At 47.2% G+C, this 52,524-nt stretch carries 49 protein-coding genes, 1 pseudogene and 1 riboswitch (1 of these 51 running past the window's edge); of the genes and pseudogenes, 14 read left to right on the top strand and 36 right to left on the bottom strand.

The window, feature by feature from the left end; all coding sequences use genetic code 11:
• Positions 1 to 409: 409 nt before the first annotated feature.
• From AC5ELV_RS21280 to AC5ELV_RS21260, 5 genes are all read right to left on the bottom strand, one after another.
• On the bottom strand, positions 410 to 1,780 hold the full coding sequence (locus AC5ELV_RS21280) for an NCS2 family permease (protein ID WP_023987039.1): 1,371 nt from the start codon (positions 1,778 to 1,780) through the stop codon (positions 410 to 412).
• A gap of 223 nt (positions 1,781 to 2,003) precedes the next feature.
• The gene (locus AC5ELV_RS21275; protein WP_493431756.1) at positions 2,004 to 2,393 is read right to left on the bottom strand and encodes a nuclear transport factor 2 family protein; all 390 of its coding nucleotides are present in this window, start codon (positions 2,391 to 2,393) and stop codon (positions 2,004 to 2,006) included.
• A gap of 40 nt (positions 2,394 to 2,433) precedes the next feature.
• A complete protein-coding gene (locus AC5ELV_RS21270; protein ID WP_493431755.1) occupies positions 2,434 to 3,372 on the bottom strand; it encodes an NADP-dependent oxidoreductase in 939 nt (312 codons plus the stop codon).
• 22 nt (positions 3,373 to 3,394) lie between these two features.
• A complete protein-coding gene (locus AC5ELV_RS21265) occupies positions 3,395 to 3,868 on the bottom strand; it encodes a MarR family winged helix-turn-helix transcriptional regulator (protein WP_493431754.1) in 474 nt (157 codons plus the stop codon).
• A 286-nt stretch (positions 3,869 to 4,154) separates the two neighbouring features.
• Complete coding sequence (locus AC5ELV_RS21260) at positions 4,155 to 5,000, bottom strand: LysR family transcriptional regulator (RefSeq protein ID WP_493431753.1); 846 nt, start codon at positions 4,998 to 5,000, stop codon at positions 4,155 to 4,157.
• Positions 5,001 to 5,131: 131 nt separating this feature from the next.
• Here AC5ELV_RS21260 and AC5ELV_RS21255 point away from each other — a divergent pair, with 131 nt between their 5' ends.
• Positions 5,132 to 6,262, top strand: a complete 1,131-nt coding sequence (locus AC5ELV_RS21255; protein ID WP_493431752.1) for a Gfo/Idh/MocA family protein — start codon at positions 5,132 to 5,134, stop codon at positions 6,260 to 6,262.
• 70 nt (positions 6,263 to 6,332) lie between these two features.
• Here AC5ELV_RS21255 and AC5ELV_RS21250 read toward each other — a convergent pair whose 3' ends face one another.
• Both AC5ELV_RS21250 and guaA read right to left on the bottom strand, forming a co-directional pair.
• Complete coding sequence (locus AC5ELV_RS21250) at positions 6,333 to 6,743, bottom strand: Type 1 glutamine amidotransferase-like domain-containing protein (protein WP_493431751.1); 411 nt, start codon at positions 6,741 to 6,743, stop codon at positions 6,333 to 6,335.
• Between the two features lie 107 nt (positions 6,744 to 6,850).
• Positions 6,851 to 8,389, bottom strand: coding sequence for a glutamine-hydrolyzing GMP synthase (gene guaA, locus AC5ELV_RS21245; protein ID WP_013308777.1), 1,539 nt, complete (start codon positions 8,387 to 8,389; stop codon positions 6,851 to 6,853).
• 145 nt (positions 8,390 to 8,534) lie between these two features.
• On the opposite strand from guaA, the gene AC5ELV_RS21240 reads away from it, so the two are divergent.
• Positions 8,535 to 9,191: a DedA family protein gene (locus AC5ELV_RS21240; RefSeq protein ID WP_493431750.1), complete on the top strand. Its 657-nt coding sequence runs from the start codon at positions 8,535 to 8,537 to the stop codon at positions 9,189 to 9,191.
• On the opposite strand, the gene AC5ELV_RS21235 is transcribed toward AC5ELV_RS21240, so the two are convergent.
• Positions 9,192 to 9,413: a hypothetical protein gene (locus tag AC5ELV_RS21235; RefSeq protein ID WP_493431749.1), complete on the bottom strand. Its 222-nt coding sequence runs from the start codon at positions 9,411 to 9,413 to the stop codon at positions 9,192 to 9,194.
• Between the two features lie 330 nt (positions 9,414 to 9,743).
• Between AC5ELV_RS21235 and AC5ELV_RS21230 the strand changes: the two genes are divergently transcribed.
• From AC5ELV_RS21230 to AC5ELV_RS21210, 5 genes are read left to right on the top strand one after another with little or no spacing between them, the layout of a single operon-like run.
• Positions 9,744 to 11,285 (top strand): spore germination protein, encoded by a 1,542-nt coding sequence (locus tag AC5ELV_RS21230; RefSeq protein WP_493431748.1) that lies wholly within the window; start codon positions 9,744 to 9,746, stop codon positions 11,283 to 11,285.
• Positions 11,282 to 12,490, top strand: a complete 1,209-nt coding sequence (locus tag AC5ELV_RS21225) for a Ger(x)C family spore germination protein (protein ID WP_493431747.1) — start codon at positions 11,282 to 11,284, stop codon at positions 12,488 to 12,490. The genes AC5ELV_RS21230 and AC5ELV_RS21225 overlap by 4 nt, the downstream gene beginning before the upstream one ends.
• Before the next feature lie 5 nt (positions 12,491 to 12,495).
• Positions 12,496 to 13,605 (top strand): GerAB/ArcD/ProY family transporter, encoded by a 1,110-nt coding sequence (locus AC5ELV_RS21220; RefSeq protein ID WP_493431746.1) that lies wholly within the window; start codon positions 12,496 to 12,498, stop codon positions 13,603 to 13,605.
• Positions 13,606 to 13,634: 29 nt separating this feature from the next.
• Positions 13,635 to 13,871, top strand: coding sequence for a hypothetical protein (locus tag AC5ELV_RS21215; protein WP_493431745.1), 237 nt, complete (start codon positions 13,635 to 13,637; stop codon positions 13,869 to 13,871).
• 15 nt (positions 13,872 to 13,886) lie between these two features.
• Positions 13,887 to 15,002, top strand: a complete 1,116-nt coding sequence (locus AC5ELV_RS21210; protein ID WP_493431744.1) for a GerAB/ArcD/ProY family transporter — start codon at positions 13,887 to 13,889, stop codon at positions 15,000 to 15,002.
• A 70-nt stretch (positions 15,003 to 15,072) separates the two neighbouring features.
• Here the strand turns inward: AC5ELV_RS21210 and bcp are convergent, their stop codons facing one another.
• From bcp to AC5ELV_RS21190, 4 genes are read right to left on the bottom strand one after another with little or no spacing between them, the layout of a single operon-like run.
• Positions 15,073 to 15,549: a thioredoxin-dependent thiol peroxidase gene (gene bcp, locus AC5ELV_RS21205; RefSeq protein WP_493431743.1), complete on the bottom strand. Its 477-nt coding sequence runs from the start codon at positions 15,547 to 15,549 to the stop codon at positions 15,073 to 15,075.
• A 42-nt stretch (positions 15,550 to 15,591) separates the two neighbouring features.
• Complete coding sequence (locus AC5ELV_RS21200) at positions 15,592 to 16,380, bottom strand: ABC transporter permease (RefSeq protein WP_493431742.1); 789 nt, start codon at positions 16,378 to 16,380, stop codon at positions 15,592 to 15,594.
• Positions 16,381 to 16,384: 4 nt separating this feature from the next.
• Complete coding sequence (locus AC5ELV_RS21195) at positions 16,385 to 17,179, bottom strand: ABC transporter permease (protein ID WP_023987024.1); 795 nt, start codon at positions 17,177 to 17,179, stop codon at positions 16,385 to 16,387.
• Positions 17,172 to 18,212, bottom strand: a complete 1,041-nt coding sequence (locus AC5ELV_RS21190) for an ABC transporter ATP-binding protein (protein ID WP_493431741.1) — start codon at positions 18,210 to 18,212, stop codon at positions 17,172 to 17,174. Before AC5ELV_RS21190 ends, AC5ELV_RS21195 begins: the two co-directional genes overlap by 8 nt.
• A 104-nt stretch (positions 18,213 to 18,316) precedes the next feature.
• On the opposite strand from AC5ELV_RS21190, the gene AC5ELV_RS21185 reads away from it, so the two are divergent.
• The 3 genes from AC5ELV_RS21185 (at position 18,317) to AC5ELV_RS21175 (ending at position 22,004) form a co-directional block, all read left to right on the top strand.
• Positions 18,317 to 19,438: an LCP family protein gene (locus AC5ELV_RS21185; protein WP_493431740.1), complete on the top strand. Its 1,122-nt coding sequence runs from the start codon at positions 18,317 to 18,319 to the stop codon at positions 19,436 to 19,438.
• 82 nt (positions 19,439 to 19,520) lie between these two features.
• Positions 19,521 to 20,849 carry a glutamate-1-semialdehyde 2,1-aminomutase gene (locus AC5ELV_RS21180; protein ID WP_493431762.1) on the top strand — a complete coding sequence of 443 codons (1,329 nt, stop codon included), beginning with the start codon at positions 19,521 to 19,523 and terminating at the stop codon, positions 20,847 to 20,849.
• Positions 20,850 to 21,044: 195 nt separating this feature from the next.
• Positions 21,045 to 22,004: a DMT family transporter gene (locus AC5ELV_RS21175; protein WP_493431739.1), complete on the top strand. Its 960-nt coding sequence runs from the start codon at positions 21,045 to 21,047 to the stop codon at positions 22,002 to 22,004.
• 93 nt (positions 22,005 to 22,097) lie between these two features.
• On the opposite strand, the gene AC5ELV_RS21170 is transcribed toward AC5ELV_RS21175, so the two are convergent.
• The 14 genes from AC5ELV_RS21170 to AC5ELV_RS21105 form a co-directional block, all read right to left on the bottom strand.
• A complete protein-coding gene (locus AC5ELV_RS21170) occupies positions 22,098 to 22,511 on the bottom strand; it encodes a sensory rhodopsin transducer (protein WP_493431738.1) in 414 nt (137 codons plus the stop codon).
• A gap of 53 nt (positions 22,512 to 22,564) precedes the next feature.
• Positions 22,565 to 23,599: a glycoside hydrolase family 88/105 protein gene (locus tag AC5ELV_RS21165; RefSeq protein ID WP_493431761.1), complete on the bottom strand. Its 1,035-nt coding sequence runs from the start codon at positions 23,597 to 23,599 to the stop codon at positions 22,565 to 22,567.
• A gap of 72 nt (positions 23,600 to 23,671) precedes the next feature.
• On the bottom strand, positions 23,672 to 24,784 hold the full coding sequence (locus AC5ELV_RS21160; protein ID WP_493431760.1) for a rhamnogalacturonan acetylesterase: 1,113 nt from the start codon (positions 24,782 to 24,784) through the stop codon (positions 23,672 to 23,674).
• Between the two features lie 113 nt (positions 24,785 to 24,897).
• Positions 24,898 to 25,737: a carbohydrate ABC transporter permease gene (locus tag AC5ELV_RS21155; RefSeq protein ID WP_493431737.1), complete on the bottom strand. Its 840-nt coding sequence runs from the start codon at positions 25,735 to 25,737 to the stop codon at positions 24,898 to 24,900.
• Positions 25,738 to 25,742: 5 nt separating this feature from the next.
• Positions 25,743 to 26,651 (bottom strand): carbohydrate ABC transporter permease, encoded by a 909-nt coding sequence (locus tag AC5ELV_RS21150; RefSeq protein ID WP_023987015.1) that lies wholly within the window; start codon positions 26,649 to 26,651, stop codon positions 25,743 to 25,745.
• Between the two features lie 238 nt (positions 26,652 to 26,889).
• Positions 26,890 to 28,182 carry an ABC transporter substrate-binding protein gene (locus AC5ELV_RS21145; protein WP_493431736.1) on the bottom strand — a complete coding sequence of 431 codons (1,293 nt, stop codon included), beginning with the start codon at positions 28,180 to 28,182 and terminating at the stop codon, positions 26,890 to 26,892.
• A 175-nt stretch (positions 28,183 to 28,357) separates the two neighbouring features.
• A complete protein-coding gene (locus AC5ELV_RS21140) occupies positions 28,358 to 29,917 on the bottom strand; it encodes a response regulator transcription factor (RefSeq protein ID WP_493431735.1) in 1,560 nt (519 codons plus the stop codon).
• Positions 29,895 to 31,625, bottom strand: coding sequence for a sensor histidine kinase (locus tag AC5ELV_RS21135; protein ID WP_493431734.1), 1,731 nt, complete (start codon positions 31,623 to 31,625; stop codon positions 29,895 to 29,897). Before AC5ELV_RS21135 ends, AC5ELV_RS21140 begins: the two co-directional genes overlap by 23 nt.
• 124 nt (positions 31,626 to 31,749) lie before the next feature.
• Complete coding sequence (locus AC5ELV_RS21130) at positions 31,750 to 31,992, bottom strand: hypothetical protein (RefSeq protein ID WP_029515768.1); 243 nt, start codon at positions 31,990 to 31,992, stop codon at positions 31,750 to 31,752.
• A 36-nt stretch (positions 31,993 to 32,028) separates the two neighbouring features.
• Entirely contained in the window at positions 32,029 to 32,895 is an 867-nt protein-coding gene (locus AC5ELV_RS21125) for an inositol monophosphatase family protein (RefSeq protein ID WP_493431733.1), read from the bottom strand.
• Between the two features lie 170 nt (positions 32,896 to 33,065).
• Complete coding sequence (gene uvsE / locus AC5ELV_RS21120) at positions 33,066 to 34,067, bottom strand: UV DNA damage repair endonuclease UvsE (protein ID WP_493431732.1); 1,002 nt, start codon at positions 34,065 to 34,067, stop codon at positions 33,066 to 33,068.
• A gap of 139 nt (positions 34,068 to 34,206) precedes the next feature.
• On the bottom strand, positions 34,207 to 34,530 hold the full coding sequence (locus AC5ELV_RS21115; protein WP_023987008.1) for a hypothetical protein: 324 nt from the start codon (positions 34,528 to 34,530) through the stop codon (positions 34,207 to 34,209).
• A gap of 101 nt (positions 34,531 to 34,631) precedes the next feature.
• Positions 34,632 to 35,720: a D-alanine--D-alanine ligase gene (locus AC5ELV_RS21110; RefSeq protein WP_039270664.1), complete on the bottom strand. Its 1,089-nt coding sequence runs from the start codon at positions 35,718 to 35,720 to the stop codon at positions 34,632 to 34,634.
• A gap of 73 nt (positions 35,721 to 35,793) precedes the next feature.
• Entirely contained in the window at positions 35,794 to 36,789 is a 996-nt protein-coding gene (locus AC5ELV_RS21105) for an amidase domain-containing protein (protein WP_029515772.1), read from the bottom strand.
• Between the two features lie 418 nt (positions 36,790 to 37,207).
• On the opposite strand from AC5ELV_RS21105, the gene acnA reads away from it, so the two are divergent.
• Positions 37,208 to 39,919, top strand: coding sequence for an aconitate hydratase AcnA (gene acnA / locus AC5ELV_RS21100; RefSeq protein ID WP_493431731.1), 2,712 nt, complete (start codon positions 37,208 to 37,210; stop codon positions 39,917 to 39,919).
• A gap of 72 nt (positions 39,920 to 39,991) precedes the next feature.
• Here acnA and AC5ELV_RS21095 read toward each other — a convergent pair whose 3' ends face one another.
• The 3 genes and pseudogenes from AC5ELV_RS21095 to AC5ELV_RS21085 form a co-directional block, all read right to left on the bottom strand.
• On the bottom strand, positions 39,992 to 40,339 hold the full coding sequence (locus tag AC5ELV_RS21095) for a DUF1648 domain-containing protein (RefSeq protein WP_493431730.1): 348 nt from the start codon (positions 40,337 to 40,339) through the stop codon (positions 39,992 to 39,994).
• Between the two features lie 10 nt (positions 40,340 to 40,349).
• A pseudogene (locus AC5ELV_RS21090) lies at positions 40,350 to 40,535 on the bottom strand (SdpI family protein); the annotation flags it as partial.
• A 205-nt stretch (positions 40,536 to 40,740) separates the two neighbouring features.
• On the bottom strand, positions 40,741 to 41,577 hold the full coding sequence (locus AC5ELV_RS21085; protein ID WP_029515776.1) for a YitT family protein: 837 nt from the start codon (positions 41,575 to 41,577) through the stop codon (positions 40,741 to 40,743).
• A gap of 506 nt (positions 41,578 to 42,083) precedes the next feature.
• Between AC5ELV_RS21085 and AC5ELV_RS21080 the strand changes: the two genes are divergently transcribed.
• Positions 42,084 to 42,236: a hypothetical protein gene (locus tag AC5ELV_RS21080; RefSeq protein WP_010348453.1), complete on the top strand. Its 153-nt coding sequence runs from the start codon at positions 42,084 to 42,086 to the stop codon at positions 42,234 to 42,236.
• A gap of 123 nt (positions 42,237 to 42,359) precedes the next feature.
• Here AC5ELV_RS21080 and thiC read toward each other — a convergent pair whose 3' ends face one another.
• Complete coding sequence (gene thiC, locus AC5ELV_RS21075) at positions 42,360 to 44,204, bottom strand: phosphomethylpyrimidine synthase ThiC (protein WP_493431729.1); 1,845 nt, start codon at positions 44,202 to 44,204, stop codon at positions 42,360 to 42,362.
• A 186-nt stretch (positions 44,205 to 44,390) separates the two neighbouring features.
• Positions 44,391 to 44,503, bottom strand: a riboswitch (TPP riboswitch).
• A 155-nt stretch (positions 44,504 to 44,658) separates the two neighbouring features.
• On the bottom strand, positions 44,659 to 45,402 hold the full coding sequence (locus tag AC5ELV_RS21070) for an IclR family transcriptional regulator (RefSeq protein ID WP_493431728.1): 744 nt from the start codon (positions 45,400 to 45,402) through the stop codon (positions 44,659 to 44,661).
• A 298-nt stretch (positions 45,403 to 45,700) separates the two neighbouring features.
• Between AC5ELV_RS21070 and AC5ELV_RS21065 the strand changes: the two genes are divergently transcribed.
• Positions 45,701 to 46,738, top strand: a complete 1,038-nt coding sequence (locus tag AC5ELV_RS21065; protein WP_493431727.1) for an alpha/beta hydrolase — start codon at positions 45,701 to 45,703, stop codon at positions 46,736 to 46,738.
• 259 nt (positions 46,739 to 46,997) lie between these two features.
• Positions 46,998 to 48,377, top strand: a complete 1,380-nt coding sequence (locus tag AC5ELV_RS21060; RefSeq protein WP_493431726.1) for a Fe-Mn family superoxide dismutase — start codon at positions 46,998 to 47,000, stop codon at positions 48,375 to 48,377.
• Between the two features lie 20 nt (positions 48,378 to 48,397).
• Here the strand turns inward: AC5ELV_RS21060 and AC5ELV_RS21055 are convergent, their stop codons facing one another.
• The 5 genes from AC5ELV_RS21055 to rnhA all read right to left on the bottom strand — a co-directional run.
• Entirely contained in the window at positions 48,398 to 49,243 is an 846-nt protein-coding gene (locus tag AC5ELV_RS21055) for a lipoate--protein ligase family protein (protein ID WP_493431725.1), read from the bottom strand.
• A gap of 165 nt (positions 49,244 to 49,408) precedes the next feature.
• Positions 49,409 to 50,002: a GTP cyclohydrolase I FolE gene (folE, locus tag AC5ELV_RS21050; RefSeq protein WP_013308743.1), complete on the bottom strand. Its 594-nt coding sequence runs from the start codon at positions 50,000 to 50,002 to the stop codon at positions 49,409 to 49,411.
• Positions 50,003 to 50,056: 54 nt separating this feature from the next.
• Positions 50,057 to 50,311, bottom strand: a complete 255-nt coding sequence (locus AC5ELV_RS21045) for a YneF family protein (protein ID WP_013308742.1) — start codon at positions 50,309 to 50,311, stop codon at positions 50,057 to 50,059.
• A 105-nt stretch (positions 50,312 to 50,416) separates the two neighbouring features.
• On the bottom strand, positions 50,417 to 52,165 hold the full coding sequence (gene queG / locus AC5ELV_RS21040; RefSeq protein ID WP_493431724.1) for a tRNA epoxyqueuosine(34) reductase QueG: 1,749 nt from the start codon (positions 52,163 to 52,165) through the stop codon (positions 50,417 to 50,419).
• A 96-nt stretch (positions 52,166 to 52,261) separates the two neighbouring features.
• Positions 52,262 to 52,524: the 3' portion of a ribonuclease HI gene (gene rnhA / locus AC5ELV_RS21035; protein WP_023986996.1), read on the bottom strand. The gene runs 175 nt beyond the window's last position; only the last 263 of its 438 coding nucleotides appear in the window; the start codon falls outside the window, past its right edge; it ends in the stop codon at positions 52,262 to 52,264.

The following is a 52,524-nucleotide window of genomic DNA, read 5'->3' as shown; positions in this document are numbered from 1 at the left end:
ATACAGCCTGAGGCATGTACCAAAATTTCAGCGTTGGATTTTGTAAACAAAATCCGTACTCACTCGTTGTTCAGTTTTCAAAGATCAAACATTCGTTTTTCGTTGATTCATTTTTTCACTTCATCAACTCTTATATCATATCATGTCCGAACCAACTTTGCAAGCAATTTTTTGAAATCTTTTTTTGTAACACTCGCTCGCAATATTGTATTTCTTGGCCGGAATTAGAATATACCATATGCATATCCTTTTTGCAAGCATTTATTAGATAAGATTTCACAATGCTATATTTATTATTTGTTTTCCTTCTATATAATAGTCCCTTTGTAACTACCCGCCCTAACTACAAAAAAAGAACCTCCTCCCTTAAGCATTACAGGAAAGAGGTTCTGTATTCTATATCTACTGATTACTCAGAGCCCATAAAGGCAAAGCGGATCACTACAATAATAGCAAGCACCCACATGAGCCAGTGAATTTTAACTTTATTGCTGGTAAACAGATTACTGAACACAGCCAACACAACGTAAGACAGAATACCAGCAGAGATACCATTCGCGATTCCACCTGTAAAAGGCATCAGCACGATGGTCAAAAATGCAGGAAAAGCCAACAGGAAGTTATCCCAGTCGATGTTCCGAACCTGACTCATCATTAGGACCCCAACGATAATCAGAGCTGGAGCAGTAGCAGCAGAAGGCACAACCAGAGCCAACGGTGCAATAAACAGGGCCAACAAGAACAGAACACCTGTCGTTACAGCAGTCAGTCCGGTACGTCCGCCTTCTTCTACCCCTGCGGAGCTTTCTACGAATGCTGTAATCGTACTTGTACCCAATACTGCACCGGTACTTACCCCAACAGCATCCACCAGCATCGCTTTACCGATAATTTTCTCGCCTTTTTTCTTATCCTTCATTATGCCCGCGCGTGTAGCCGTACCTACCAAGGTGCCGAACGTATCAAACAACTCTACAAATGTGAAAATGAAAATGATATCAAACAGACCAATATGCAAAGCTGCTTTCAAGTCTAACTGGCCTACAGCCAAATTACTGAAATCAGGAATCCAGTTGCCTGTTGTCAAGCTACTCAGATTCGTTACTCCCATCGGAATACCAATTAATGTAGTAGCTACGATCCCAATCAGCAATGCACCTTTGACCCGAACGACCATCAGTGCTGCTATAATAAGCAATCCGATTAGGGCCAGCAATGCATCCTTTTGATGTACCAGACTTCCCAAAATCAAATTAAAAGCATGACCCGGAACTGGTTGACCAACATCTGTCCCTGGAACGATACTCACCATAACCAGATTACAAAGCTTGAAGCCGACAATCGTAATAAACAAGCCGATACCCACTGTAATGGCTGTCTTTAAATTTTCCGGAACCGCAACAAGCAGCATCTGTCTTACTCGTGTCACGGTTAAAATCAGAAAGACGATACCGGATATAAATACAGCGCCAAGTGCCGCTTGCCAAGTAATCATGCCATTGGAACTCAGGACTACAGTCATAAAATAAGCATTCAATCCCATACCCGGCGCCATCCCGATCGGCACATTAACGAATAATCCCATTAGTATGGTAACCAAACCTGCACCTACCGCCGTCGCAAAAAAGACAGCTTCACTGGGCATACCTGCTCCAGTCGGACCTAAAAAGGTATTGTTGACCACCAGAATATAAGCCATGGTCATAAAAGTAGTAATCCCCGCAATAATCTCTGTGCGGACGTTCGTGCCATGTTCCTTTAATTTAAAGAAACGCTCCATGAGTCGTAATTCCTCCTACGCAAAGCATACTCGTATTGTTGTCGTTCGTTTGAAGTAATATTCGCATTCATATGCGCTATATTATTACATTCGTTATTTTAGGCTCTCACCTACTGCTTGTCAACAGAAAAAGCGAATGTTACAAATTGAACACATATGTATTGTTCGGAAAACAGAAAACCCGCAAGCTATTATACAGCTGACGGGTTATCATTTAGAGGAATCAGATATTTTTATACTTATCAAAGGCATTTGCTGTGTCAGGTATATTTTCCAGATAAACGATCTTACCTTCCGCATCCAGCCTGGCCTTGTCCACTCCAGTAAGTGTATAAACCTCGCCTGTTGCTTTTTTACCACACACTGCCCACTTGGTTTGATAGGTATCAGGTTCTTTGGGTACGGGTTTCCAACCTTCATACATATGCTTGATTTCGAGCGATCCCTCAAAGAACATATTCAAAAAGCTTTTCCAACTGTTCATACCTTGTTTACGATCACCATTTAATACAAACTCAATCTTCTCAGAAAAAAGGCTAATTAATCGTTCTCTACTCTTCTCGTCATCTTTTGCTAAATCATAGTAGTGAAAATAATCTTCTAAAACCTTCATCGTGTGCAATTCCTTTCATGCTGTATATGTGTATGCGTCCTTATGAGAAGGTTATTGCAATTTTACCGACAGCGTGGTGGGTTTCGCTTAAAGCGTGTGCGTCATATAAACCTTTTTGTGAAAAAGGAAACGTAGCTCCTACTACCGATCTTACTTTCTTTTGCTCTAACAAATCGGCAATTTCCTGTAGTTGCTGTCCGTTGGGCTCCAGCCATATATTTTTGGCCGTTACGTTGTACTCCTTCACCAGCTCTTCGTCAAAATTGCTTACAATGGATAGGATCCGGCCGGTATCTCTTTTCATTACCTTAAAGCTGTTCTTCTGAACATCCCCGCCCATCGTATCGAACACTACGTCCACATCAGATAAAACTTCCTCAAAACGAGTTGTACGATAGTCAATGATTTGGTCGGCTCCCAATGAAGCGAGCAATTCATGATTACGCTCACTGGCTGTAGTAATGACATAGGCTCCGGCTTGTTTGGCAAACTGGATAGCAAACATGCCTACGCCACCTGCACCTGCGTGGATTAATACTTTTTCCCCTTTGGTCAGTTGACCATGTGTAAAGAGCGCCTGCCAAGCAGTCAACCCTGCCAAAGGTACAGATGCAGCTTCCTCCCAAGAAATTGAGGCAGGTTTACGTGCCAACAGGTGGTCATCCACCAAGGTATACTCGGCATAAGTACCGAATCGGGTGGTGTCCGGGCGTGCGAACACTTCATCTCCCACTTTCCAATCGGTGACCTCGCTGCCTATTTCCGAAATAGTGCCGGCTACATCCCAGCCTAAAATAATCGGAAACTCCCAATCCATCATTTGTTTTAAGTAACCTTCACGCAGCTTCCAGTCAATTGGATTGATGGAGGTAGCCGCCACTTTGACTACAACTTGATGAGCCTGTGGTGTAGGAGTAGGTACTTCTCTTTCTCTCAATTCATCCTTGCTTCCATACTGATCTATAACGATGGCTTTCATATTCATTTCCCCCTCGCATATTTTACATATTCTTCACATTGCTAGACATACGTTGTAGCACATCTGTCAAAGCCACAATTTCCTCATCTGTAAACTTACATAAAAGCTTTTCCTGAAAGGCTTGTCTTTGCTCTGACAAAACTTGCAGCTCTTGAACCCCTAATTCGTCGGTCAAACGTATATAGGTCACACGCTTATCCTGCTCTTTTTTACTACGTAAAATCAGACCTTCCTCTTCCAGCCTTCTCAGATGTCGAGTCACTGCTGCACCATCCAGAACGAGCAGATGTTGGAGCTCCAGCTGACTAAGTTCCTGACGATGATCAATGTGATACAAAATTTCGACCTTGGTAAAGCTGGTTTTTAACTGTGCTTCAAAAGCGTTATTCATTTCTTTACACAAAAGATGCATACGATAAAACAACTGGCTTTTTTCAGAGCAATGTTCGATGACAAACCCTCCTCCTAATACTTGACGCATCAATTGATATATCAAGTATTATACACTCCCACTAAAAATAAACAAGTCCTGAGACAAGTCTGTATATACAAATCCTACAATCACAAAAAAATGCTCACGCTAAACGAATAGCCTGAGCATTCTAGAATTTGTAGTTAGCAGGGTCATACGATAAAACGATGAAATGGTCCATACATTACAGTGTATTCATAAATCCGATAATGCGGGCCGCCATCCGCTCGTGGCCTGCCTGATTCGGGCGCAGGCCGTCAGGAACACCATTTTGCCTTGATTGATTGTCATCCAATGTCTCTCCTATCTATTAGATCGTATTGTTGATTTCGATAAATTTATGTTCAATCGCTGTCATTTCGTGATTTGGCCGGGTTATTAAATATGTATCCATGTAACCGAAGGTTGGGGGAGCGGGCAAATAGGATGTTACTTTAAATTGCCGCGCCAGCTTTTTGGACATGAGGGTGATTCCCATTCCCATCAAGGAAAATTGTACCATCGTATCAAACACACCGACCTCCACTACCTCGCCATGGGTCAATTGCATGTCCTGATACATCTTCTCTAAATACGTGAGGTACAGACAGCCATCCGACAATATGATTATAGACGCTCCTTGCAGTACCTGTTTGAGATCCGAGCCTTCATGTATGCCTTTCCCCACCAGCACCAGTTCTTCACGGCATATTTTTTGATAATGAATATACGGGTTGGTGGGATACCCTGTAACAAAAGCAATATCGAGTTCGCCGTCGAGGATCAATCGCTCCATTTCCGTAGTGGTTCCGGTTTTTAATGTAACTGAAGCCTGCGGATACAGCTCATATACCTTCGTGAGTGCCCTCGTTGTTTCGCCGGCCACGATGGACTGCATCGTACCGATGCGCAGCTTTTCCTCCTGCGGTCTCATTTTCATCTCCGTGTCTTGCCATAGCAACAACATTTGCTTGAACTGAGCATACAAGGTTTCTCCAGCGGGTGTGAGTTCCATACCACGGGGCTTTCGATAAAATAACGCTGTGCCGTAATGGGCCTCCAGCTTCTTTATTTTGGCCGTCATATTCGATTGCAGGTGATTCAACTTTTGGGCTGCCTCTGTCAGGCTTCTCAGCTCCGCCACCGAAACAAATGCCTGCATATTTTCAATATCCATCCCTTTACCTCCCATCAAATAAAATGATACCTATATCACAAACAAGCATTATTATTTATGAGTTAAGTGTATTATATTGGCCTTGTACATTATTTTCCACCCTCAATTAAAAAATCAGGAGGTATGGCAACATGGTCAAAAAGAAGATTCGTGCAGGTATCGTAGGAGGTTCAATGAATAATAAATGGGCCAGTCAAACGCATATTCCGGCTTTGCTCAAGCACTCGAACCTGGATATCACTGCCGTCGGTACCTCTCGTATGGAGAGTGCGCGACAAAGCGCAGAAGAAGTAGGCGCGGCACTGGCTTTTGATGATGCCAAAAAACTCGCAGCTTCCGAGGATGTGGACATGGTCGTGGTGAGCATAAAAGTTCCCCATCATTACGAGGCGGTGATGGCGGCAATTCAAGAGAGAAAGCATATTTTTTGTGAATGGCCCTTGGGGGCAAACACTGCGGAAGCTGCTGAAATGGCCAAGGCGGCGGAACTGGCAGGCATTCATCATACCGTCGGCTTGCAGGCACGGCAGGATCTTGAAGTGCAAACGATGAAAAAGCTCGTGGAGGGCGGAGAGATTGGTGAAATTATATCCTGTCATATGCAAGTAGCTACTCCCGGCAAAGGAGGACAAGTCAATCAGGACACTGCTTATTTGTTGAAAAGAGCCAACGGGGCTAATCTGCTCACGATTAATGGCGGGCATTCCCTGGATGCGCTGCAATACATCGTTGGCAAATTCCGCGAGCTATCGGCCATCACATCATCCCGCTATAACGAAGCCATTATTCAGGAAACGGGTGAAATCATTTCCAAGGATACAGCCGATCAGATTCTGATTCACGGACTATTGGAAAAAGGAGCACCGGTATCCGTTCACATTCAAGGTGGAGTGAATCCTAAGTTTGAGATAGAGATTCAGGGGAAAAAGGGCATTTTGCGTTTGACACAGAATCCTTCGCTTGGGCATGTTCAATTTGGGAATCTAACGCTTGAAAAACTTGTGTATGATTCAAGTAGTACGCAGAGTCATGGTCCTAATGGGGCTTTTGAACAAATAAGTATAACTGCTGAGCCTGATAGCGGCCTGGATTTCCCAAAAGAAGGGGTAACCCTGAATGTAGCCAAGGCTCATTATGTTTTTGCCGAGGATATTTTGACGGATACCCGTCTCGCTCCTGATTTCAACCATGCCTTAAAGCTGCATCAGCTACTGGATCGCATTGAGGAATCGGCTGCAACCGGGAAAAAGATTGTATGGTAAGGTAGAATTATATTAAAGAATATTCAATACCACGATAGATGTGGAATTGAATATTCTTGATCTTTTAAAATCACGCGTTCTCAACTTTTATCCTGTCATCTTCAACCAAAATAACTTCCTCGTTACTGATTGGATATAAATTTAATTGGCTGCCATATTCCTCAATAATGTTCTCTACCGCTTTTTTAAACGGGATGTTCGTATGGTGGGGAACAGGATAGAATTCAATTATCCCGAGCGCAGCAAAGGAATCCAAAGCAGGCGCCTCCTGCACATTGTCCATAAGTCGAACATATTCAATATTAGGTGATAAAATCATCGAACCTGCCGATTCGCCTATATACAATTTCCCTGCATTAACTTCTTCAGCAATGATTTTGTCAGCCCCGCTTCTTCTTAACTCTTGAAGTAAATAGAATGTGTTGCCTCCGGTAATATAAATATAGTCATTCCCTCTAATTTTACTCTCTATTTCATCCAAAAAAAAGACTCCAACCGCATAGCGATATTTCGCCGATGCGGAGGAGTCCTGATGTTGTATTGGTAAATCTTAAAGGGTTCGTGGTTACAACGTGGGAGTCCCTACGCTTATTCCCACTCAATCGTTGCTGGTGGTTTGGAAGTGATATCGTACACGATGCGATTCACGTTATCCACTTCGTTTACGATACGTACCGAAATTTTCTCCAGCACATCCCAAGGAATACGCGCCCAGTCAGCAGTCATACCGTCGATGGAGGTTACTGCACGAATACCTACAGTGTAAGAATACGTACGAGCATCGCCCATAACGCCAACACTCTTCATATTCGGCAAAGCAGTGAAGTATTGCCAGATTTCCCGGTCCAGACCGGCTTTAGCAATCTCCTCGCGCAAAATGTAATCCGACTCACGAACAATGGTTAGCTTGTCCTCTGTCACTTCGCCCAGCACACGAATGGCAAGACCCGGACCTGGGAATGGTTGACGCCATACAATCTCAGCTGGCAGTCCACATTCTTCGCCGACTTTACGCACTTCGTCCTTGAACAGGGCATTCAACGGCTCGATCAGCTTGAACTTCATGTTTTCCGGCAAACCACCCACATTATGATGGGATTTAATGGTTTGTGCCGTTGCTGTTCCGCTCTCTACAATATCCGTATACAGCGTACCTTGTGCCAAGAAAGTAAAATCGTCGAATTGAGAAGATTCTTCCTCGAACACATAGATAAACTCGTTACCTATGATTTTACGTTTCTGTTCTGGATCATCGACTCCTGCCAGCTTGGACAAGAAGCGCTCACGTGCGTCAATTTTGACAACTTTCATATCAAATTTACCAACGAACGTCTCCATTACACTTTCGGCTTCACCTTTGCGCAGCAATCCATGGTCAATGAACATACACGTCAGTTGGTCACCGATCGCTTTGTGAATGAGCATCGCTACAACGGAAGAATCCACGCCACCGCTTAAGGCACACAATACTTTCTTGTCGCCTACCTGTTGACGAATCTCGCGAATCTGATCTTCAATGAACGATTCCATGGTCCAGTTGCCTTCACAACCGCACACTTCATAAAGGAAGTTGCTGATCATCTCGTTACCTTGAACGGAATGACGTACCTCTGGATGGAATTGCACCGCATACAGATTACGCTCCAGGTTACTCATCGCAGCAATCGGCGCACTCTCTGTTCCTGCATCCAGTGTAAAGCCGGTTGGCAGATCTGTAACGTGATCCCCATGGCTCATCCATACGGTTTGACGAGAATCCAGTCCTTTAGCCAAGCGGGCATCCTGATTGAATTGCACGTCTGCTTTGCCATACTCACGCTTGCCCGCACGTTCTACCTTACCATCCAGTTGGTGAGCCATCAGCTGCATGCCATAACAAATACCAAAGATAGGGATGCCAAGATCATAAATTGCCCGATCCACCTGAGGAGCATTGTCTGTATACACGCTGGAAGGTCCGCCTGAGAAAACAATCCCTTTTGGCGCCAGCTCTCTCAGCTTCTCCGCAGGCGTATTGTATGGAAGGAGCTCGCTATAAACACCGAGATCCCGAATTCTTCTTGCGATTAACTGGTTGTATTGTCCTCCAAAATCGAGAACTACAACGATTTCATTAGGCTTATTCATTACCGTGCCTCCCTCAATTGTTCGTTTCATTATACGCAACGATAAAACAAGACGTCAAGAAATCAACCGGAGTTGAGTGGGCATGAAAAGATTGTTAAAATGAATTGATTCTAAAATACTCAATCTGTTCGTAGGAGTGTAAACGATGGATGTGCTGAAGTGGATCGCGCAATTGTTCGAAGAATACGGCTACGGCGTCCTTTTTTTCGGCTTGCTGCTTGAGTTTATTGCTTTACCATTTCCCGGGGAAACCACAATGGCTTACGCGGGATATCTCTCCTATGCCGGTACCCTGGATTTCGGTAAACTGGTGTTGCTAGCTTTTTTGGGCACAACCCTCGGTATGACCATTACCTACTTTATCGGAAAGTGGGCTGGACTCCCCTTTATTCAGAAATATGGTAAATGGGTTTTATTATCGCCGGACAAGCTTCAGAAAACACAAAAATGGTTTCAACGATATGGATACTGGCTTATTTTCCTTGGATATTTCATCCCTGGTGTCAGGCATTTTACTGGTTATTTTGCCGGGATTATTGCTCTTTCTTTCCGTAAATTTGTCTTGTATGCTTACAGCGGCGCTTTATTCTGGGTCATCCTCTTTCTAAGCATCGGCAAGCTGTTTGGTCCCCAATGGGATGCCATTTTCCATTTGGTAGAGCTGTATGCACTGCGAATTGCGGGAGTCGTTGGGTTCATAATCCTACTGTGTATTATTTACCGATGGAGAAGCTTCCTGTTTAGCTCGCTACGCAAATCCGAAAAATCGGTGAAAACCAGCAACAAGGATGACACGAAGTAGTCAAACTCCTGCTGCCTTACGGATACGAGTCCTCGCATAATAGATCGAAATCACGATAGGTATCACCACAAACCTCGCGCCTCCAGCCAAACTCAACATACGCGGCTCCATCATTTCAATCGCCACCCTTGCTCCAAACATAGACAGTCCGATGATACCTTGACTCCACGCCGTCAGCATGCCCAACAATAGACCCTGTAAATACAATGGGGTCTCTCGCATTTATTGTATCCAGACAAATGAGCCCTCCCCCCACTAGCCAACGAAATTTAAGAAGTAAATAGTAACCGCTGCCCAGGCGTGATAAATACCGCTTAATCCCATAAGTAAAATCCCCTCCAACAAAAGACATACCAGTCCTCCCTGCTTATTTTCTCCTTCATGACAGGTGGAAATGCAATATTGCGAACGATCAGACCTGCGGTAAAAAAACTTGCTGTATTATTAGGTATTTATCTAATTTATAAAAATCGCTCTATAACCGCCAAGGCATAAATTCATATATTCAGAGCATACTAAGCCAACAAACTCCAATATCGGAGGATTTTACGTATGCCAAATCAGAATAAAAGTTGTCCACTTACTCATGTGTCCTCTAACTTGAAGGATAATGTAAACCATATTGAAAGCGCCTTTGGAAACAGCGGAGATTTAATCATTAAACAGCTATTATGGATGCAAAAATGGCCAGCAGCTTTGTTTTATATCGATGGTCTGGTTAACACTCAATTGCTCCATGATTCCGTTCTGCGTTCATTAATGCGGGTAAACGAACATCATGTACCAGAGGGCGCGGAACCGTTCGACTATTTAAAGGATCAAGTATTGATTGCTGGTAACTCAGGTAGTGTGGACGAAATGGATGCCCTTTTCAACCAGATGCTATCCGGCGGTATTATCATTTTGCTGGACGGATACGCAAAGGGCATATGGATTGATGCGGTCGGTTGGGAGGATCGCAATGTCAGCGAACCCCAATCCCAAAGTGTCGTACGGGGTCCAATGGAGGCTTTTACCGAAAATTTACGTACCAATACCGCTCTAATCCGTAGGCGAATCCGCGATCCGCGCCTGTGGATGGAAACAAGACAGATCGGTCAAGTCACTCATACCAATGTGTCCGTAATGTATATCAAAGGAATTGCTGACGAAGGGGTAATTCAGGAACTGAGAGAACGTCTAGACCGAATTGATATTGACGGAATTTTGGAAGGGGGTTACATCGAGGAGGAAATTCAGGATGAAACCTTCACCCCGTTTCCCACCATATATAACAGTGAGCGCCCGGATTCGGTCGCTGCCAGCCTGTTGGAAGGGCGAATCGCTATCTTGGTGGACGGTACACCTTTTGTACTGTTGATACCTGCATTGTTCGTTCAATTTTTCCAGTCGGCGGAGGATTATTACCAACGTGCCGATATCAGCACTTTGCTGCGTTTGCTGCGTTTCTTTTCCTTTTTTATCGCTATGCTTGCGCCGGCAGTTTATATTGCGGTAACTACCTTTCATCAAGAGATGATTCCCACAAACTTATTGGTCAGTCTCGCCGCACAAAGGGAAGGCGTACCGTTTCCTGCTTTTGTCGAGGCGATGCTTATGGAGATCACCTATGAAATTTTGCGGGAAGCCGGGGTTCGTATTCCCAAGACAGTCGGACAAGCCGTATCCATTGTAGGCACACTGGTCATTGGACAAGCAGCCGTGGATGCAGGAGTGGTCTCGGCGGCTATGGTCATTATCGTGTCTATTACAGCCATCTCCAGCTATGTTATCCCGGAAAATGGTCTTTCCATTGCGGTTCGTATTATTCGATTCGCCTTAATGATGCTAGCCGCAGCCTTCGGACTTCTGGGAATATTGATGGGATTAATCGTACTTTTGCTGCACTTGACCAGTTTGCGGTCCTTTGGAGTATCTTACATGAGTCCGTTTGGCCCCTATGTGGAAAGCGATTTGAAAGATACGCTGTTTCGCTTACCCTGGCCTCATATGACGACACGGCCTCAATCCAACTCTATCCAAAATACAATTCGCCAAAAAACGAAAAAAAGACGGATCGGCAATAAATCAAAAACCAGAAGGGATCAACCATGAAGCAGACTATACATTTGTTCTTCGTCTGGGGACTGATTGCATTACTATTGGGTGGTTGCTGGGATCGCAAAGAACTAAACGAGCTGGGCATCGCTATTGGGATCGGAGTGGATATGAAAGGAGAACAGTATGAGGTGACTGCTCAGGTGGTCATTCCTTCTGCAGTAGCCTCCAAATCTTCACCTAGTTCAGGCTCTCCGGTTGTTACTTATCAGGCCACAGCGCCTACAATTCAAGAGGCGATTCAAAAAATGACGGATACAAGTCCGCGCTCCATCTATTTATCTCATATTCGTATGCTGATTTTAGGTGAGGAGTATGCGAGAAGAGGAATTTCTGATGTGATTGAAGCCTTGATGCGAGAGCCTTTTACCAGAAGTGACTTTTATATTGCGATAGCCAAAAATAACAAGGCTTCTACGATTTTAAAAATACCGACATCTTTGGAAAAGTTGCCGGCTAACAAAATGTTCGCTTCGTTGGATACCTTAACCAAGACATGGGCACCCGCGACCAAAGTAACCATGGATCAATTACTTAGCGATCTGAATAATCCCGACATCCAATCTACTTTGCCGGCTTTGGAGGCTGTAGGAGATACTGAGGCGTCCATTGAAAAAGGTGAAGATGACACCAAAAGCATATCGCCTGGAACCATATTAAGGTTTTCCGGTATTGGTGTATTCCAAAAAGACCGATTGTTGGGATGGATCAATGAACGAGACAGCAAAGGCTTCAATTACATCCGGGATGAAGTGGATTCTACTACGGGACACGCCGACTGTCAGGGAGGTGGCAATATTGCCTTATTAACTTTGAGCAGCGAAACCAAAAAAAAAGTGATAATTCGCGATGGAGAGCCTGTTATTTTGATATCAGTTACCAACAACAGTACAGTACGAGAAGTCAACTGTCAGCATATGAAGTTAAGCAGTATGGCCGATATTAAAGAAATTGAAGCCGCAAGCAATGAAAAAATTGTTGAAATTTTAAAGCATTCCGTAGAAACCGTACGACGTAAGTTTAAGTCAGACATTTTCGGCTTTGGTCAGCTAGTGCATCAGTCCAAACCTAAACTTTGGAAAAAATTAAAAGAAGAAAAAGAAAATCCATTTATGGATTTACAGATTGAATACAAGGCAGAGACGAAAATCAAAAAAATTGGTTCCTTGTTTGAATCATTCCAAAAACAAATGAAGGAGTGAGCCTGGTGGAGGAGAAAGGGCGTATAAGCATCAGAAATATAGCCGTACTCGTATTTTTGAGTATTATCGGAGACTGCGTATTGGTGTACCCCTCCCTCATTACTAACATATCCATGCAGGATGCCTGGATTAGCTCATTCCTAAGTATCCCTCCAGGATTGGCTGTACTACTGCTACTCCTGCGGGTACATCAGCTATTTCCTGATCTCACCTTTATTCAACTCTGCCAGCGAATTTTGGGACCATGGCTAGGCTCCCTCATCTCGATATGGTATTTGTTCCATTTATTGATGAATTCAGCGATTTATTTAAGAGAAGTCGGAGATTTTATGAACAGCCAAACCTATGTGATGACACCTCTTCCCGTTATCAATTTACTCTTAATCCTTGTGCTTATGTGGGGGATGTATATGGGATTGGAGCCTATTGCGCGTACGGCTCAAATCTTATTTCCATTATGCTTGGCTTTCACTTTGTTTTTAATCCTGTGCTTGCTTCCCCAATGTGAAAGTCAGCAGCTTAAGCCTATTATGGAGCAAGGTATTCCTAAAATTATGGAAGGCAGCCTATTTGCGCTCTCCTACCCATTCGGAGAATTAGCTTTTTTACTCATGATTTTTCCCTATGTGAGTAAAAAACCAGGTCTAAAAAAATCGATTTTACTATCCGGACTTGCTGCCAGCGTTCTGTTAAGCGTACTACTGCTGGTTTCTCTCATGGTTCTGGGTCCTTTTGTAACCGAACATAGTGTGTATACCTCTTATACACTATCTAAAAAAATCAACATAGGTAATTTCTTACAGAGGGTTGAATCCATGATGAGTACCGCCTGGATTATCACTACCTTTGTTAAAACCATTTTACACTTCTATGCCTTTACCTTAGGAATGACTCAGCTACTGCGATTAGACAATGTACGGACCTTTCTTGGCCCTAGCTTCATGATCCTATTTGGTCTGATTATCGTTTCGGCACCCAACATTACTTATTATCTGGACACGATCATCCACGCCTGGATTTATTGGGATTTGACGGATTCCGTTATCCTTCCTTTGCTGCTGCTTATCGTATACAAGTTTAGATCGAAAGGCCGTCCCAACCTGGGAACTGGGTGACCCTCACCCTTAACGGAAGGAGCCATAACATGCTAATTACCACTGTCATTATCTGTATCGCTTTAGCCATTGCTGCCAAAGATTTGCCAGGCTTGTACCGAAAGCACCGCTTTAAGGATATATTCGTGTACATCATCATGCTCGGATTAGGCACATGGCTTAGTATTCTTGCTGCCAAATTAGAGGTTACACCAAGCCCGCTGGTTCTGATTGAAATCATCTATAACCCTGTTAACGCTTTTGTGTCACATGTATTGGGTTTTTAGAAAGGAGGCAGCCACATGTTAAAAAAAGCACGTATTAGCGTTCGGCAAGTGACTGTCCTGATGTTCCTGAGTTTAATCGGGGATATGCTCTTAATCTATCCGACTATTATTACGCATATTGCCCACCAGGATGCCTGGATTAGCTCTATACTGTCCATCCCGCTGGGCTTAATTATTATTTACGTGCTCCTTCGCGTTCATGAGCTCTACCCGAGCCTTACACTTATAGAAGCCATCAACAAAATTTTAGGACCTGTATTCGGATCTATCGTTTCTTGCTGGTATTTGTTTTATTTTTTCATGGGTACCGCCCTTAATGCGAGAGAGGTAGGAGATTATCTGACTACACAGATATTTGCGGATACCCCTTTGCGCGTTCTACTGGCGATGGAAGTTTCATTATTGGTGCTTGCTGCGTTAGTGGGAATTGAAGCCTTTAGTCGGGTTAGTGAGATTTTGCTACCTGTATATGTATTCATATTTTGTGGTCTGATCCTAGCACTGTTACCACAAATTCAGCTTTCTAATGTACGTCCTGTTTTGGAAAACGGGCTGGCTCCTGTTGCTAAAGGGATGGTGCCAGGCGCGGGAATGCCTTTTGCCGGAATGTCTATCATGCTCATGGTATTTCCTTTTGTCAACAAAAAAGCCCATTTTAAAAAGGACATCCTGCTCGCATCGCTTATAGGCGGAGTGCTGATTAGCCTCTTTCTGTTGCTCTCCCTCCTTGTCATTGGACCCTTCGTGACCAATTACAGTCCATACATTTCTTCTGGACTTACAACAAAAATTAATGAGCTGAATTATATTACACGCGTTGAATCGCTGGTCTCTTTAATCTGGGCATTAGCCGCTTATTTCAAGGGAGTCGTTTTCTTTTATGCTTTTACTTTCGGAATAACCCAGCTATTTCGAATTTCTAATGTTCGTCCTTTCGTCATACCCGCAGGGGCGCTTGTGTTTGGAATGACCATTTTGATAACCCCAAATGTGTTTTATTATATAAGAACTCTTGTTTACCCCATGGCAGCCTGGAATTATACGAACGGCTTGATCATTCCGCTTATTTTGTGGGTTGTTTACCTCTGCAAGCAAAAGTGGAAGCATCTGCAAAACATATCTAAAAATTAAAAAAATCCTTTTGAAACCGATACGCCTGAAAGCACGATCCAGTTTCAAAAGGTTTTCTTTTGTTCTTCACTTACCCCATATCCTGAATGTATGCCAGCGCAGCATCAATATGCCCTTTCACTCTTAAACCACGCCATTCATGAACTAAAATGCCATTCTCATCAATAAGGAAAGTAGACCGAACAATGCCCATGTACTGCTTGCCATACATCTGTTTTTGCTGCCATACACCATACGTCTCAGCGACCTGATGCTCTTCATCAGATAACAACTGAAAAGGGAGTCCGTACTTTGTAATGAACTTGTCATGCTGCTTAAGTGGATCTGGGCTTATCCCCAGAATCACCGTGTTCAAACCTTCAAACTCCGTATGTTTATCCCGAAAATCACAAGCCTGGGTTGAGCAGCTAGAGGTCAAATCCTTGGGATAGAAATACAACAATACCCTACTGTCTCGATAATCAGACAGCTTAACATGCTTTCCCTCACTGCCAGGCAATTCAAAATCCGGTGCCTCTTGTCCAATAACGGTAAATGCCGCGGACATTTCATCATCTCCTATCTTGTGGGGATTCTTATGTGATCCGCCCTATGAGCCTGCCCCTCTGTAGCGGCGGATTCCCCAGTTCCACGCCAGTAAGCCCAAGGTCAGAAAGACAATCCCCATCACAGGAGTTAAGAGCGCCATATGGCGCATATCCTCTCGGTGAAGGAACAGGGAGGCTGGATATACGCCAACAAAAGCAAACGGTAGTATCCAAGTCAGCACAACCTGAATGGCTCGGTTATAGATGGTCACCGGATAACGTCCGTAGCCCTGAATATTGTACATGAGCGGAATAATTCCTGTCGGCGCATCCGAAAAGAATGAAAGAGAAGTCAATATGGTGTAAATGCCCGTATAGATTGCCACGGCACTTAGGCTCAAAACGATCAGCGCTGGTACGAACCACCACTCCATAGCCAAGTCCATCTGTGCCCCGCTGATCCCCATAATAATCAGACCGATCACTGAGCCCACCAGCGCGGGCGGGTCCACATTTTCAAGGAAAATCTGGAACAGATTATATGCAGGACGAGTCATTACCCGGTCGAGTTCCCCTTTGACAATATAGCGCTCGCTAAAGTTCCAAAGGTTGACAAAACAGGTGAATAGTCCGTAAGGAACCATGAAAAATCCATAAACGAACACGACTTCATTTTCACTCCAACCGCCCAAACTGTCTGTATGCATAAAAATAACCAGGATAAAAATAAGATTCGTGGCCTGAAACAACAGGTCTGAAATCACTTCCACCCAAAAGTCAGCCCGATAGGTGAGTCGTGACTTCATGTAATTTTTTAAATATTCGCTAATGAGACCCAAATAGTACATCATCGGCTTACCCTCCCTGCACGAACAGACGTCTGCGCGCCAGTCGCCAAATGATGATCATCGGCACGAGCAGAACGACCAGCCAAATGATTTGGATACCCAGTACATTCCAGATGCCAACGCCTTTTACACGCCCCGTAAATACAGAGCCTGGCAAATAGGTAATCGCCTGAAACGGCATCCATTGGGCGATCGTCGCCAGCCAGCCTGGAAACAAACTGATTGGCAAAATCAACCCGGAAAACAGATCTACCACTACACGCTTCATACGCATCATGCCCTCATTATTTTCGATAAAAAAGGCCGTTAACCCCGTAATAATATTGATCTGGGTGTTGATCAGAAAGCTGAAAAACAGCATGACCAGAAAACCAACCCAGGCTACCGGGTCACTGGGAAGTGTCACCGGAAACAGCAGCATCGCAATCGCCATGCCCGGAATCATAAACAACAGAAAACGGAACATCCCCTCGCCGAGTCCCTGCATAAATTTAACAAGTACATAGTTATAAGGTCGGATCATCTGAATTGCGATGCTTCCATCACGAATATCCGTCGAGATTTCACGATCCAGATTGTTAAAATAAAAAGCCCTCGCCATCCACGATACTGCTACATACGTCGTCATCTGAGCAGCAGTAAAACCTCCAATGCTACCCGCATCGCCATATATCGCTTTGTAGGTGAAATAATACACGCCAATATTCATGCAATAAATAAGAATTCCTGAATAATAGTTCACACGATACGCAAGCATCGTGAGAAATCGGATGCGAATAAAATCGGTGTATACGCTAAGCATGAACTTTGGCCTCCACCATCGGATTGCCCTGGCGTTCAGCCGAGCCAGACTGATAGATACTGCGGACGATATCATCCGTGTTGGTTTCAATGATTTTAATATCCGTAATGTCCGTGCGACCGACTACGCAAGCGAGCACATCGGATACATTAATATGAAGAGGAATCCATACCTTGGCAGCCAAATCGTTATCCACCGTCCAAGCCAGTGGCATATCAGCAGTCCATGTCTGTAATTGCTCCAATTGGGTCGATGTGCCGAACTGGAACCGTACTTCTCGACCTGTACCCCAACGCGCCTTCAGATCCTCCAGACCACCATCATAAATGATATTCCCATCATCCAGCATAATGACGCGCGAGCACAGCGCTTCAATATCCTGCAAATCATGGGTTGTCAGTAAAATAGTCGTACCGTAATCCCGGTTCATGTCCTTTAGAAACTCGCGGATTTCGGACTTTACCATAATATCGAGCCCGATGGTCGGCTCGTCCAGAAAAACAATGGATGGATTGTGCAACAAGGCAGCTACCAGCTCACAGCGCATCCGTTGCCCGAGACTAAGCTTGCGTACCGGGCGGCTTAGCAGATCCTGCAATTGCAGTCTCTCTACCAGCTCATCCAGCCTGCGTTTGAAGTCCGTAGCCGGAACCTGATATACTTTGCGCAGCAGTTGAAAAGACTCGATCACACCGATGTCCCACCAAAGCTGGCTGCGCTGACCGAAAACAACGCCAATGTTGCCTACAAATTTCTCGCGTTCCTCATAGGGGACATAACCGCCCACTTTGAGATGTCCCGATGTCGGCACGAGAATGCCTGTCAGCATCTTAATCGTGGTGGACTTTCCGGCGCCGTTCTCACCGATATAACCGCATATTTCTCCTTGCGGAATACGGAAGGATATGTCTTTGACCGCGGCCACCTCGTTGTATTCTCGGGCGAATAAATCAAGGAAGGCACCTTTTAGGCCCTCGCGATTTTTTTGAACCTTAAATGTTTTGCGCAGATCCTGCACATCAATTGCCAGCATGTTATACCTCTCAATCAGGATTTTGTAAAATCCATAGTTAAATTGATTGTGCTCCAAAAAGAAATTATAATGTAATGAACTGAAAAGCGAAAGGGAGAGCATCCATGACAAGCAGAACCAAAAGGACGATATGGTCGGTTCTGGCCGTGGTTATCGTCGCGATTGTCGGCTTTGCCGTGTACTATTTTACATCTATTTATAATCAGCTGGATAATCTGCATAAAGAGGGTGCTAACTCCCCCTTCAAAAATGTAAAGCAGGTCGATCAGGTTCGTACGCCAGACCCACCCAAGTGGGAAGGTACCGATATGGTCAACATTTTGCTGATGGGTGTCGATGGGCGCGGTATCCAGAAAGGGGAAGTTCCCCGATCAGACAGCATGATGGTTGTATCACTGGACCCCGTTAAGAAAAAAATCCACCTGTTCTCTATTTTGCGTGATACGTACGTGGATATTCCCGGCTACGGAAAAAATCGAATTAACACTGCCATTACTCACGGACCCAACACGGCCATGAAGACGGCTGGCGATCTGTTAGGCATCCCGGTGCAATATTATGTGTACACGGATTTCCAGGGCTTTATCAAACTGGTGGATGCCGTAGGCGGGATTGATTTTGAAGTGGAAAAGGATATGCATTATACAAGTAATGCGGATAAACATCAATACGATATTGATTTGAAAAAAGGCATGCAGCATCTAGATGGCAACACGGCGCTTCAATATGTGCGGTTCCGCCACGATGCAATGTCCGACTTCTCCCGATCAGGACGGCAACGCGCATTTTTGGAGGCAATAGCCCAGAAAATGCAGACCACGACTTCCATCGCCAACCTGCCGAATATTTTAGAGCAGGTTAACCCGTTCATTGACACGAATCTCAGTGTTAACGATATGTGGAAGCTGGGAAATGTGGGGTACCAAAGCAACTTTGCAGGCAGCGAGCAGGTTCCACCGATGAAGATGCTCGGAGAAGAGAATGTGGGCGGCGCAGCAGTTCTTACTGTCCGCGATCCGGAAGAACTGAAAACGTATGTGCAGGATATATTTAATAATCCACCCGCACAAACACAGGAACAAAATAAGGATCAGAACGAAACGAAACAGCCAGACAGTGCATCGTCTACCAAGAAGGATAAAGCTTCTTTTACGGGGGGCAGTAAAACCAGTAATGAGGATGCTTCCACACAATCAACAACAAAGACAGGTCAAAAAGAGCTATAATGATGTATGCAGGGGCAGCCGTGAACGCTGCCCTTTGGCGTGTGTATACCCTATTTAAATGAACGGAAAGGAAGTTTTGATGATGAAACGGGAAAACTCCGAAGCACTATATAAAGAAGCCCTGGAGCATATTGTTGGGGGCGTTAACAGCCCTTCACGTTCCTTTAAAGCTGTGGGCGGCGGTGCTCCAGTATTCATGAAACGCGCTAAAGGTGCTCATTTCTGGGACGAGGATGATAATCGGTATATCGATTATTTGGCGGCCTACGGCCCTATTATTACCGGACATGCTCACCCCCATATTACCAAGGCGATCAGCGAAGCGGCCGCGAACGGCGTATTATACGGAACCTCAACGGTATTGGAAATCAAACTGGCCAAGATGCTGAAGGAAGCAATTCCTTCTATGGACAAGGTCCGGTTTGTGAATTCCGGCACAGAAGCAGTCATGACGACGATTCGTGTGGCACGGGCCTATACTGGGCGGAACAAGATTATCAAATTCGCCGGCTGCTACCATGGTCACTCGGATCTGGTACTTGTAGCCGCAGGCTCCGGTCCTTCCACGCTGGGCATACCTGATAGCGCAGGCATTACGACCAACATTGCGAGCGAGGTTATTACCGTGCCATTCAATGATCTCGACGCGTTGCGCCAAGCCTTGGAGCGTTGGAGCGACGATGTGGCGGCAGTCATGGTCGAGCCGATTGTCGGTAATTTTGGCATGGTTATGCCGCAGCCCGGTTATTTGGAAGGATTGTGCTCCATGGCGCGTGCGAACGGCTCGCTTGTCATTTATGACGAGGTCATTACCGCATTCCGATTCCACTTCGGTTCCACCCAAACGTATGCAGGTTTGGACAACCATGATGCAATTCAGCCAGATTTGACCGCGCTGGGCAAAATCATGGGTGGTGGTCTGCCAATTGGTGCCTACGGCGGCAGCAAGCAGATCATGGAGCAGGTTGCACCACTCGGCCCAGCTTATCAGGCGGGTACGATGGCCGGCAACCCGGCGTCCATCTCGTCAGGCATTGCCTGCCTTGAAGTCCTTCAAGGGGAAGGCGTGTACGAAGAGATGGAGCGTCTGGCCGTGAGACTGACGGACGGTATTCAGTCCTCTGCCGAACGCTACGGCGTGCCATTGACGATCAATCGTATTCGTGGAGCGTTCTCGACGCATTTCTGTGATCATCCGATCACGAATTACGCGCAGGCGCAAGATACGGATAGCGAAGCGTTTGCATCCTTCTTCCGTCACATGCTGGATCGCGGTATTCATCTGGCACCATCTAAGTACGAAGCCTGGTTCCTCACAACAGCGCATACGGACGAAGATGTGGATGCTACGCTGGAAGCGGCGGACGATTCGTTCCGGGCGATGTCACAAGGGAAGTACACCCAGCAGTAAGTGATAGAATATGAATAGGATAAGAGCTGGAAGTAGTCTTAGGGAGGGGTATCCGACCTCTGGGACTTCGTTCCAGCTTTTTTTCATTTCACAACTGTACCCGTACAGTTGTAGATTTTATGGATTGTATCAGGTTATGCCATCCGGGTATATTGAGAGAACAACAGGTTAAGGTCATGATTACGGAGGTTTATTATGCACAGTCGTTCCAGAAATGGAGCCGCCTATCTGGCAGCTCTGAGCTATGCAGCTATACTTGGATTTTCATTTTTATTTGTAAAATTGACGGTCACAGAGGCGAGCCCGCTGGATGTGATCGCCCACCGCTTTGCGCTGTCTTTTATCGCTTTGACCGTTCCAGTGCTGCTCGGTTGGATTAAGCTCAACATCAAGTTGCGTGACATTTTGCGTATTTTACCACTAGCACTGCTCTCCCCTCTGGTGTATTTTCCACTGCAAGCCTTCGGGCTGATGAGCACTTCCTCATCGGAAGGTGGAATTATTCAAGCAACCGTTCCCATCTTTACGCTGCTGTTAGCTTCCTATTTTATTAAAGAGCGTACAACGGTGGTCCAAAAGATTTCCTTACTGCTCTCTGTCTTTGGCGTCGTTTTTATATTTGTGATGAAAAGCGGGGCACCGCTAGCATCCAGTAGCTATGGTGGTATTCTTCTGCTCGTGCTCTCTGCAATATGCCTATCCGGCTATAATGTGCTGGCACGACCCTTAACACAAAAGTACAGCCCAATGGAATTGACCTACGTTACCTCTATTTTGGGATGTATCGTTTTTAACGTGGTGGCATTGGGATACCATGCCATAGATGGCTCTATGAGCGCCTATACCGCTCCACTGGTGAAGCCTGGTTATTGGATGGCACTGGTTTATCTAGGCATTCTGTCTACCCTCGTCACTTCACTGTTATCGAGCTTTGCCTTGAAGTGGATCGAAGCCTCCAAAATGAGTGTGATCGGCAATTTATCCACCCTCATTTCTATGATTGCCGGTGCTTACATTTTGAAGGAACAGCTCGCCTACTATCACATTATTGGGGCTGTGATGATCATTATCGGCGTGCTGGGCACCAATTTTGGAGGGCGAAAAAACTTCACGCCGCTCAAAACAACTTCGGCAAAATCACAAAAAACGGGCTGAAAATAGACACTAATCTACCTGCAAAAAAGAAATCTCCCAGCTGCGCAATTCCAGCTTGGAGATTTCTTTTTTAACTCTATGGTCCTCGTCGGACTAGACCGGATACGCCATGACACTCATTAACGCCAATTCCGGCTGTGTCGTGTCCAATCTGCTATATTGTACGATTACGGGCACATCGCTAGTGACCGTAATTGCGTAAGGAATACCCACCGGAATCCGCTCGCCGGATTTCTCCAACGAGGCTGTTCGGATATGACGGGTTCGTCTTCCTTCCACCACCTCGATCAATCCCTCCAATGGCTCGCGATCTTCAAAATAGATGTCTATACTCAGATTTGCCACACGGCTCCCACAATTCAGCACGCATATACTCTCGTGACTGAGCAGCTCTCCCCGGCTTTCCGGTGGAATATACCCATCGGGGATGACCCAGAATAGGCTGCCTCGCGGCTGATTAGCTACTTTTTCATGAGAAAGCTCCTGAGAAAGTTCAGTATCTCCCATGCTATTGGCCTCCTTTGACCTATGAATACTTTCGTTTCCCTATGCTCCTTCTTCTAGCCGTACGGATTCTCCTTGGTACGCAACAGTTGAGCCAGAAAAGCAAGCGCCAATCCCTGACCCCAGCCCTGAATGCGTTTGTATGGAACGTTTCGATAGCCGTCAATATCGTTCATCACAGCAGTTCCAGCGGATACCCCCGTTACTGTGCCGTCCTCTTTTATGCGGGGAAGAATACCGTCAATCGCCTTTTGTGTGTATTTGTTAAACAATCTTCCTTGCATAAGCAAGGCAGTCGCAATTCCTGCCGAGCCCGAGGTTTCCAGATAAGAGGTATCATCGTTCAGCACCGTATGCCACAGCCCTTCCGGGGATTGCAGCCGTACCAGTGCATTGAGCTGGTCACGCAGCGAGCCGTCGATGATCATATAAGATGGATGCTGCACCTCCACAAATTTCAGCGCTTTTGCCATCGTGAGGGCTGCCCATGAATTGCCGCGCGCCCAGTATATTCCTGACATCCGGCTTTGATTCGCATGATCCCATCCGTGATAATACAGATTCGTATCCGGGTCCTGCAAAAATTCTTCATGCCCGTGATATTGACGAACCCCATCCTCCCAATACTCCTTGTTGCCTAACAGATGACCGATGCGCAGCAAATAATAACCGGCCATAAACATCATATCCACCCATGCTTGCTGCGGAAATACATCATGAAGTGAGTTCACCGTATGCTGGAAAATGCCGTCGGCAAACCGCTCCGCTTTTTTGGCCAAAAATTCTGCCATCTCGATGGCAATATCAAGGTATTTTTGCTCACCTGTAGCCTGATGAAGCGTCAACAAACAGTGCCCGACAGAAACGCCGTTCACCGAGAGAGATGGAAGCCCATCCTCGATATTTTCGTCAACCCATTCTTTCAGCTTGATCAAATACTTTTCGTTCCCTGTCGCTTCATACGCTTCGCATACTCCGTAAAAGGCTACTCCACCCGGCCAATCCCAGCTGTAGTGCATTTGAAATGTGCGTTCTACTACCTGGTCGATCACCTGCTTAACTTGTTCTTCATCAAAAATCAATGCGGGCATTTCCACGTCTCCCCCTTTGGTAAGTTTCACGTGAGTTACCTCCTTGAAGCCCGTACAGGAAAAGGTCGTCCTTCAACGTAAATACATGCGCAGCGGTTGCAAATCCAGTTCCTTCACAGCATCCACCACCATGTCTGCAATACGAACCGCGCCATTCTCATGAAAATGTGTGTTATCCTCTAAGCCGCCGGAAAAGTTCATGTATTCACCAGGCAGCAGCCACATAAAAAGCTCTTTACTCTCTTCGGGACCCAGCTGCTCATATAACTCCTGCGTGCGGGCAGACAAATCAATCAGCGGTACATTCGCTTCTTCCGCCAGCTCACGAACCGCTGTTACATAGTCACCATGTGTGTCAGATAGCGTACCATCCTCATTAAAATAGCGGCGATGTACAGGCGTGACCAGTACCGGGGTTGCCCCATGGCTTTTTGCACCGTCGATGTAAAGGCGAAGATGCTCCTTGTAGGTTGTAAAAGGCTCTGTAGCCCGCTCCGGATCAGGCTTCTGATCATTATGGCCGAACTGGATGAACAGGAAATCTCCTGCCTTTATTTCGCCCAAAATGACACCCAGCCGTCCATCGTCCACGAAGCTTTTGGAGCTTCTTCCCGATACGGCATGATTATCCACGCAGACATCATGCTTGAACAGGGCGGGCAAAGCCTGGCCCCAGCCAGTATACGGATAGCCGGATGCGTCCTGATCCGTAACCGTGGAATCTCCGGCTAGGAATAGCCGGAGGGTCTGTGGCGCTGGCGCAATCTCCAGCGCATTGAGCCTTGGCGCGGTGCCTGATACGGTGAGGCGCAGTTTGCCACCCCGGACAGGCACCGCAAACATTGCTTCGGTGAACTGGCCCGGAAGCGTGTGCACTGGGGGAAGCATGTGCTTGCCTTCACCAGCCTTGAGTCGCGTGAGCGTTTCCGCCTGCGAATCGCCGACCAGTATAGTGACGAGATACAGCCCGTCTGGCACATCTGCAACAAATGCAGCGTTCAGTGGAATACAAAAGCTGCTTCGCAGCCGCGTGCGTGCATCCTTGGCTGCACTCTGCCTTTTTCGACCGTACACATGCTCCGTAGTTTCGAAGCCATAGCCCTGTTCAGTTGTATATAAGCAATCCGGAGACACTCCCTTGTAGCCATCCGCAGGCTCCCCCGGACCAAAATCAAACTTCCACAATTTACTCACCTCTCAGCCATCGCCCTCAAATCCCGACCATTCAATTGTATAAACCCAGATGCCTTCCATTTCTACTCGTAAGCTTCATGTCCTCACGCTATGGATTTTGGACTTTACCCCTTCAAACCACTCGTACTCATTCCTTCTACAATTTGCTTCTGGAATGCGAAGAATACAGCGATAACTGGAATCAGGCTTAGGATAGACATCGCAAACATTCCTCCCCAGTTGGAAGCCGACTCGCTGTCGAGGAACATCTTGAGTGCAATAGATACGGTATATTTCTCCGGCGAATTCAGATACAGTACCGGACCAAGCAAATCCTCCCACTTCCAGTAGAAAGAGAAGATTGCCGCTGTAGCCAACGACGATTTGAGTAAGGGTAAAATAATTCTGAAATACAGCCGGAACTTGCCGCATCCGTCAATCGTCGCCGCTTCATCCAACTCTGCTGGAATCGTCCGTATAAACTGCACCATCAGAAAGATGAAGAACGGCATCCCGAAAAAGGAGGGTACCACCAACGGTAAGATCGTATTGATCCAACCGAGCTTGGTGAAAATAATATATTGCGGTACCAGTACCACATCCCCTGGTAGCATAAGCGTCACCATCATCAAAGCAAACCACAAGTTACGCCCTTTGAATTTCAAGCGTGCGAAGCCAAATGCGATCAATGATGAGGAAAGCACGGCTCCAATCGTTGAAATCACCACGATCGTGAGCGAGTTCAGAATGTACGTGCCAAAGTTATAGCCAGTCGTCCCTTTCCAGCCTGTTACATAGTTTTGCCAGATCCATTCTGTAGGGAAAAGCGAGGATGCCGTGACGAATATCGTCCGACTTTCTTTAAACGAGCTGAACAGCATCCAAAACACGGGATACAGCATCAGGAGCGCCAGTGCAGCAACCAGTATGTGATAAATTGGCCATTTGACCGTTTTCCATGCCATCGGTATCAGCGCCCCTTTTCCGTTTCATAAAATACCCAGTATCTGGAGGTTATAAATAAAATCGCTGTCAGTATCCCAATCATAATGAGCATGACCCAAGCCATGGCTGCCGCATATCCCATGTTGCTGAACATAAATGCCTGCCGGAACAGATACAGTGAATGCAACATCGTTCCATCCATCGGGCCTCCTTCGCCCTTAGAAATAACATAAGCCGGGACGAAGGTCATAAAGGCGCTGATCGTCTGCATAATCAGATTAAATAGAATAATGGGGCTAAGCAACGGCAGCGTAATACTGAAAAATTTTCGTACTGGCTTAGCGCCATCTACACTGGACGCCTCGTACAATTCAACAGGAATGTTCTTCAAACCTGCCAGAAAAATCAGCATGGAGGAGCCAAATTGCCATACGGACAGGGTGATCAGCATCGTAAGCGAAGCATCCGGATCACCAAACCATTTCACCGGAGTCGCCCCTAGGGTCGAAAGTAGGCTGTTCACTATGCCGTTATTACTGAAAATGTTCCGCCACATAATGGATACCGCAACGCTACCTCCGATAATCGACGGCAGATAGTACATTGTCCGATAGGTGCCGACCATGCGCGATTTGGTATTCAAAATCATAGCCACAAACAGCGCGAAAATCAGTCGCAGCGGTACACCGACCAATACATACGTAAACGTGACCCTGATCGAATTCCAGTATTTCGGGTCGCCTGTGAACATTTTTTCGAAGTTACCTAGACCAATCCATTTGGGCGGGGTGAACAGATTGTAAGTGGTAAAGGACAGATACAACGAAATAAACATTGGAATTAACGTAAACGCCAGAAAGCCCACAATAAACGGGCTGATAAACGCATATCCGGTCATATTGGCTTTCAAGCTCTGATGATTTCGCAAGCTCATCAAGCCTCCCTTCTGTTGCATTTAAAGAATTAGTAAAATTTTTATATTGTTAATAATTCGTTGTTATATGAATAATATTGTGATGTCTGCAAAGGGTGTTTATGCAGTTGGTTCGTCGAATCAACCGTGCGCAATCATGCTTTGGACTACACACGGTTAACTTAACGAACCGTTCCTTCGATCTTGTCGTTCTTATGCTAAAACGGTGTCAGATATCCTAAAGGTCTCATTACGCTTATTATTGCTTGTTATTCGCAAGGATGGTATTCGCATCAGCCCGGAATTTGGCCGCTGCGTCTTCAGCCGTCATCTGTCCGAAATTGACCTGCTCAATATAATCGGTCAGAGTCGCAATCACTTCCGGCGATCCGACTGGTGGCGGCGGGCTCATTGGAGAAGCCTTCGGCTCCATGGAAGCTACAAATTCAAACACCTGCTTCGTAGGCTCGCTTAACTCTGGCGCAACAGCTTCCTTGATTTTGGAGGAAATCGGCACACCACGTTCGCCTTTAATCAATTTATTCGCTTCTACATCATTCATCCAGAAATCAATAAACTTTGCGGCCTCATCCTTCACCTGTGAGCGGGAAGCAACCGTCCAGTACATCGTAGGCTGCATGTATACGCCTTTTTCCATATTCGGCCCAAACATTGGAGCCAGTGCCATGGGGCGGTTAACAACCTGCTGTAAGCCTACATACTGATTGGACCACTGCCAAATACCGATGCCTGTTCCTTTTACGATATCGGATTCCTCAAGAATCCCCTTGGTCTGGTTCATAATTTCAGGAGGCGGGGTCGCTCCCTTCTTAATCAGATCAGCCAATCCGCTGAAGAAGTCAACAAACAGCTTATCGTCGTCATACCCCAGTCCTGTCCCTTCCGCATTGTAGAGAGTCTTTCCTTGAGTACGCAAATAGTAGTGGAAGAAAATATCGGCAGCCATTGAGCTGTCAAAGTATACTTTATTGGAACCAGCCTTTAAAGCCATTTCTTTGTATTGATCCCATGTCCAGTTGTCAGGAATTTTGTCTATGCCCGCTTTTTTGAGCAGTGCCGGATCATACTGGAAACCCAGAACATTGACACCTGTTGGAATACCATATTGCTTTCCTGCTATTACGCCGGTACTGAGTACATTTTCGTTCACGTCAGCGACCTGAATTTTTTGATTCAAGTAAGGAGCGAGATCCTCCAGTTGACCATTTTTCGCATATTGGCTAATGTACGAAATGTCCATTTGCACGATATCCGGCAACTGATTAGCCGCAGCCTGCGGGGCGAGCTTTTTCCAATAGTCATCAAAAGAGGCATATTCCACATCAATCGTTACATTAGGATTTTTCTGCTTATACAAATCAACGACCTTTTGCGTGTATTCATGACGCGTATCCGATCCCCACCAAGCGATCCGTAATTTCACTTTCCCGTCTGCACTTGTGCCCGAATTGCCGCCGCCGTCCGCTCCGCTACATGCCGTCGTCAAAACGAGCAGCATAGCCATGATCAGAAACCATCCCTTTTTGCCCACCTATCTCTCCCCTTTTCGCTGTTCTAGAAAGGAGCCGAATTACGAGTGACAACGCATTTTCGTAATTTTGATAGCGTTTACATTGGCTCCTGTTGTTATTTTCCCAAAAGCTGAGAAGCATTGGAATACACAAATCAGGTTTCCTGGGTTTAAAAAACAGTGGGACTCCATCAGCTCATCCCCGTTCATGTGATTTAATGTACTCGGAAGGCGTCATACCCGCCCACTTTTTGAACACCTGGCTAAAATATTGCGCGTTGCCACCGAAGCCGAACCATTCCGCCAGTTCAAATACCTTCACGTCTCCGGTCTCCCGAATATGCTCAGCCGCACGTTCGATCCGATAACGATTGACGTAGTGTGAGAAGTTTTCCCCCGTCACCTTTTTGAAAATCTTACCTAAATAGTCGGAATTCATATACAGCATTTGACCTGCCACTCCGTTCAGCGACAAATCGGATTTTCTGTAGTTTTGCTCAATAATAGTGATCATTTTATCAACGGTAGAAGATTGGCGATACACATTACTTTTATAATAGATTGCGGTCATTCGTTCGGCAGCTTCCTGTACAAAAGATTTGAGACATGCCAGCGTTTTTTGCTCTGCCAGCACCACCATTCGGCTCGTAAACGCCGCACGCTCTTCTTCAGGGCATATACGAATCATAGCGGCATAGAGCTGAAGCACATACGAGCGGGTCACGGAGATTTCCAGCTTCATACGGGACAGAATACCGAACAACCGATCCACTTCCTGTGCAACCTCCACCGTATTTCCAGCCTTGATCAGCAGACCGAACTTTTCCTCGTCCAACTCCAAATCTGCCATCTCCCGGGTATCCTCAGTCGCTAAATCCTCCTTCGTAATCAGACTGCCCTCCCCAGTGTAAAAGCGGTGATTCATACAATGCAGTGTCTCCCGATACATCCCCCGTGAATGTTGCATACTATCCGACTCACTAACTGCGACCGTTACCTCCAGCTTGTAAAAGCGATGAAATGTCGCACGTACCGCTTCAATCTGTTTCATGAACGGTGACGTGTCATCCTCACTTTCCAGCACGATGAGCAATTGCCCCTGCATGGTCGTACTAAGCAAGACATCATCCATCAAATCTGCCGCTATATTTTGCAATGCAAACAAATGCTCCGGCTCATGGGATTCCTCCACCCGCAGCAGCAGCATTCGAACCTGCTTATCTTGCAATTCAAGTCCGAATAACCGCTCATAAAATGCGATATCACGGCTACCGTAAGTTTTATAGGAAATAAACTCCTTCAAAAAGTGTTCCTTCACATGAGGCAGCATACGCTGAAAATCTAGCTTCATCCGGTTTACAAACTGCTTGCGTTCTTCCTGCTCCTCCCGCTCCTGCCCCAACTCGGTCAGAGCCTCATGAATTTGCCGCTCATTGCAGGGTTTCAACAAGTAGTGCTTCACCCCGTATTGCATAGCCCGACAGGCATAGTCGAAATCTTTGTAACCAGACAACAGAATAAAACGGACGTCTGGAAAATGCTCCGTCGTTTTGGCAACCAGTCCGATGCCGTCCAGTCCTGGCATAGAGATATCGCTGATCACAAAATCAGGCGGGCTGGCCTGAATCTGATCATAAGCTTCAATCCCGTTACGTGCTGTACCGATCAATTTCGTTCCCGCTTTACCCCAATCAACCACCTGTGATATGCCCTCCAAAATCATACGCTCATCATCAACCAGTAGCACCTTGTACACGACCCTGATCCCCTTTCACATATGGAATACAGACATGAATCGACGTTCCTGTTCCTGACTCGCTATGCAGCTCTATCCCCCAAGGTGAACCAAATGTCAGGTTAATCCGTTCCTGAATATTCGTAAGTCCAATGCCCTGCCCACGAGTCGTGACCTGCCCGGTTCGCAGCATTTCCAAGAAACCCGGCGTCATTCCCGGCCCGTCATCTTCAACTCGCAAAAAAAGAGCCCCCTCACTTTCTCTCGCAATAATAGCAATCCGACAAGGTTCAATTCGCGGCTCTAGCGCATAATGGATGGCATTCTCCACCAAGGGCTGAAGCGTTAGCTTCGGAATTTGCGCGTCCATCAGTTCTTCCGGGACATCCAGATGGAAAACGAGACGCTCATCAAAACGTGTTTTTTGGATCGTTACGTAGCTCCTTACAATATCCAGCTCTTTTCGAAGCGGAATCAGCTGCTCTTCAAAACTGACCGCACTGCGCAGCAGAAAAGCAAGTGCCTCTACCATTTCTGAAATCCGATCCTGCTTATTGGCCTTGGCAAGCCAGTTCACAGACTCTAATGTATTGTACAAAAAATGTGGATTAATCTGGGCCTGTAGCGCCTTTAGCTCTGTTTCCCGCAGCAAGAGCTGCTTGGCAACATTCTCATTAATGAGCTCACGAATGCGGCGAATCATTTTCTTATATGTCCGATGCAGCAAGCCTACCTCGTCCTGTGTGGAAAGGGGGACCGTGCCAAGTGCTTCTTCTTCCAAACGGTCGAGATCACCTTTTTCTATTTTACGCATGTTCTGGATTAATTGAACAATCGGTTTGGTAATGCTGCCTGACAGCCTAGCTCCGAGTGCCAATGCAATAAGAAGCATAATGACAAAAATAGCGCTTACAATTTCTTTGATGATCGTAATGCTGCGAAACATATCATCGAAGGGGGTCATATGCAAATACGTCCAACCCGTATAAGAGGATTTGATTTGAGCAGCGAAAAAGGTTCCTCCTGAGTAGGTCGCAATCCCGTAAGGCTGCTTTCGGCCAAGCTCGGCCTGAATATCACTCTCACTTAAAAGTGGTGTTTCGGGATAAATCATCCGCTTTCCATCTGTAATCATCAGTTGTCCGTCACGGCCTGAGGTCTGCACACGATCCGCTACAATCCGGTCAATTCGCACACGAATCGCAAGCGTTCCGAGTCCATTCAGTGTAAAATTGGAATCGGTAAAGGATTTGAACTGCCGAGCTGCCAGCAAGGAGGAATGTCCTGCCGCATACCATGCATTGGAACCGTCATGTTCGTCTGCCAGCTCCGACAGGGTGGATCGAAGTTCTTGGGGAATACCTTCGCGGTTGCCCGCACTCATGACCTGTCCCTCTTTATCGATCACTATCATAGAATAGACATAGGTCTCAGAGCCGGCAAAGGCGACGAGCCTATTCGTTATTTTTTTACGCAGCACCATTTTGGCATAAGGTGACGTTTCCTTTTCCAATTGCAGTAAATAACGTTGAAGCTGCTCGTCCGTTGTTACCTTAAAAGTAACTTTTTCCACATCCTTCAGCTCATTTTCTATGCCGATTGAAGAAATATTGAGTACTTCGGATGTTTTTTTGTACATTTGATTATCATAAATATGAAATACGTACTTAAGTATGACTGCAACTACTGCAAAATTGACCAGCATGAGCACCGTTATCAGCAGTACCATTTTATGATGGATTCCAGCATTTTTGTAAGCGCTTTTAAAGTAGGTAATCAGTGAATGTCGCCTCCTTTATAACATACAAAATACCCCATGCCTTGGTCATTCGGCAAGAGGTATTTGTATTTGCTTAGCGTTGATCGGTTGGTTTCGATTTGTCCGCCTTGCTCATATATTCGTCGTATCGGTCATCAAGTTCACGTGCCATACTCCGGTATTTACGCGTCTCCTCAACAATGGGATCGATATGAGTCTGAACCCGCACCTCATATTTAGGGCTGAGCCGTTCCCGCTTTTGGGCCTCATTCTCACGAATTTCGCCTTCCGTCAGCAGTTCACTAAGCTGGCGTTCCAATTCTTCGGATTGGCTCATCGCCATTTCCTCCTTTAGGTGATGGTCTACGTAGAATTATAACCCGGTTGCGTCTGCTTCTTTCAGCACTTGAATAAGTTGAGAATGAATAGCTGTATTCGTAGCTGCAATATGCCGTACACTCAGGTCATAAGGTCTGCCCAATGTATCGGTAATGGTACCACCTGATTCCTGCACCAGTAAAGCGCCCGCTGCTACATCCCACGCATTCAAACCAATTTCGCAATAGGCCGATAGCCGTCCCGAAGCTACGTAAGCCAGATGCAATGCTGCCGAGCCCAGCGCCCGAATGCCGCGTACCTGAGGTGTAAGAACCTGCGTAATTTTCATATTTAGCGGTTGTGCATACGTACGATCCGGCGGGAAGCCGATGCACACCAGACTATCTCCCAGTGTTTCTTCTCTCGATGCTTGCATGCGATTGCCATGTACATATGCGCCTTTTCCCTTTTCCGCTACAAACATTTCATCACGAGACGGATCATAAATGACCCCGACAATCACCTCGCCACGATGGGCCAAGGCAATAGACACACTGTAATACGGCAGACTGTGTACAAAATTGGTAGTGCCATCTACCGGATCAATAATCCATAAATATTCCTCTTCACGGGCAGCCTCTAATGCGCGGGCCGAAGCTTCGGCTCCCGGCTCTACACCCTCTTCACCCAAAATAGCATGATCGGGAAAATGGGTCAGAATCAGTCTGCGAATCATCTGCTCTGCACCTTTATCTACCTCGGTCACTAGATCCGTAGGAGACTGTTTGGTATTCAAATGTTGAACAGTTCCCAGTTTGCTCTTAATCCATTCCCCGGCTTTGGATGCCGCGTTAATAGCCACGGCAGTATAGCTTTTTCCTGATACGATATAGGGAACCTTTTCGTTTTCATGTTCGTTCAACGTGTTCACTCTACTTTCTATATCATTGTTACGTGGTTTACGAATCTGCCCTACAGCAGTCTCTTAACCATCTCTGTTTCAGTACAAATTTGCTAGTTTACATTCTAGTATACACAATAAACTGCATAAAGTTTCTCTAAATGGGAGCTTTATCCGCGAAATGCTACTTTCTAAGGCATAATTTCTACGGAAGCCCCATCCAGCACTTTAACCCCATTGTCTTCCTGAAGGCGCAGTTCATTCATCAATCCGAATAACGCTTCATCCTTAAGCTTGGCTTCAAGCATGACATCAATCCGATCCGTATATCCGGCAATATTGCGCAAAAAGGTAAGCAACGGCTCCACTAGGACACCGTCCGCATGGCCCCGGGGATCTTTTTCACTTTTGGGACTGGACGCATGGATTTTGGGCGGCAATGGATGATCAACAGAAGATCCGGATTGGGCCAATTCCCCTTTCCAGGTATCCAAAATATCCGGCCATAGCTCCCACGGCTTTTCCCCCTCATTATTCACCCATTGATGATGAATATCGAGAACCATCGGCAATCCCGTCAATTTGCAAGCCTCCAGCGTTTCCATCGCATTAAACGTTTTATCATCATTTTCCAGCGTTAACCGTTCTCTTAACGAAAGATCCAAAGCACTAACCTGCTCTACAAAACGCTGGCCTGAGGTCACCTTATCTCCGTATGCACCACCAATATGAATGTTGTTCTTGGCTTCGGCACCGAGCCCCATGGCCTCCAGCATCGCTTTGTGGTACTTCAGATCATTAATGGAGCTCTCCAACACCTCAGGACGGGGAGTGCTTAACACTGTAAAATGATCGGGGTGAAACGATACCCTCATCCTATTCGCCTTGACATAGTTGCCAACCTCTGCAAAGTCAGCAGCAAGCGCCTGAAAAGGGTCCCAATCCCGCAGATCCTGATGGGTCGCGAGCGGAATCAGCTTGGATGAGAAACGATAGACCTGGATATCACTCGCGCGATTATGGCGCAGCAGTCTCAATGTATTATGGAGATTTTCGGCTGCTATCCTTTCTAGCTTGCGGATCGCAGCTTCTCGGTCTCCAATCTTGTTAAAGCTGGCCATCGTCATGGTTTTAGAGGGGGATGCATTTTGCACGGTAACCGACATGGCTACATAACCAAACCTTACGATCATAGGGTGTCTTCCTTTCAGCAGTTCGCAGTAGATGATAAGGCCGCTTTCGTTCTGTGACCTAAAACCCTTTTCTACTGATCATACCCGGAAAAGCACCTGCTGATTCGGTGTTATCGCACAAATTGCAAGAAGGAAACAGCTAGGATTGCTGCTGTGCTCCAAAAAACATTTCATCCGCCAATGCGGTCTGAATTCTCGCTTCCTCTTCATTCAGCTTACGAATGAGGATCATTTCAACCTCGGTCACTTCATCGCCCTGGAAATTAATTTCGGCGATACAGCCCACAATCTGCACGATGGCTACTGCCACGTTGTCCACGCTGTAAGCGATGACCTTCTGGCCTGTCGGAAACACGCGTAGCCCGGATTTAACCATTTTGCCACGTCCGTATTCCAGCAGTTCGTAAAGTTCTTGTTCGCTCTTGAATTTGCACACGGAGTTAAATTCAGTTTGAAAGCCCATGTGTAGCCGCCACCTTTCATGATTAAGGGTTTAGTGAAATGCTCAAGTATGTGCCCTATATATGAACAAAAAGGAGAGTGATCAGCTCCCCTTTGTTTCGTTTATGAGTTCTCGTAGTGCAGTGCCGACCTGCGCTCATAACGTTCCAGTGCAAGAGCAATCATGCGGTCCAGTAAACTTGCATAGGATACGCCAGTTTCTCTCCACAGTAATGGATACATACTGAACGGTGTAAAACCAGGCATCGTATTCACTTCATTAATAAGGATATGTCCATCCGAGCGTCTGACGAAGAAATCGGCACGGGAAATCCCGCAGCCTTCCAGAGCACGGAATGCTTGCAATGCGGCTTCACGAATACGATCTGCCACTTCCTCATCCAACGGTGCCGGAATGAGCATTTCCGATTGGCCATCCGTATATTTCGCTGCGTAATCGTAATAATCACTCGACGATACAATTTCACCCGGTACCGAGGCAATCGGCTCGTCATTGCCAAGTACGCTGACCTCAATCTCACGGGCATCGACGTATTCCTCGACAATCACCTTCAGGTCAAATTGCAAAGCCAGATCTACAGCCTTTTCCAACTCTTCTCGGTTACTGGCTTTGGAAATACCGACACTTGATCCCAGATTGGCCGGTTTGACAAAGCAAGGATAACCTAGCTCGGTTTCCATGTTACGCACCAGATCATGACTGGTTTGGGCCCACTGTGTACTATTAAAATAACAGTATTTCACTTGCGGCAATCCTGCATGCTCAAACAGCTTCTTCATGACGCCTTTATCCATACCTGCTGCCGAAGCCAGCACTCCTGCACCGACATAGGGCATATCCGCCATTTCGAACAGACCCTGAATCGTTCCGTCCTCGCCAAAGGTGCCGTGCAGCAACGGGAACAATACATCCAGCGTCTGCTCTCCGTACAGCTTGCCGAACAATGTATCTAATGCCGCCTTGGTGCCGCCCTCTGCGCGTTCCAGCTTCAATTGCTCTACAGAAGCCAGAGGAGCGCTTAATAGCGCCCCTCTACGCCAATCGCCAGCCTTCGTAATATAAAAAGGAATAATCTCGTATTTCTCATAGTTAAAAGCGTTCATTACCGCATACGCCGTTTGCAACGAAACCTCATGTTCGCCCGATTTGCCACCGTACACCAGCCCTACGGTTAATTTTTGATTTGCCATGCCTATCCTCCGCTTTCCTGCTTTCGTCATTGTGACTGATTTGCATCACTGTACCTGTTATCCATCATCTCATTTAAAAATAGTCGGCGATGTGATAAAAGCGATATACCGTGTTGTCCGTCCACGCATACGAATTTTTATAGTCCCAATAACGATGTCTGGAGCTTACCGTATGTGCATTGACTAGCGGCATGCCGCCCGCATCAAAGGCCGTTACCACCGTGCTGTGCTGGAAGGTTCCGTCACCATCCCAATCGTAAAATATGACGTCCCCCAGCATGAGCTGCTCTGGGCGACTCACCTGCTCAGCAGTCAACCCCCATGAACTGGAGCCCAAATACCGCTCCAGACTGTTGGAAACTGCCCAACTGTAGCTCCACAGCTCACGTCCGGCGACCCGTCCTTTATACCACCAGCCCGATTCTCTTTTACCAGTATAGTGGATCGGTGCTCCCCCTGCAAAGAGGCATTGCGAGATATAATTGGTGCAATCCACATCAAAACCTTCAAACTCCGGGTTAAAGCTATCCCACCACTGATCTGCATAAGCCGCTGCTTCTTCACGGCGATATCGGCTGGGACGTGCCGATGTGCCAAAGCCCAGCACTCCGCGATTCAGCAGCGGCAAACTCCCTCCCTGATTAAACGAAGCCTGCTCAAAAGGGACCTCTCCCCCCGCTGGCTTCCTTTCTGCCGGATCGCGCTCAATTCTCGCTACCTGCCAGGCTTCACCCTCGCGTGTGAACGTCAGACGCTCCCGTTCAATCCGATCCTCCCGGTGAGTCATCCCGCCCTTCTCATAAAAGAGTCGGACATGCAGTTGTACATCTACCACTGCCTCATCCGGGGTATCCTGCACCATTCGTAGCGGCTTGGCGCGTGTCTCGCTGCGTAGAGGAACAGCGTCCCGTTCGTTGTACCACTGCTCCAATCTGGCCGCACGTGCTGCTCGTTCCATCCGCTGCCCCACCTCCAGATACTCATCTGGCTGCGGTACACCATTCACCTCACTGCGATTGTATTGATTCACGTAAGCAAAAAGGGCCTGTTTCCATTCCCGCTCCCCCATCCCTATCCCTCCATATTCGTCCCGCTATCCTTTTCCGGGGATAACCGGAATGATGTATAACTTCCTTTCTTGCATCTCTGGTCTGATGCTCTCTATCTATAAGTATGAATCTCTAAAGCTTGGTATGAACGTCGAAACGCAAGGGAGCGGAACGTTTTATTTTCCAATCTGCAACACATCATTTAGGCCAAAAAAACTTTACGGAACCGTCTGAAAACGGTATACTTAATCCAAAAGCAATCATTTTGAAATCATGTTTCATCTAATGAAACAAATTACATTCATCACAACCTCTAACACGTAATGAACCACTGAAGATGTAATTGAGAACGCAACCAATTTAAACCAACTGTGCAAGACGTCGAAAAAACGACATCCCTATTTTCCCCCAAGCATCCACTTCAAGGAGGTAATACTTATGTCAGGAAAAGATCAATTCTCCATTGCCCGTAGTCTCGAAGTTAACGGTAAGCCTTATCGTTACTATAGTCTTAAGGCACTGGAGGAACAAGGAAAAAGCGGTATCGCCAAGTTGCCTTTCTCCATTAAAGTATTGCTGGAAGCCGCGGTTCGACAGTTTGACGGTCGCGCCATTACAGAAGAACATGTGCAACAGCTGACAGGCTGGGCTGAGGATCGTGACACCAACAAGGAGATTCCATTCATTCCTGCACGCATCGTGCTACAGGATTTTACCGGTGTCCCGGTGGTTGTCGATTTGGCAGCTATGCGTGATACGGTGAAAAAAGCAGGCGGGGACCCGAAGCAAATCAATCCGCTCGTTCCCGTCGATCTCGTTATCGACCACTCGGTCATGGTTGATGCTTTCGGTACCAGTGATGCACTGGATTACAATATCAATGTAGAGTTTGAACGTAACGAGGAGCGGTACCGTTTTCTGCGTTGGGCGCAAACGGCGTTCAACAACTTCCGCGCCGTTCCGCCATCCACCGGTATCGTCCATCAGGTCAATCTGGAGTATCTCGCCTCCGTTGCCGCCACCAAAACCATTGACGGTGAAACGGTCGTCTTTCCAGATTCCCTCGTAGGAACAGACTCCCATACCACGATGATTAATGGGCTGGGTGTTGTAGGCTGGGGTGTCGGCGGGATTGAGGCAGAGGCGGGTATGCTGGGGCAGCCGCTGTATTTTGTCACTCCTGATGTGATTGGCTTCAAATTGACAGGCAGCCTGTCGGAAGGCTCCACCGCCACCGATCTGGCACTTACAGTAACGCAAATGTTGCGTAAAAAAGGCGTAGTCGGCAAATTCGTAGAATTTTACGGGCCTGGCCTGGCAAACATCAGTTTGGCTGACCGTGCGACGGTTGCCAACATGGCACCGGAATACGGCGCAACGATTGGCTTCTTCCCGGTCGATGCGGAAACGCTGGCCTACCTGCGCAGCACCGGACGTTCCGATGAGCAAGTAAGCCTCGTTGAGGAATATTATAAAGCCCAAGGCATGTTCCGCACATCCGATACACCGGACCCTGTGTTCAGCGATACGATTGAGCTGGATCTGGCTTCGGTTGTACCGAGCCTCGCCGGACCCAAACGTCCACAGGACCGTGTTGAGCTTAGCCGCATGAAAGAAACGTTTGAAGGCATCATCCGTACCCCGGTGGACAAGGGCGGCTATGGACTGAGCGATGAAAAAATCGCACAGAAAATTCCGCTGACCCATCCGGACGGCTCCACCAGCGAGTTGGGTACAGGAGCAGTCGTTATTGCAGCAATTACAAGCTGCACGAATACCTCCAATCCAAGCGTTATGCTCGGTGCGGGCTTGCTGGCCAAAAAAGCAGTGCAGCGCGGGCTCAAAAAGCCGGGTTATGTTAAAACAAGCTTGACCCCAGGCTCCCTCGTCGTGACGGAATACCTGCAAAAAGCCGGATTAATCGGACCGCTCGAAGCCCTCGGCTTCCATGTGGCAGGCTATGGCTGCGCGACCTGTATCGGTAACTCCGGCCCACTTCCTGACGAAGTGAGTCAAGCCATCATAGACCATGATTTGACGGTTGGCGCAGTTATTTCCGGCAACCGGAACTTTGAAGGTCGCGTGCATGCCCAGGTCAAAGCCAACTATCTCGGCTCACCGCCATTGGTTGTCGCTTATGCGCTGGCAGGCACGGTGAACATTGATTTGGTGAACGATCCGCTCGGTTACGATCAGGACAATCAGCCAGTCTACCTGAAAGATATCTGGCCCACTTCCGAGGAAATCAAGGAAGCGATCAGCCTGTCTCTCAGCCCGGATATGTTCCGCCGTAAATATGAAAATGTATTTACTGCCAACGAAAAGTGGAATTCCATTCCGGTTCCTGAAGGTGAACTGTATGAATGGGATGAAAACTCAACTTATATTCAAAACCCGCCGTTCTTTGAAGGACTTCAGGATGGCGTACAGGATATCAAGGAAATCCGCAATGCCCGTGTGCTTGCCCTGTTGAATGATTCGGTCACGACGGACCATATCTCACCAGCAGGCAACATTGCCCCTTCCAGCCCGGCAGGACTGTACTTGAAGGAGCATGGCGTGGAACGCAAGGATTTCAACTCCTACGGCTCCCGTCGCGGTAACCACGAGGTCATGATGCGCGGTACATTCGCCAACATCCGTATCCGCAACAATGTGGCTCCAGGCACCGAGGGCGGCGTTACCAAATACTTGCCAACGGATGAGGAAATGTCCATCTATGATGCATCCATGAAATATCAGGCAGCCGATCAGAACCTGATCGTCATTGCTGGTAAGGAATACGGCACAGGCAGCTCTCGTGACTGGGCGGCCAAAGGTACGCTTCTGCTGGGCGTTAAGGCTGTCATTGCCGAAAGCTTCGAGCGGATTCACCGCAGTAACCTGGTCGGCATGGGTGTACTGCCTCTGCAATTCCAGGAAGGCTATGGCTGGTCCAGCTTGGGCCTCAATGGCCGCGAAACCTTCGACATCCTCGGCATTAACAATGACGTGAAGCCTGGTCAAGAGCTTACGGTTGTGGCTAAACGTGAGGATGGTACGAAGTTCGAATTCCCGGTGATTGCCCGTTTGGACAGCACCGTCGATATCGACTACTACCACAACGGTGGTATTCTGCAAACCGTATTGCGTCAAATGATTCAAGAGTAAAGAGCGTATAAATAACGAAATCCCCTCCAAATGCAGCGGAAACTGCGAATTGAGAGGGGATTTTTTATATGCTTAAGCTTTTAAAAGGAAACATATGCCGAGAACTGAGAACACTAGGGTTATAAGGAGTGTGAAGAGACCAGGCAGGTTTTCCATGATTGCAGAGCCTTCTTCGCTCTTGAACTGACGACTGAAATAGGGTTGGAGCATAAGCATAATCATAAAAGACATGAGGCTAATTCCACACAACAACCATACCTCAGGGGAGGATTTGTCTACAAAGCGATCAGCCACACCATTGAAATTGTAGTGGATTGCTACATTCCTAGGCATTCTCGGATACATGAAAAGGTAGATGATGAAAGGCAAAACAGAAATAAGAAAAGACAATACATTAGAAAAATTTAATTTACTTCTCATGGAAATCCCCCTAATATGCTAAATCGATCCGTATTAAGAGAGAAGTAATAAAACTAATCATCGTCGGTAAACAAGAAGCGAGCATCATATACACATTAACTTCTTGTCCTAATCCTATAGCGATCCCGATTAAGCCAAAGGCTATCCAAATATAAGCAGAGATACGATGCGTTTTCTTCCAAGCGTTTTCATTCGAAAGTAGCCAACGGAACTTACATTAAAATTACCCTTATTCTCCATCCCGCCAAACCCTCCATATAACAGGGATTTAAGTGACTCCTCTTTATTATGCATATTTTCCAATACCAAAAATGGAATAAACATCACAAAGCAAAAAAGCCGATCCCTCAGGACCGACTTCCTACCCTATTCTCCTATAACCTTACCTTCGCGCATGCGAGTTACTTCGAAATATCCAGAAAACCCTCTCCGAACACGTCTCGCACATCATGAATGGTGATAAACGCTGCTGTGTCGATAGCTTTCACTATCTTTTTAAGCGCTGACACCTCTTGTTTACTAATGACGATATACAGCACTTCTTTTGGATTTTTAGTGTAATAACCGTGGCCTGACAGGACAGTAACTCCACGATCCATTTTCGTAATAACCATCTCGGCAATTTTATCTTGGTGCTCCGAAATGATCATGACCGCTTTTTTGGGGTTAAGTCCTTCGATCATGAAGTCCATCACCTTCGTACCAACGTACAAAATAACGATAGTTAGCATCAATTTTTCTGGACCAATAATAAAATAGGAAGAGAATGCGACAATCAAATCAAAAAACAGCAGGCCATAGCTGATATTCCAATCCAGATACTTGTTAGCAATCCGGGCTAAAATGACTGTCCCCGCCGTAGTGCCACCAACCCGTACAATTAAGCCAATGCCGACCCCCACCAAAACTCCGGCAAATACAGCATTAATCGTCGGCTCATGCGAATCAATCCGCCAGTTGACCGTTAAATGTAAAAACAGCGAGTTAAAAGCGACCGCAATTATAGTGTACAGGGTCGTTCTCTTGTCCAAAAATTTATATCCGACAATCAGCAGCAAGCCATTAATCACCAGATTAACGATCGAGGGAGACCACTGAAACAGGTAGTACAGGATAATCGTAACCCCTGTAACGCCCCCCTCGCCAAACTCATTCGGGATCACAAACAGATTAACAGCTAGCGCGAAAAAAAACGCACCCAGAATAATAAATGCGATGTCTGCAATACATTTTTTCATATATGCTCTAATCCTCTCTCTACATTTCAAAGGATGAATCGCCAGATCGATTGGCTGACTCTTGTTGTCAAAATACGCTGACAACCAGTTCATGGTATCTACTACCAAACATAAAGTCAATACAACTTTGACACTTTAATTCGCCACCAGACTGCCTTAATCCTGACTTGAGGAGTCCGCAAAATCCTCCTTTTACAAGGTTATTCGACAAAAAAACACAATCCCGACTACTAAACTAAGAAAACGGGCCTCTAGCCCTTGTTTTAGACCTAGGCACATTTTCCCCTAAAACGACCATCCTCCTAATCGGCATTTTGGACACATATGACCATCTTCCTGTTTTATGTCAAAAGCGTTTTACTTTGAAAAAATGTGGTTATAATGATTGAAACATTACCAAGCAACCTACATAGCAATACGACATAAGTACATACAAATAGTCCTATACAGACGTCTTAAGCAACTCAATCTGAATTTGACAATATGGAATTGGAGGAATGACCTACATGAATACAATGAACTTAACCGTCCACACCCTGATGCCCTTTCACCACCAATACCAACGTGCCAACGCGGTGAGTATGCAGAAGAAAGAAGATAGCTCGGAGAAGAAACTCAGCTTTCAGGACATTTTGAATGAAAAAATGGGTAAAAAATAAGGCGTCGTTTATCTGGTTGCATGATCTCGCTTTACATAAGCCAAAAAGCCGTAGTTCCCTACATCGACTGTAGAGAACCACGGCTTTTTTTAATTCATGCGTTCCTAAACTCACACATTCGTTTTACTGACCGCCATCCCGATACTGCTCTGCCTTCTCACGCATCCCGGCAGCTACTGCTTCTTGAGTGTTCAGCCCCTTATCCGCTGCATAGGCGCGAATGTCCTGCGTGATACGCATACTACAAAATTTGGGGCCGCACATCGAGCAAAAGTGTGCTTCCTTGGCGCCCTCTGCCGGTAGCGTTTCATCATGGTAGGACAAGGCCCGCTCGGGATCAAGCGACAGATTGAACTGATCCCGCCAGCGAAACTCAAAGCGTGCCTTGGACAAAGCATCATCCCGCTGCTGCGCCCGTGGATGTCCCTTCGCCAGATCGGCAGCATGCGCCGCAATTTTGTAGGTAATGACACCCTCGCGGACATCATCCTTATTGGGCAGACCCAAATGCTCCTTAGGCGTAACATAGCACAGCATGGACGTCCCGAACCAACCGATCATCGCCGCCCCGATGGCTGAGGTAATATGATCATATCCGGGGGCAATATCCGTCGTGAGCGGTCCCAAGGTATAGAAAGGAGCTTCCTTACAAATCTCCATTTGTAAATCCACATTCTCTTTGATTTTATGCATAGGGACATGTCCCGGTCCTTCAATCATGACCTGAACATCATGCTTCCATGCGATTTGCGTTAACTCACCCAACGTTTCCAGCTCAGCAAACTGTGCTTCATCATTCGCATCATAGATACTACCCGGACGTAGACCATCCCCGAGAGAAAAGGCCACATCATAGGCTTTCATAATTTCGCAGATTTCTTCAAAATGTGTATACAAAAAATTCTCCTGATGGTGCGCAAGGCACCAGGCTGCCATGATCGACCCGCCACGGGATACAATTCCCGTCATTCTATTCGCCGTCATCGGTATATACCGCAGCAATACACCCGCATGAATTGTAAAATAGTCCACTCCCTGCTCCGCCTGCTCAATCAGCGTATCGCGATACAACTCCCACGTCAGCGCCTCTGCTTCACCGTTCACCTTTTCAAGTGCCTGATACAGCGGCACAGTCCCAATCGGTACAGGAGAATTCCGAATGATCCATTCACGTGTGGTATGGATATTACGGCCTGTGGACAGGTCCATAACTGTATCCGAGCCCCAACGCACAGCCCAGGTCATTTTCTCCACTTCCTCCTCGATCGAGGAGGTAACCGCAGAATTACCAATGTTCGCATTGATCTTCACGTGAAAATGACGCCCAATGACCATTGGCTCACTTTCCGGGTGATTGATATTCGAAGGCAAAATGGCTCGTCCAGCCGCCAATTCCTGCCGTACAAACTCAGGCTCGAGCCCTTCGCGGATCGCCGCAAATTCCATTTCGGGCGTAATGATCCCTTGCCGTGCATAATGCATTTGCGTCACTGTACGACCTTGCGAAGCACGAAGCGGACGGTTGGTCACGCCGGGAAATTCAACTGTCTCCCGTTTGGAGCCAGGTTTGAGTCCATTATCCTCCGGTTTGACGGCGCGTCCCTCGTAAGCCTCCACATCACCCCGTTCCAGTGCCCAAGCTCGCCGTAGTGGAGGCAGACCCTGACGGATATCGACCTGATAGGCTTCGTCAGTCATGGGACCGCTTGTATCGTACACACGCAATGGCTCATGATGCTCTATGCCCTGCGGCGTATGTGTAGGATGGAGAGCAATTTCCCGCTCTGGCACGGCAATGTCCGGCCGCGAGCCTTGAATATATACCTTACGGCTCCCTGGAAAGGGCGTTACCCCACTGGCTTGCTCCCCGTTTGTTCTCTCTACCTCAACTTCCCTTGTTCCTGCCAACCTTACTTCTGCTGATTTCAATTCTGTTCCTTTTGTTCCTTCTACTTTTGTCGGCTTCATTGTCCATTCCTCCCGTTTCGATGAAATGACACACCGATCCGGAACCATTCCCAGGGTGGCGCTGATCTATGCAAAAAAGCCGGTTCCCCAGGGAACCGGCTAATCTAACGAGGCAGCTATCCAAACCGTGCACATGTGAATAATCCTATTCCAATGCGTCACCGTAGACAGCAGCTGCGTATACATTTCAATGGCCGATTACTTCCCTACGCTGGTATGATCCAGATCAGGTGCAAAGGGTCCGGAATCTTGCACGATTCCATCTCAGCCCGGCATTACAGGCTCCCCCAGTAACTGTGATACTTCTATTCACATGAGGCGGACATAACAGACATCCCGCCATCCTTATCAGACTACTTCAAATTTATGGCTTTGGCAACCCTTCTAGGTTCCATTTAGCAAGGAGACGCTCCTCATCAAATCACTTTGCTTGCTGCAACTGTATTTATTCTTGTTACGGAAGCATAAGCCCCATTTCCTTCGCCGCTTCGATCAAAATCGGAGCAAAGTCATGTAGCGTCTCGGGTGCAAGCCGACTGACCGGACCGGATACAGATAAAGCCGCAGTGACTTGTCCCTTCCGGTTCACAATTGGCGCAGCCACAGCAGCGGCCCCGGGCTCCCGTTCTTCATAGCTGGTCGCATAGCCCTTCTCGCGAATGTCCTGCAGCTGGGCTTTATAGACCTCCGGGTCTACCGAGGGCGGCCATTCATTCCCGCTTAGTAGGGCTTCCAGCTCCTGCGGCGGCATAAAGGCTGCCAGCACCTTGCTGGAGGCCCCTACAGCCAGCGGCATACGCGCACCTACAGGCGCAACCCTGCGGATCGCCTGATTGCTCTGCACGGCTTGTATGCGAATACGCATGCTGCCGTCCCGTAAGTACAAGCTGACCGTCTCGCCCAAACGGTCACGTAGTCCTTCCATTGCAGGCTGTAACAACACCGCCGGCTCGTCACTTTGGGACAAATGCGTGGATAGCTCCCAAATGCGGAAGCCAAGTCGATATTTTTCCGTTTCGGCATTCCGAACGACAAAGCCCCGATCCTCCAACGTAGTCAGCAGCCGATGAACCGTACTTTTATGTAGACCAATTTTGGAGGCAATCTCCGTCAGGCCAAGATCCGAATCTGCGGTAAAACACAACAATATATCAAGTGCACGCTCTACAGCGCGAACGGTTAATTTACGGTCTTCCATCGTGAACCGCTCCTCTTGTATCCATATTCGTTTCACACTATGAAACATGGTTACATAAATTATATAGAATAGTCGCGGCTACTGTAAACCGATGTTTTTGTGACAACCATATTACAGAACGAGAACAAACATCGACAATTCTTTGCATCATTTTTACTTTTCCGGTTCAGGCGTTGACTTTGGATAACCCCCATCATACGATAATAGGTATCTATACGGATATACACTATCATTTTCAAGTGGAATTATACCTAAATTCTATGAAATGAAGATCAATTTTATATAAGGAGGCTCTTACATGATTTCTACATCCCAGCGCAACTCTCAGCTACAGACCGCTGTTCAGGAGCCGTCCACCCCACTCTTTAATCCCCGTCTGCTGCGGTTCAAGCACGTTGTGATTGCTCTGCTGTTGTCGGTCGTCTTTTTTCTGCTGTTTTGTTTTATTGCCTTGCATGCTTACATCGCATGGGTACTTACGAATCCTACCGTCGCGCCGCTGTACTCTAATCCGATGCAGGCCAAAAACATGCCTTATGAGGAAGTCAGCTTCCCTGCCAAGGATGGTAGCCGCATGGTACAAGGCTGGTATATCCCGGCGGATCAATCGCGGAAAACGATTATTTTCAGCCATGGTTATGGAGCTAACCGCGAAGAAAGCTGGATTCCCATGTATGATCTGGCGCATTATGCCCACAGTTTGAACTTTAATGTGGTCATGTTCGATTATGGATTCGCGTCCCAAAACAGCAAAGCAGTCGCAACCGGAGGCAAAGCGGAATCCCAGCAGCTTCTCGGAGCGATCCAGCTTGCCAAGCAACGCGGCTCGTCGGAGATTATCGTATGGGGCTTCTCCATGGGGGCAGGAACCGCTCTTCAGGCGGGCTTGCAAACCAAGGATGTGGACGCAATGATTTTGGACAGCACCTTCCTGCTAGAGCCGGATACGCTGTACCATAACATTCACAATCAAATTAATCTGCCAAGACATCCGTCTTTGGAAATTCTGGAGTTGCTGTTTCCAGTCTTGAACGGCACCAGCTTGCATCAGATTCCATATCAGGAGGTTAAAAAGGAAAACTATCCGTTCCCGATCATGTTTGTGCATGGTACACAGGATGAAAAAGCTCCTTACCCTATTGCGGAAAAGCTCGCTGCCAATCAAACCAACCCGCTTTCCAGTGTATGGATAGTCAAAAATGGGATACATGAGCTTATTTTCAGAGAGCATCCCCGTGAGTATTTACGGCGGGTATCGACGTTTCTAAGCAGTGTACAGGAGCTGGAGGACAAGAAAACCATCGCTGATGCCCACAATCAAACGACTGCGAAGTAAAGAATTATTTTTCAAAAAAACTGTATTCTATTCTTCACCTTGAAGGGGCCTGCCTATGGACACTTAACCCGTGCCGTAGCTGGGCTTCTTTTTCGTTTTCCATGGGTATTCTTTGTTCTACGTAACAGATGTGGCCGGATTAAGCGAGTTCATAGACATATTCCCGATGAGACAGCGAATATACTGGGTACGTATGCATCCAGGGCAGATCTGCCAGATCCGCCGGATAGCCATAGTAGGATACGGGAGGTAAAAAACGATGTTGAGTACTTATGGGTCTTTCCTGCCCTTACGTGTGCTGGAGGAAATTCGGCATTGGAAGCAGCAGGAAAGTTGGCATGTGGAAGTGATTAAATCCGCCACCGAGGGACTGGAGCCTACTTATGTACGGCTGCTGGATGATTGGCGGACTGTATTCGAACAGACGGAACGCACCGCCATAGAGTTGCTTGAAGAGCAACGGAGCGCGCTCGATCCGGCAGATCAGGCGTGGTATCAGGAATGGAAACAGATGTCGGCTGCTCCACAAGCACATACACACGAATTCACTGAACATTCAAAACAGTCAAGGGGATTAGACGCATCATCATCTGTAAAGATGCCATTGTCAGAGTCAGCCTCAAACTCTCAACTTGACTCACAAGAATTAAATCGTCGGTTGGACGATTTGCTGCAAACCGCAAACCGTCAGTCACAGGAGTATGTACGACAGCTCGGTCTGCTGAGTGAGCACAGTCAAGCATTGCGTCATCAGCCAAAATCCGCTGGAGTTGTATTACACGCGGCCCATGAAAGCCAATATTTCCTGATCTCGACAACCCCCTTTCAAGAACCCGGCTCCATCGCAAGGGCTGCTAGGTTGTATCATGTAGCGGCAGAGGGTGAGAATTACCCAGAGGAAGCGTTTCGAGAACGGCAGGCAGGCATAAGGGGAGAAGGCACATGGACGACTAAAGGCGTCAAATCCAGCCAGGCGCAACCTTCCGCAACGGAAAAGGCCTTAATCGGCCGGTCGGTTCCTATTGGAGGACATCGACTACCACCGCTCCCTTACCCCTATAATGCTCTTGAACCGTACATTGATGAGAAAACGATGCGCATTCACCATGACAAACATCATTTGAGCTATGTGAATGACCTGAATAAAGCGGAAAAGAAGCTGGAAGAAGCCCGAAAAACAGGTGATTTTGACCTCGTAAAACATTGGGAACGCGAACTGGCATTCAACGGCGCAGGCCATTATCTGCATACTCTTTTTTGGACGATCATGAGTCCTCAAGGCGGTGGAAACCCAAGCGGACCGCTGGCTGAACAGATTAAAAAGGATTTTGGCAGCTACGATGCATTCAAAAAGCAATTCAGTTCGGCAGCCGAAAAGGTCGAGGGTGGCGGCTGGGCTATCCTGGTGTGGAGTCCGCGCGCAGGACGTCTTGAAATTTTACAGGCCGAAAAGCACCAGAATCTGACTCAATGGGAGTCCATTCCGCTGCTGGCGATAGATGTATGGGAACACGCATATTACTTAAAGCATCAGGCCGAACGCAACAAATATATCGAAGACTGGTGGCATGTCGTTAACTGGCCTGAAGTGGAAGCACGCTACGATCAAGCCTCCAAGCTGAGATGGCAACCCTTCTAAGCTTCTAAGCTAAAGGAAAACTACACCTGCAAATCGTATCGCTCTCTGAGCGCTGCCATTTGTTCGGTCCATCCTTCTGGTTGTACCAGCCAGCCGTCGGCAGGTAATATGGCTGTCCGGCTCTCGACGACACGGCGCAAAGATGCCGTATACGCCTCAACAGACGGCACTCCAGCCAGCTCTGCCAGGCTACCCATCGTTGCTGGATTCACCCGGGGGTAATCCTGCTGCTGCACGCCTGCCGACGTATCCCCGGCAGCCTCTGTATAGAACTGCTGCACCGCCTGTGCACGCTCTGCACCGCTGCCCTCAATCATCACGAAGGCTGTGATGATATACGCCTTGGCTTGGCGTCGCTGTGCAATGCCGCAAAACTTGCGGCCCCGGACGCTGACATCGTAATCCCCGGGACAGAAGGACCCGGGGATTTCTCCGGTCTGCGCCTCGCCAGACCACGGAACCAGCGCATCGGCAATTAGCGCTGCCATGAGCCGAAAATCTTCATGCAGGCTGATGGCCCGCTGTGGATTCGGCAGGATCAAGGACATGTTCAGCACCCCCCTGTCCAGCATGACGGCTGCTCCACCCGAGGGGCGTACGCATACCGAGGTTCCCGCGTTGCGCACTCGCTCCATCGCCTGTGGGGCGTAAGGGAGCCTGCGGTCCCGGTGACCGATCACAAGCGCTGACGGATGCCGCCAAAGATGCAAAATGGGTGCAGCTCCTTTCCCTACTTGCCGACAGGCCAGCTCCTCCCAAGCCAGCGGAGACAAAACGTCCTCCTGAGTGTCCGCAAGTGGTGCTTCAAACCACTGCAATTCAGGCAAAGCTGTTGTTTTTTCTGTTGATCTATGTACATTCTTCATACGTTATCCCCTATCTATAAAAATAACTGTTATCCATAGGCTAATCGTAATTTTAAGGCAGCTACCCGTTCGTCTCTATATCTGATGTTAACAAAAAAAGGTGGCTACGCCTATGCGTAAACCACCCTTTTTTTGTTCATCACATAAACGTCTTGCGATGTTCGATCAATCCTTGAGCAGCGACAGAAACTCTGCGCGCTGCGCTGCATCATCACGAAACGTACCGCGTACCGCAGACGTTACTGTTTTGCTACCAGGCTTTTTGACACCTCTTGCACACATGCACAGATGCTCGCCTTCTACGACTACCATAACCCCGTGAGCGGAGACCGCTTCATTTAAAATATCAGCGATCTGTGATGTAATACGCTCCTGTACCTGCAATCGGCGGGTCACTGCCTCTACCAGGCGTGCAAGCTTGCTCAATCCTACAATTTTGCCGCTGGGTACATAGCCGATATGCACTTTTCCGAAGAAAGGAGCCATATGGTGCTCACACTGGCTGTAATAGACGATGTCCTTCACGATCACAAGCTCCTCGTGATTCTCGTCAAATGTCACACCCAGCGCATCCCGGGGATCAACCTCATAACCCGCAAATATTTCCTCATACATGCGCGCAACGCGTGCCGGTGTTTCCAACAACCCTTCACGCTTGGGGTCCTCACCGATCAGTTGTAAAATCTGCTCCACATGGTACTCGATTTTATCACGGTTATCCGCAGCTTTGCGGTTAATATAATCTTTTACGCCAGCCACAGTAATCCTCCTCTATGCAGCAACCTCATGCGGCATCCGTGCTCTCGTTGCTCATTATTTCCGACGGCCCTGATTTTTACGCGGACCAGGCTGATTTTTGGAGAACTGTTGGTTCTTCATCATCTGCTGGGCTTTTTGCATTTGTTTCCCATTCAGGTTGTAACCCATCTGTTTGGCCATTTTTTGCAGCGTTTCAGGGTCGTTTTGCATCTTTTCAAGCTGTTTACGAAGATAATAAGCACCGATGAAAAATCCCCCAACCAAACCAGCAATCAGGGTAATAATCGGAATGACAATATTCCACACCACGAAGTCGTCACCTCTGTATATTTATATGAAACATCTTGAATTGCACGAACCTATCATAGCAAAACATGGGACAGCTAGCAAATCACTTTTTGCAAACATATATCCTTATTGTTTCTCCAAATCCAGCAGTTTCGTCTTGACTGGCAAGCCTCCAGCATAACCGACCAAACTTCCGTTTTCACCCGATACCCGATGACATGGAAACAGGATGGGTAACGGATTTTTATTATTTGCTTCCCCAACAGCACGTACCGCCTTGGCTCGGCCGATCGATTCCGCAATATCTTTGTAGGACACACTTTGCCCGTACGGAATATTTTGCAGTGCACGCCATACCTGTTCTTGAAAAGGAGTCCCTCTCAAATCATAGGCTATACTAAATTCCCGTCGTTCTCCCGCAAAATATTCACGCAGTTGATCTGCGGCTTCGCGCAGTTTGTCAAGTTCCTGCACATAGACATATTCCCCAATCCATGTCCGGGCCCATTGCTGAAGCAGTGCTTCCCTCGCATGAAAAACGCCATAGTCTATTCGGCACAGCCCCCGATCTGTAGCGCACAGCGTCAACGTGCCCACAGGTGTCTCCATTTCATCATAATAAATCGTAGTTGGACCCTGCGAGTCCTCGGCCGTTACTTCTGATTTTGATAATTCAGACGCCTTTTGCTCTTCTGCCTGCTCTTGTTCCTCTAGTTTGGAATGCGCTTGCGCGATCATTTCGCGTACTTGCTCATGTTGTTCCTTCTCTGATGCTTGCTTGATCGCTGTCATAGCGTTTTCCCCTCCTATTCGACTCAAAGCCCACGCCGCCGTGCCTCGTAGCTCGGGACGCGGATCATCCAATAAAACCTCCGTTAACTTGGGCACCGCGCTGATATCCTTGAAATTGCCCAGTCCAATGACTGCATTGCGTTGAATGGGCTTCTTCCCCCGCCAAGCCGCCGCACTTTGTCCAAATCGGTCTTTGAATTCACGGTTGCTCAAATCCAATAGCGGCAGCAGCAACGGCTTCACAATTTCAGGATCGGGTGTAAGCTCGGGATGGTGATCCCAGTTGAGACCCCGATTTTTGGGGCATACCATTTGGCAGGTATCACATCCGTACAGCCGATTCCCTATCTTCCGCATAAACTCCTCATCCAGAAAACCCTTCGTTTGCGTCAAAAAGGAAACACACCGCTGGGCATTCAGCTGTCCAGGACCCACAAGCGCGCCCGTAGGACAGGCATCCAAACATTTGGTACACTCGCCGCAACCATCCGTTACCGGTTCATCTGGCTGGAAAGGAATATTCGTCAACAGCTCACCTAGATAAATCCATGATCCCAGCGTCGGTGAAATCATCATCGTATTTTTGCCGCTAAAGCCAATCCCTGCGCGTTCCGCAACGGCTCGGTCCGACAATTCTCCGGTATCCACCATGTTTTTCAATATGGCATCAGGCACCCGCTCACTTATAAAAGCCTCAAGCTTTTCCATCGCTTCGCGTAGTACCAGATGATAATCTTTCCCCCAGGCTGAACGCGCCAAAATACCACGGTACTTCCCCTTGTCCGACTTCGGCGGGTCCTTCATTTTGGAAGGGTACGCCACCGCAATAGCAATCAGAGATGCAGGCTGTGAGCCATACAGCTCCGGGTAGATCCGCTTATCAATATCTGGCTCCTCAAAGCCCGATTCATAGCCTTTCGCACGATGCTCTTCCAATATAGCTTTCAGAGACAGAAAGGGGTCGGCGGATGCGAACCCGATGGAGTCGATACCCAGCCCTGGAGCTGCCTCAATAATTTCCTGCTTGAGCGAAGCCCAAGTCGAAGCGGTTCCGGCAGCCGCCTGAGTCAATCCGCGTTGCATCCGATACTCACCTCTCTTCCACTTTTTATCGTTACGCATATGAGGATTTTGCAAAATTCTCATATCTCAAATTTCAACAGAAAATAGCAGCAGATGCTACCGTAAATTTTTAACAGCACTGGTCGCCAGAAAATCACAGCGATTATTCAGTTCGTTGTCACTGTGCCCTTTAACCTTCACATATTCAACCTCATGCTTACCCATCAGTTCCCACAGTTCTTCCCATAGTTCCTTGTTCTCCACTGGCTGATTTTTACTGTTGCGCCAGCCATTACGAAGCCAATTCTTAATCCAGCCCTGTTTGAAGCAATTGACGACATAGGCAGAGTCACTGTGTACTTTTACATGACAAGGCTCCT

The organism is Paenibacillus sp. NMA1017 (assembly GCF_058895805.1).
Note: the sequence above shows the minus strand (reverse complement) of the source record. Positions and strands in the feature narration are given on the sequence as shown.

Coding starts and splice junctions, on each gene's coding strand:
- AC5ELV_RS21280 (WP_023987039.1), bottom strand. CDS start 1,780: ATGGAGCGTTTCTTTAAATTAAAGGAACATGGCACGAACGTCCGCACA.
- AC5ELV_RS21275 (WP_493431756.1), bottom strand. CDS start 2,393: ATGAAGGTTTTAGAAGATTATTTTCACTACTATGATTTAGCAAAAGAT.
- AC5ELV_RS21270 (WP_493431755.1), bottom strand. CDS start 3,372: ATGAAAGCCATCGTTATAGATCAGTATGGAAGCAAGGATGAATTGAGA.
- AC5ELV_RS21260 (WP_493431753.1), bottom strand. CDS start 5,000: ATGGATATTGAAAATATGCAGGCATTTGTTTCGGTGGCGGAGCTGAGA.
- AC5ELV_RS21255 (WP_493431752.1), top strand. CDS start 5,132: ATGGTCAAAAAGAAGATTCGTGCAGGTATCGTAGGAGGTTCAATGAAT.
- guaA (WP_013308777.1), bottom strand. CDS start 8,389: ATGAATAAGCCTAATGAAATCGTTGTAGTTCTCGATTTTGGAGGACAA.
- AC5ELV_RS21240 (WP_493431750.1), top strand. CDS start 8,535: ATGGATGTGCTGAAGTGGATCGCGCAATTGTTCGAAGAATACGGCTAC.
- AC5ELV_RS21235 (WP_493431749.1), bottom strand. CDS start 9,413: ATGCGAGAGACCCCATTGTATTTACAGGGTCTATTGTTGGGCATGCTG.
- AC5ELV_RS21230 (WP_493431748.1), top strand. CDS start 9,744: ATGCCAAATCAGAATAAAAGTTGTCCACTTACTCATGTGTCCTCTAAC.
- AC5ELV_RS21225 (WP_493431747.1), top strand. CDS start 11,282: ATGAAGCAGACTATACATTTGTTCTTCGTCTGGGGACTGATTGCATTA.
- AC5ELV_RS21215 (WP_493431745.1), top strand. CDS start 13,635: ATGCTAATTACCACTGTCATTATCTGTATCGCTTTAGCCATTGCTGCC.
- AC5ELV_RS21210 (WP_493431744.1), top strand. CDS start 13,887: ATGTTAAAAAAAGCACGTATTAGCGTTCGGCAAGTGACTGTCCTGATG.
- bcp (WP_493431743.1), bottom strand. CDS start 15,549: ATGTCCGCGGCATTTACCGTTATTGGACAAGAGGCACCGGATTTTGAA.
- AC5ELV_RS21200 (WP_493431742.1), bottom strand. CDS start 16,380: ATGATGTACTATTTGGGTCTCATTAGCGAATATTTAAAAAATTACATG.
- AC5ELV_RS21195 (WP_023987024.1), bottom strand. CDS start 17,179: ATGCTTAGCGTATACACCGATTTTATTCGCATCCGATTTCTCACGATG.
- AC5ELV_RS21190 (WP_493431741.1), bottom strand. CDS start 18,212: ATGCTGGCAATTGATGTGCAGGATCTGCGCAAAACATTTAAGGTTCAA.
- AC5ELV_RS21185 (WP_493431740.1), top strand. CDS start 18,317: ATGACAAGCAGAACCAAAAGGACGATATGGTCGGTTCTGGCCGTGGTT.
- AC5ELV_RS21180 (WP_493431762.1), top strand. CDS start 19,521: ATGAAACGGGAAAACTCCGAAGCACTATATAAAGAAGCCCTGGAGCAT.
- AC5ELV_RS21175 (WP_493431739.1), top strand. CDS start 21,045: ATGCACAGTCGTTCCAGAAATGGAGCCGCCTATCTGGCAGCTCTGAGC.
- AC5ELV_RS21170 (WP_493431738.1), bottom strand. CDS start 22,511: ATGGGAGATACTGAACTTTCTCAGGAGCTTTCTCATGAAAAAGTAGCT.
- AC5ELV_RS21165 (WP_493431761.1), bottom strand. CDS start 23,599: ATGCCCGCATTGATTTTTGATGAAGAACAAGTTAAGCAGGTGATCGAC.
- AC5ELV_RS21155 (WP_493431737.1), bottom strand. CDS start 25,737: ATGGCATGGAAAACGGTCAAATGGCCAATTTATCACATACTGGTTGCT.
- AC5ELV_RS21150 (WP_023987015.1), bottom strand. CDS start 26,651: ATGAGCTTGCGAAATCATCAGAGCTTGAAAGCCAATATGACCGGATAT.
- AC5ELV_RS21135 (WP_493431734.1), bottom strand. CDS start 31,625: ATGGTACTGCTGATAACGGTGCTCATGCTGGTCAATTTTGCAGTAGTT.
- AC5ELV_RS21130 (WP_029515768.1), bottom strand. CDS start 31,992: ATGAGCCAATCCGAAGAATTGGAACGCCAGCTTAGTGAACTGCTGACG.
- uvsE (WP_493431732.1), bottom strand. CDS start 34,067: ATGATCGTAAGGTTTGGTTATGTAGCCATGTCGGTTACCGTGCAAAAT.
- AC5ELV_RS21115 (WP_023987008.1), bottom strand. CDS start 34,530: ATGGGCTTTCAAACTGAATTTAACTCCGTGTGCAAATTCAAGAGCGAA.
- AC5ELV_RS21110 (WP_039270664.1), bottom strand. CDS start 35,720: ATGGCAAATCAAAAATTAACCGTAGGGCTGGTGTACGGTGGCAAATCG.
- AC5ELV_RS21105 (WP_029515772.1), bottom strand. CDS start 36,789: ATGGGGGAGCGGGAATGGAAACAGGCCCTTTTTGCTTACGTGAATCAA.
- acnA (WP_493431731.1), top strand. CDS start 37,208: ATGTCAGGAAAAGATCAATTCTCCATTGCCCGTAGTCTCGAAGTTAAC.
- AC5ELV_RS21095 (WP_493431730.1), bottom strand. CDS start 40,339: ATGAGAAGTAAATTAAATTTTTCTAATGTATTGTCTTTTCTTATTTCT.
- AC5ELV_RS21085 (WP_029515776.1), bottom strand. CDS start 41,577: ATGAAAAAATGTATTGCAGACATCGCATTTATTATTCTGGGTGCGTTT.
- AC5ELV_RS21080 (WP_010348453.1), top strand. CDS start 42,084: ATGAATACAATGAACTTAACCGTCCACACCCTGATGCCCTTTCACCAC.
- thiC (WP_493431729.1), bottom strand. CDS start 44,204: ATGAAGCCGACAAAAGTAGAAGGAACAAAAGGAACAGAATTGAAATCA.
- AC5ELV_RS21070 (WP_493431728.1), bottom strand. CDS start 45,402: ATGGAAGACCGTAAATTAACCGTTCGCGCTGTAGAGCGTGCACTTGAT.
- AC5ELV_RS21065 (WP_493431727.1), top strand. CDS start 45,701: ATGATTTCTACATCCCAGCGCAACTCTCAGCTACAGACCGCTGTTCAG.
- AC5ELV_RS21060 (WP_493431726.1), top strand. CDS start 46,998: ATGTTGAGTACTTATGGGTCTTTCCTGCCCTTACGTGTGCTGGAGGAA.
- AC5ELV_RS21055 (WP_493431725.1), bottom strand. CDS start 49,243: ATGAAGAATGTACATAGATCAACAGAAAAAACAACAGCTTTGCCTGAA.
- queG (WP_493431724.1), bottom strand. CDS start 52,165: ATGCAACGCGGATTGACTCAGGCGGCTGCCGGAACCGCTTCGACTTGG.